The 51,907-nt window shown below is 35.3% G+C and carries 39 protein-coding genes and 2 tRNA genes; 21 read left to right on the forward strand and 20 right to left on the reverse strand.

The window, feature by feature from the left end; all coding sequences use genetic code 11:
* Window positions 1-382: 382 nt before the first annotated feature.
* From HOO91_19485 to HOO91_19500, 4 genes are all read right to left on the reverse strand, one after another.
* Entirely contained in the window at window positions 383-814 is a 432-nt protein-coding gene (locus tag HOO91_19485) for an IPExxxVDY family protein (GenBank protein ID NOU19746.1), read from the reverse strand.
* Between the two features lie 124 nt (window positions 815-938).
* Window positions 939-1,685 (reverse strand): ribonuclease III, encoded by a 747-nt coding sequence (rnc, locus tag HOO91_19490; GenBank protein ID NOU19747.1) that lies wholly within the window; start codon window positions 1,683-1,685, stop codon window positions 939-941.
* A gap of 33 nt (window positions 1,686-1,718) precedes the next feature.
* A complete protein-coding gene (fabF, locus tag HOO91_19495) occupies window positions 1,719-2,969 on the reverse strand; it encodes a beta-ketoacyl-ACP synthase II (protein ID NOU19748.1) in 1,251 nt (416 codons plus the stop codon).
* A 43-nt stretch (window positions 2,970-3,012) separates the two neighbouring features.
* Window positions 3,013-3,249, reverse strand: a complete 237-nt coding sequence (locus tag HOO91_19500) for an acyl carrier protein (protein NOU19749.1) — start codon at window positions 3,247-3,249, stop codon at window positions 3,013-3,015.
* Window positions 3,250-3,431: 182 nt separating this feature from the next.
* On the opposite strand from HOO91_19500, the gene purN reads away from it, so the two are divergent.
* The gene (purN, locus tag HOO91_19505) at window positions 3,432-3,998 is read left to right on the forward strand and encodes a phosphoribosylglycinamide formyltransferase (GenBank protein ID NOU19750.1); all 567 of its coding nucleotides are present in this window, start codon (window positions 3,432-3,434) and stop codon (window positions 3,996-3,998) included.
* A 41-nt stretch (window positions 3,999-4,039) separates the two neighbouring features.
* Here the strand turns inward: purN and HOO91_19510 are convergent, their stop codons facing one another.
* The 4 genes from HOO91_19510 to HOO91_19525 all read right to left on the reverse strand — a co-directional run bounded on the left by HOO91_19510 (window position 4,040) and on the right by HOO91_19525 (window position 9,547).
* Window positions 4,040-5,323 carry a peptidoglycan DD-metalloendopeptidase family protein gene (locus HOO91_19510; GenBank protein ID NOU19751.1) on the reverse strand — a complete coding sequence of 428 codons (1,284 nt, stop codon included), beginning with the start codon at window positions 5,321-5,323 and terminating at the stop codon, window positions 4,040-4,042.
* Window positions 5,324-5,417: 94 nt separating this feature from the next.
* Entirely contained in the window at window positions 5,418-6,296 is an 879-nt protein-coding gene (locus HOO91_19515; protein NOU19752.1) for a YitT family protein, read from the reverse strand.
* Between the two features lie 71 nt (window positions 6,297-6,367).
* Window positions 6,368-9,151 (reverse strand): leucine--tRNA ligase, encoded by a 2,784-nt coding sequence (locus HOO91_19520; GenBank protein NOU19753.1) that lies wholly within the window; start codon window positions 9,149-9,151, stop codon window positions 6,368-6,370.
* A 138-nt stretch (window positions 9,152-9,289) separates the two neighbouring features.
* Complete coding sequence (locus HOO91_19525; protein NOU19754.1) at window positions 9,290-9,547, reverse strand: hypothetical protein; 258 nt, start codon at window positions 9,545-9,547, stop codon at window positions 9,290-9,292.
* Between the two features lie 127 nt (window positions 9,548-9,674).
* Here HOO91_19525 and buk point away from each other — a divergent pair, with 127 nt between their 5' ends.
* From buk to HOO91_19540, 3 genes are all read left to right on the forward strand, one after another.
* Window positions 9,675-10,748 carry a butyrate kinase gene (gene buk / locus HOO91_19530; GenBank protein ID NOU19755.1) on the forward strand — a complete coding sequence of 358 codons (1,074 nt, stop codon included), beginning with the start codon at window positions 9,675-9,677 and terminating at the stop codon, window positions 10,746-10,748.
* A 283-nt stretch (window positions 10,749-11,031) separates the two neighbouring features.
* Window positions 11,032-11,652: a DUF998 domain-containing protein gene (locus HOO91_19535; GenBank protein NOU19756.1), complete on the forward strand. Its 621-nt coding sequence runs from the start codon at window positions 11,032-11,034 to the stop codon at window positions 11,650-11,652.
* A gap of 634 nt (window positions 11,653-12,286) precedes the next feature.
* Entirely contained in the window at window positions 12,287-14,014 is a 1,728-nt protein-coding gene (locus tag HOO91_19540) for a hypothetical protein (GenBank protein ID NOU19757.1), read from the forward strand.
* A 6-nt stretch (window positions 14,015-14,020) separates the two neighbouring features.
* Here HOO91_19540 and HOO91_19545 read toward each other — a convergent pair whose 3' ends face one another.
* From HOO91_19545 to HOO91_19595, 11 genes are all read right to left on the reverse strand, one after another.
* Window positions 14,021-14,752, reverse strand: coding sequence for a response regulator transcription factor (locus HOO91_19545; protein ID NOU19758.1), 732 nt, complete (start codon window positions 14,750-14,752; stop codon window positions 14,021-14,023).
* Window positions 14,749-15,474, reverse strand: coding sequence for a histidine kinase (locus HOO91_19550; GenBank protein ID NOU19759.1), 726 nt, complete (start codon window positions 15,472-15,474; stop codon window positions 14,749-14,751). The genes HOO91_19545 and HOO91_19550 overlap by 4 nt, the downstream gene beginning before the upstream one ends.
* 749 nt (window positions 15,475-16,223) lie before the next feature.
* Window positions 16,224-17,021, reverse strand: coding sequence for a DUF4249 family protein (locus HOO91_19555; GenBank protein ID NOU19760.1), 798 nt, complete (start codon window positions 17,019-17,021; stop codon window positions 16,224-16,226).
* Between the two features lie 10 nt (window positions 17,022-17,031).
* Window positions 17,032-19,728, reverse strand: coding sequence for a TonB-dependent receptor (locus HOO91_19560; GenBank protein ID NOU19761.1), 2,697 nt, complete (start codon window positions 19,726-19,728; stop codon window positions 17,032-17,034).
* Between the two features lie 361 nt (window positions 19,729-20,089).
* The gene (locus HOO91_19565; GenBank protein ID NOU19762.1) at window positions 20,090-23,347 is read right to left on the reverse strand and encodes a peptidase S41; all 3,258 of its coding nucleotides are present in this window, start codon (window positions 23,345-23,347) and stop codon (window positions 20,090-20,092) included.
* Between the two features lie 108 nt (window positions 23,348-23,455).
* On the reverse strand, window positions 23,456-24,202 hold the full coding sequence (locus HOO91_19570) for an MBL fold metallo-hydrolase (protein ID NOU19763.1): 747 nt from the start codon (window positions 24,200-24,202) through the stop codon (window positions 23,456-23,458).
* 293 nt (window positions 24,203-24,495) lie between these two features.
* The gene (locus HOO91_19575) at window positions 24,496-25,344 is read right to left on the reverse strand and encodes a DUF1207 domain-containing protein (GenBank protein ID NOU19764.1); all 849 of its coding nucleotides are present in this window, start codon (window positions 25,342-25,344) and stop codon (window positions 24,496-24,498) included.
* Window positions 25,345-25,355: 11 nt separating this feature from the next.
* Window positions 25,356-25,697 carry a hypothetical protein gene (locus HOO91_19580; GenBank protein ID NOU19765.1) on the reverse strand — a complete coding sequence of 114 codons (342 nt, stop codon included), beginning with the start codon at window positions 25,695-25,697 and terminating at the stop codon, window positions 25,356-25,358.
* A gap of 437 nt (window positions 25,698-26,134) precedes the next feature.
* Window positions 26,135-26,884 carry an MBL fold metallo-hydrolase gene (locus tag HOO91_19585; protein NOU19766.1) on the reverse strand — a complete coding sequence of 250 codons (750 nt, stop codon included), beginning with the start codon at window positions 26,882-26,884 and terminating at the stop codon, window positions 26,135-26,137.
* Window positions 26,885-27,314: 430 nt separating this feature from the next.
* A complete protein-coding gene (locus tag HOO91_19590) occupies window positions 27,315-27,812 on the reverse strand; it encodes a hypothetical protein (GenBank protein NOU19767.1) in 498 nt (165 codons plus the stop codon).
* 11 nt (window positions 27,813-27,823) lie between these two features.
* Window positions 27,824-28,336, reverse strand: a complete 513-nt coding sequence (locus HOO91_19595) for a DUF2628 domain-containing protein (protein NOU19768.1) — start codon at window positions 28,334-28,336, stop codon at window positions 27,824-27,826.
* A 373-nt stretch (window positions 28,337-28,709) separates the two neighbouring features.
* Here HOO91_19595 and HOO91_19600 point away from each other — a divergent pair, with 373 nt between their 5' ends.
* Complete coding sequence (locus HOO91_19600; GenBank protein ID NOU19769.1) at window positions 28,710-28,796, forward strand: hypothetical protein; 87 nt, start codon at window positions 28,710-28,712, stop codon at window positions 28,794-28,796.
* Between the two features lie 852 nt (window positions 28,797-29,648).
* Window positions 29,649-30,524 (forward strand): lauroyl acyltransferase, encoded by an 876-nt coding sequence (locus tag HOO91_19605; protein NOU19770.1) that lies wholly within the window; start codon window positions 29,649-29,651, stop codon window positions 30,522-30,524.
* A 77-nt stretch (window positions 30,525-30,601) separates the two neighbouring features.
* On the opposite strand, the gene HOO91_19610 is transcribed toward HOO91_19605, so the two are convergent.
* Window positions 30,602-31,234 (reverse strand): NAD(P)H-dependent oxidoreductase, encoded by a 633-nt coding sequence (locus HOO91_19610; GenBank protein NOU19771.1) that lies wholly within the window; start codon window positions 31,232-31,234, stop codon window positions 30,602-30,604.
* 635 nt (window positions 31,235-31,869) lie between these two features.
* Between HOO91_19610 and mutS the strand changes: the two genes are divergently transcribed.
* From mutS to HOO91_19685, 15 genes are all read left to right on the forward strand, one after another.
* A complete protein-coding gene (gene mutS / locus HOO91_19615) occupies window positions 31,870-34,449 on the forward strand; it encodes a DNA mismatch repair protein MutS (GenBank protein NOU19772.1) in 2,580 nt (859 codons plus the stop codon).
* 359 nt (window positions 34,450-34,808) lie between these two features.
* Window positions 34,809-36,326 carry an acetyl-CoA carboxylase biotin carboxylase subunit gene (gene accC / locus HOO91_19620; GenBank protein ID NOU19773.1) on the forward strand — a complete coding sequence of 506 codons (1,518 nt, stop codon included), beginning with the start codon at window positions 34,809-34,811 and terminating at the stop codon, window positions 36,324-36,326.
* 71 nt (window positions 36,327-36,397) lie between these two features.
* A complete protein-coding gene (locus HOO91_19625) occupies window positions 36,398-36,979 on the forward strand; it encodes a biotin/lipoyl-binding protein (protein ID NOU19774.1) in 582 nt (193 codons plus the stop codon).
* Window positions 36,980-36,993: 14 nt separating this feature from the next.
* A complete protein-coding gene (locus HOO91_19630; protein NOU19775.1) occupies window positions 36,994-38,535 on the forward strand; it encodes an acyl-CoA carboxylase subunit beta in 1,542 nt (513 codons plus the stop codon).
* 149 nt (window positions 38,536-38,684) lie between these two features.
* Window positions 38,685-38,760 (forward strand) — tRNA-Gly (locus tag HOO91_19635).
* Window positions 38,761-38,824: 64 nt separating this feature from the next.
* Window positions 38,825-38,909, forward strand: a tRNA-Leu gene (locus tag HOO91_19640).
* Window positions 38,910-39,340: 431 nt separating this feature from the next.
* Window positions 39,341-40,627, forward strand: a complete 1,287-nt coding sequence (locus HOO91_19645) for a TolC family protein (GenBank protein NOU19776.1) — start codon at window positions 39,341-39,343, stop codon at window positions 40,625-40,627.
* Between the two features lie 132 nt (window positions 40,628-40,759).
* A complete protein-coding gene (locus tag HOO91_19650) occupies window positions 40,760-41,827 on the forward strand; it encodes an efflux RND transporter periplasmic adaptor subunit (protein NOU19777.1) in 1,068 nt (355 codons plus the stop codon).
* Entirely contained in the window at window positions 41,824-42,486 is a 663-nt protein-coding gene (locus HOO91_19655) for an ABC transporter ATP-binding protein (protein ID NOU19778.1), read from the forward strand. Before HOO91_19650 ends, HOO91_19655 begins: the two co-directional genes overlap by 4 nt.
* A 25-nt stretch (window positions 42,487-42,511) precedes the next feature.
* Entirely contained in the window at window positions 42,512-43,726 is a 1,215-nt protein-coding gene (locus HOO91_19660) for an FtsX-like permease family protein (GenBank protein ID NOU19779.1), read from the forward strand.
* A gap of 1 nt (window position 43,727) precedes the next feature.
* The gene (locus HOO91_19665; GenBank protein ID NOU19780.1) at window positions 43,728-44,951 is read left to right on the forward strand and encodes an FtsX-like permease family protein; all 1,224 of its coding nucleotides are present in this window, start codon (window positions 43,728-43,730) and stop codon (window positions 44,949-44,951) included.
* A gap of 175 nt (window positions 44,952-45,126) precedes the next feature.
* Window positions 45,127-45,819, forward strand: coding sequence for a response regulator transcription factor (locus tag HOO91_19670; GenBank protein ID NOU19781.1), 693 nt, complete (start codon window positions 45,127-45,129; stop codon window positions 45,817-45,819).
* A complete protein-coding gene (locus tag HOO91_19675; GenBank protein NOU19782.1) occupies window positions 45,809-46,828 on the forward strand; it encodes a HAMP domain-containing protein in 1,020 nt (339 codons plus the stop codon). The genes HOO91_19670 and HOO91_19675 overlap by 11 nt, the downstream gene beginning before the upstream one ends.
* Window positions 46,829-47,375: 547 nt before the next feature.
* Window positions 47,376-50,939 (forward strand): hypothetical protein, encoded by a 3,564-nt coding sequence (locus tag HOO91_19680; protein ID NOU19783.1) that lies wholly within the window; start codon window positions 47,376-47,378, stop codon window positions 50,937-50,939.
* A 13-nt stretch (window positions 50,940-50,952) separates the two neighbouring features.
* On the forward strand, window positions 50,953-51,907 hold a 955-nt coding region (locus HOO91_19685), incomplete at its 3' end, for a tetratricopeptide repeat protein (GenBank protein NOU19784.1).

Raw genomic sequence — 51,907 nt, forward strand, 5'->3', positions numbered from 1 at the left:
AAGGGTAGCTGCAATTGAGCTACCCCTAGATAACCTTTGGCTTAACTTTTGCCGTCGGTCGTTATTTGGCAACACAAAAATAATTATTCTATTTTACTTGCATATGTCTTAGAATGCTGAGCTCACTTCGTTCGGTTCGCAAGTTCGGTTCTGAGCGAAGCGAAGGATCTAATAGTTTATAAAACAGATGGTTGCTTTCAGCGAATCCTTCGGATTTCACTTTGTTTAGCATGACAAAGCAACAATCTGACACTATGCTAGGATCAATATGTTATACTTACATCGAACTTGCGTTAAATACAAATCGAATAAATGGAGTTGGGTAATAAAAAATGTGGTTCTTTAAACTCTAATTAGTACATTATTAAAGAATTAAATCGAATTAAATAGGACAAAATGCTACCTTCCTTTTTATTTTTTCAGGGTTTATCTCTAAAGCTGCATTAATACCTGGGATCATTTTAATTTCTTTAATTATAGATGAAGTATCGACTTTGTTGATTTCTCCTGATATTTCAAATATAAAGTCAATATTGGGTAGTTCTTTTATGAGTATAAAGTTTGAAGATTTATTTGAGATAAGGTTAAAAACTCGGAGTGATGACGATTTACGGTCGCAAAAGACGGGGAATGTTTGTGATGGATTTTCCTTAGATTCAATGGACACTTCAGATTCATTTAAATCGATGTTCAATTGTTTATTTATGTTCCATACAGTTTTTAAAAGGCTATCATGACAAGATATAGCAATTAAGATAAAAGGAACTTCATGACTCCCATCAAGCCGATGTATTTTCTTTTGCTTCAATTGCATAGTTTTAGTTTTGCTAAAATAGCTTTTTTAGCAATTGGTTGTGTAGTGTGAAACGATTTGATTCAAATCTGAAGTGTTTAAAGAAACTACATTAGAAAAAAAGCGAATAAATTTATGGGAAAAGTTAAAGTTCTTCTTGTGGCGATGAATTTTGACTTATTTGAATTTCATCAATTTTACTGAGGGCTTCCATTGCAGCATTTTGTTCGGCTTCTTTCTTTGATGATCCATGCCCTTCCCCCAAAGGCATATCATTCAACGAGATAGTTGCAATAAAATGGGGATTATAGCCATTATTAGAAACTCCTTCCTGGCATTGAAACTGTAAAGTTTGTTTGTTTTTCTGAGCCCATTCGAAAATACGACTCTTATAATCATTTTCAATGGTTTGAAGCATGTCTAGATCAATATATTTTTCAAGAATAGCGTTTACAACGCAATTACTGGTAAATTGGAATCCACGATCAATAAACATAGCACCAATAATAGCTTCAAGTGCATTGCCATAAATGTTTTTTTGAATATTATTATTTGATTGGCTAACAATTATTTTCTCAAGACCGATATCGATAGCGAGTTGATTAAGGCTAGTTCTGCTCACGATCTTTGATCGCATTTTGGTTAAGAATCCCTCCTTTTGGTTTGGAAACTGGGAAAAGAGGTAATCCGCAACAATGGCATCAAGAACTGCGTCACCAAGGTATTCAAGGCGCTCATTATTTACCCGTTTCCCTCTCGATAGAATAATGGAAGCAGATTTATGAACTACTGCAAGTTTGTACAGATCTAAATTTCGAGGGAAGATACCGAAAATATTCTTGAGTTGATCATAAAAATCCCTGTCCCCAACGGGAACTCTATTTGTAAGAATTCGCCTAAAGAGGTGAGAAATCACGTGGTTTGACTAGGAATATTTCTTGAAAATAACAGAAGCATTGTGACCACCAAATCCAAATGTGTTACTGAGTGCGGCTTTCACGTCACGCTTTTGTGCTTTATTAAAGGTGAAATTCAACTTGCTATCAATTTCGGGATCTGGATTTTTGAAGTTGATAGTAGGTGGTATAATCCCTTTATTAATAGCAAAGATTGTTGCTATTGATTCAACAGCTCCTGCAGCGCCAAGTAAATGACCTGTCATTGATTTGGTAGAACTAATATTGAGTTTGTATGCGGCTTCGCCAAATACAGCTAAAATAGCTTTGGGTTCGGCAATATCTCCAAGAGGAGTGGATGTTCCATGAACGTTAATGTAATCAATATCCTCTGGTTTTAAACCAGCATCTTCTAATGAACGTAGCATGACGTTTCGAGCACCGAGACCTTCAGGATGAGGGGCGGTTAAGTGGTAAGCATCTGCGGTCATACCTCCGCCAACCATTTCGCAATAGATTTTTGCACCTCTTGCTTTAGCATGTTCTAGTTCTTCGAGAATAAGGCCTCCGCCACCTTCACCAATAACAAAACCATCACGGGTTGCATCGAAAGGACGTGAAGCTGTTTTATACTCATCGTTGTTGGTAGAGAGAGCCTGCATTGCGTTAAACCCTCCAATACCAATATCATTTGCAGATGCTTCAGAACCACCTGTAATAAATAGATCTGCCTTATTCAAACGAATAAGATTAAAAGCATCGATTAAAGCGTTGGTCGAAGAGGCACAAGCTGAAACGGTTGAATAGTTTGGTCCGCGGAAACCATACTTAATTGAAATATGTCCAGCGGCAATGTCGGCAATCATTTTAGGAATAAAGAAAGGACTAAATCGCGGAGTCCCATCACCCGCGAAGTAGCCTTTCAATTCTTCTGCCATCGTTTGTAATCCACCAATTCCTGAAGCCCAGACTACTCCTGCCCGATCTAAATCAATGGCTTTAAGATCAATTCCTGAATCTTTAATTGCCTCATCGGCAGCCACAAGGGCAAATTGAGCGTAAGGGTCGAGTTTTTTCGCCTCTTTACGATCGAAGTAATTTGAGGGATCGAAATTTTTTACATGACAAGCAAACTTAGTTTTAAATTTAGAAGCATCGAAACGGGTAATAAGTTCAGATCCGCTTACTCCTTGCTCAAGGTTGTTCCAAAATTCTTGGATATTATTTCCGATTGGATTTATTGTGCCAAGTCCTGTAACAACTACGCGCTTTAGTTCCATGTGCTTTTAAAGTAAGTTAATGCCTGTTTTAGTTTTTAGTTTTTTACTTGTTGTGGGTTTCGATGTACTTAACTGCGTCACCTACTGTGCCTATTTTTTCAGCTTCATCGTCTGGAATTGAAAGGTTAAATTCTTTCTCGAATTCCATGATTAGCTCTACGGTGTCGAGTGAATCGGCTCCCAAATCGTTTGTGAAGCTAGCTTCTGGGGTTACCTCATTTTCATCAACGCCAAGCTTATCTACGATAATAGCTTTAACTCTAGTTGCAATATCCGACATAGTGTTTAAAATTTGGTTAATAAATACATTTATGAAATTTTCGCAAAGAAAAGAACATTTAACCAGACAAAAAAGTTAAATGTCATTTTCTGGGGCAAAAGTAATTTTTTTGTTTCTATTTTTGATGCCGTAAAACACTTTTTTTATTTTTTATCTTTTATGAATTATACAAACAGTTAATAATGAAAAGAATAGCAATCTTCGCATCTGGCTCAGGTTCCAATGCTGAGAACATAATTAACCATCTTTTAGGGGTAGAAGTAGCAAAGGTAGTTATTATTTTATCGGAAAACATAAATGCATTTGTATTTGAAAGAGCCCGTAAACTCAATGTTCCATCGCATTTATTTACAATTGATGAACTTAATAATGGAAGCGTTTTATTGATTTTAAAGGAGTATAAGGTTGATTTTATTGTACTTGCGGGGTTTCTCAAGTTATTCCCAACGTCAATTATTGATAAATATCCCCAGAAAATTGTAAACATTCATCCCGCACTTTTGCCAAAATTTGGAGGTAAAGGGATGTATGGTTTTCGAGTCCATGATGCGGTAATAAAATTAGGCGAAAAGGAGAGTGGTATTACTATTCATTTTGTAAACCAAAATTACGATGATGGTAATATAATCTTTCAAGCAAAGTGTAAGGTATTAGAAAATGATACACCCGAAACACTAGCGAAAAGAATTCATGCCTTAGAATATAAATACTATCCAGAAATAATCATTAAACTTATAGAAGCCCTATAATCTACTTGCTGCTCTTCTCATCAAAGTTATAGGACAATCGGCTACTTTGCAAAACTTCCAATTGCTGCTTCGGGAAAAACAGGCACTAAGGGTAAACTGTCTAACTTAGTTTGTAACCCTTTTATAAAGGAGAGATATGCTTCCATTTTTTCTGATTTTATTGGTTCAACAGGTGGGGCTTTAACCTTTAATGGGTCAATGGATTGTCCATTCATCCAAAATCGCATATCAAGATGAGGGCCAGTTGCATACCCTGTTTGCCCTACATAACCAATTATCTGCCCCTGCTTTACTTTAACCCCATTTGCGATACCAGTTCCAAATTTTGAGAGGTGGTTGTATCCCGTTGTATAAACGCTATTATGCCTAATTTTAAGGTAATTACCAGCAGCTCCGTTGTACCCTTTTTCGATGATGTATCCATCGCCAATAGCCATTATTGGTGTACCAGCTGGTGCTGCATAATCAACGCCAGTATGAGGTCGATAAATTTTAAGGATGGGGTGAAAACGACTCCCTGAATATCTTGATGTTATACGTGAGAAATGGAGAGGGGCTTTTAGGAATGATTTACGTAAGGAGTTTCCCTTTTCATCCCAATAGCTAGCTGCTGAATCCTGAGAAAAACTGTAGGCATAAAAACGTTCACCACGATGCTCAAACCATGCTGCATAAATTGTTCCTATATCTATTGGTTTATTATCTACGTATAATTCATCGTATAGCACTTTAAATTTATCACCTTTCTGTAATCCGAAGAAATCCACGGTCCAAGCAAATATGTCGGACATGTTGAGTGCAAGGATAGGATTTAAGTTTCGTTGGTATATTGTTTCCCATAAGGAGCTGGAAATAGTGCCTTCGCTGAGTCGCCTAATGGAGGTAACTTGTTTATGGTCGTTCTGAATGGTAAGAGAGTCCTTAAAGTTGAAGATAACAAAATCAATCGAAGACTTTTCGTAAACTAGGTACATTAGTTTAGCAGGGCTATCCTGAGTTAGAAATGCTTTATATGTATTTCCTGCAATAACCTGTCTTAAATCGAATTTCTTATTGGTATAGTAAGGAAGTTTGCTGATAATCTCTGCTTTTGCATTTAAATCAACAAGCAAATTTCCAAGGGTTTGATTAGTTCTGATACGACCCTTAATTACTGTAAAAGAATCGATTGGAATTCCATACTCATATATTGGTTTAGATGTTATTTTTTCGATAAGCTGCTTTCTTTCTTTTGAAATTTTTGGGGTAAAAAGACTCCAAACAATTGTAATTGTCGCTATTAATAGAACGAAAATCAGGATAAAATAGTAATATCTGCGCTTCATTAAGTGCTTTAATTTAAGTTATTTATAATTTGAAAATATCATTTTTGTTATCTTCCTGTGAAGGAAGAATGCTACTAAAGTGCTTGGATTTTACTTATGATCTTATTCTTTCGAAGCCCTTACCAAATACTCCCATTACGCTAGCAGTAGAAATAAAAGCATCAGGGTCAATATTTTTAATCACTCTGTAAACATCGTTGGCTTCAAACTTTCGAACCATAGTGATAAGTACTTTCTGCTCTTCTTTGGTGTACCAACCTTTGCCATCAATTAGTGTAACGCCTCGCCCGAGTTCGTTGGTAATTCTATCCGCTATTTCATCATACTTTTTTGAGAAGATGAATATCTGAACCGATTGCTTACTACCTGACAGGACAGCGTCAATAGCATATGCAGTTACAGCCATAGCAACATAACCATATACAATAGTTTCGATACGATGAACTATTGTCATATCGAGGAGTACAAAGAAAGATGAACCGATAATAAATACATCACATGCTAAAATAACTCTACCGGGGCTAATGTTCCGATACTTATTAATAATCATAGCAACGATATCTGTACCACCAGTACTACCTCCCTGAGTAAATATTACGCCCAACCCAACACCGGCAAGCCCACCTCCAATAATTGCCGACAAGAACTTATCTTCAACAACAGGTTGTTTGATTATCGTTTGAAGTAATCCTAATAGAATAGCACCTGCGGTTACACCAATAATAGTTTTTATCCCAAAGTTTGCCCCGAGCATTTTAATGGCGATGAAAATCAACCCAACATTAATTAGGAAGTATGTGTAACCCATTGGGATGCCCGTTGCGTAGTATACAATTGCACCAATACCCGAAACACCTCCGCCTGTAATTTTATGGGGAAGTAGAAATGCTGTCCAGGATAAAGCGTATAGGAATAATCCAAACACAATTATCGTATAGGCACGGGCATTTTTAAGGATAAGTTTAGTGGTCATACCTTATTTAATTGATTGTTGATAGTTGACGGTTGATAGAGAAATCTATCAGCCGTCAATAAACAATAAATTTATAGTACAATATTAACGATCTTGTTCGATACTATAATTATCTTCCTTGGCTGTTTGCCTTCTAAGTATTTTAGCGTGTTTTCGTTTGCAAGAATTATCTTTTCAACATCTGCCTGAGATAGATTTAATGGGATATCCAGAGTAAACCTCGTTTTACCATTGAAGGAAACAGGGCAGGTAAATGTACTTTCAATAAGATATTCATCCCTGAGTTCTGGCCACTTTGTATCGAAAATGGTTTGTTTATGGCCTAGCAACGACCATAATTCCTCAGCGATATGTGGAGCGTAAGGGGCAATAATGATTGATAAAGGTTCAAGGATGACCCTTTTATTGCATTTTAAATCGGTTAGCTCATTAACGCAAACCATAAAGGTTGAAACCCCTGTATTGAAGCTAAATTTATCGATGTCATCGGATACCTTTTTAATGGTTTTGTGTAGAACTTTTAGTTCCTCTTTAGATGGTGCTTCGTCACTGATTTCGGGTTGATTGTTTTTATCGTGGTACAATCGCCAAAGACGACGGAAGAACTTGTGAACGCCATCAATCCCATTGGTATCCCATGGCTTGCTCTGCTCCAGCGGGCCAAGAAACATTTCGTACATACGAAGAGTATCGGCGCCGTACTTGTCAACAATCAAATCGGGGTTTACAACGTTCCACATGCTCTTACTCATCTTCTCGACAGCCCAACCGCAGATGTATTTACCATTCTCAAGAATGAAGTTGGCATCCTTGAATTCAGGTCTCCATTCACGGAATTTTTCGATGTCAAGCATGTCATTATCAACAATATTTACATCAACATGGATTTGGGTATATTCATATTGTTCCCGTAAATTGTATGATACATAGGTGTTGGTATTTTTAACACGATATATAAAATTTGATCGACCCTGAATCATTCCTTGGTTGACCAACTTCTTAAAGGGTTCATTTTTACAAACGTAACCTAAATCGAAAAGGAACTTATTCCAGAATCTGGAGTAGACCAAATGCCCAACGGCATGTTCTGTTCCCCCTATATAAAGGTCAACATTTTCCCAGTATTCATTGGCCTCTTTTGATACTAAACCCTTATCGTTATGTGGATCCATGTAACGATGATAATACGCCGACGATCCTGCAAAACCAGGCATGGTGCTCATTTCGTAGTGATAACCCTCTGGTGTATGCCAGCTTTTAGCACGACCAAGAGGAGGTTCACCCTTCTCAGTTGGAAGATACGCATCAACTTCGGGGAGTTCCAATGGTAGTTTATTTTCATCAACAGGGTAGGGAAGACCATCTTTGTAAAAGATTGGGAATGGTTCGCCCCAGTAACGTTGACGGCTAAAAATAGCATCGCGCAAGCGGAAATTAATCTTACGGCAACCAAGTCCGCGTGATTCGATAATATCGTTTATTTTTGAGATTGCTTCTTTAACCTCTAACCCGTTGATAACACCGCTATTAATTACAATACCGTCCTTTGCATCGTACGATTCATGCCAGGATACTGTTGATGATTGTTCTTCTCCTGGTTTAATCACTGTTTGTATCACAGGGAGATCGAATGTACGAGCAAATACAAAGTCACGACTATCGTGTGCAGGAACAGCCATAATGGCTCCAGTTCCATATCCTGCTAAAACGTACTCACTTATCCAGATAGGAATGCGTTCGTTGGTAAACGGATTAATGGCATAGCTACCCGAGAATTGGCCAGTAACCCTTTTGGTATCTGCAATTCGCTCACGCTCGGTACGGTTCTTTACCTCGTTAACGTAATTATCAACCGCATCACGATATTCAGGGGTGGTTAGTTCATTGGTTAACTCACTTTCAGGAGCAATTACCATAAAGGTTGCGCCATAGATTGTATCGGGACGAGTGGTGAATATTAGAACTTTCTTCTCTGAACCATCAATCTTAAAGTAAACCTCGGCACCCTCAGAGCGACCAATCCAGTTTCGCTGAATTTCCTTCAATGAATCGGACCATTCTAAAGCCTCTAAATCACTAAGCAGACGTTGAGCATAAGCAGAGATTCTAAGGCACCATTGTCTCATCTTACGCTGTTCAACAGGATGTCCTCCACGTACTGAAAAACCTTCCTTTACCTCATCGTTGGCAAGAACAGTACCCAGCGCAGGGCACCAGTTCACCATGATATCGGCAAGATAGGCTAAGCGATACGCAAGAAGAATTTCCTGCTGCTCTTTTTCGCTCATAGCCGCCCATTCAGATGATGAGAAGGAGCGAACATCGCTGCATGATGCGTTAATCGTTATGTTTCCATTTTTCTCGAATTCAGTAATGAGACTCTCAATGGGTTCTGCCTTCTGGGTAGTATTGTTATACCAGTGTTTGAACATCTGTATAAATGCCCATTGTGTCCATTTGTAATATTTGGGATCACAAGTGCGAACCTCACGATCCCAATCATAGTTAAATCCAATTTTATCGAGTTGTTCACGATAACGCTTTACGTTATTCTCTGTTGTAATTGCTGGATGCTGACCTGTTTGTATAGCATACTGCTCGGCTGGCAATCCAAAAGCATCGTACCCCATAGGGTGCAAAACGTTGAACCCCTGTAAGCGTTTGTGTCTTGAATAAATATCTGAGGCGATATACCCAAGTGGATGCCCAACGTGTAGCCCTGCTCCTGATGGGTAGGGAAACATATCGAGCACATAGTATTTTGGACGTGAATGGTCAATATCTACCTTGTAGGTCTTGTTAATCTTCCAGTACTCCTGCCATTTCTTCTCTATCTCATTGAAATTGTATTCCATAAAGCGTTGAATTTGTACATTTTAATTTCAGCTCGCAAAGATAATGTTTAATGTAGAATGTAGAATGAAAAATTAATAATGAAAAGAGAAAAGTTAGATAAGGGATTGTTAAAAGGAATTAGATGGAAAGATAGGAAGTTAGGCTGAATGAAAAAGAGATAAGAAATGAATTTGGTAAACAATTCTTTTTTCAATGTGAATATGATAGTATTTCTGGTTATTCTTTTCTTTTAACGAGATATCAATTTTTGTCTCAACACACCCAATTGTATTATCAATGAAATCAGTAATTACAAATGATTCGGATTCAGGTATCCCCGGATTTTTAAAAACGGGTTGTCCCAAAGTCGCTATTACTAAAAAAAGAGAGGCAGATATGAATAGTAAGATTCTCATAATAAATTTTAATTGATAAATATACTTTTTAAACTATTAAACAGCGGGATGGAGCTAATAAAATGGTAAATTGCTAACTGATTCTTAAACAATCTAATATTTACTAACCTATTAGCAGTCAGCATCTATGGAAAATAAGGTCGTAATTGTTATTAATCCAGGTTCAACATCCACTAAACTTTCATTATATAGTAGAAAAGGTGAAGTAAAATCAGAAACTATAAGACATACTCAGGAGGATCTTGATAAATTCAATTGTATTACAGATCAGCTTGATTATAGGTATACTTTCATAAAAACATGGTTAATGTGTGTCTTAAAAGATAATGATATTCAGGTTGTAGGTGTTGTTGGCAGAGGTGGCATTGTAAAACCGCTAGATGGGGGAACATATAGATTGTCCGAAGCATTTTTGAAGGATGCAAAAGATTGTACATATGGCGAACATGCATCAAACTTGGGGGGATTATTGGCAGATAGGTTAAAAGGAGAATTCTGCTTAAAAGATAGTTATACAGTAGATCCCAGTTCATGTGATAATTTGTGGCCAAAATCTAAAATATCGGGTGTTCCTGGAATTGTTCGAGATGGAAGAGGACACCCACTGAACATGAAAATGACTGCCCGAAAAATTGCAAAAAAACAGAATATTCCTTTTGAAGACACCTGTTATGTAATAGCACACCTAGGTGGCGGAATTTCTATTTCGTTGGTTGTTGCAGGTAGGCTTGTAGATATAAACGATGGCTTACTTGGAATGGGTCCTTTCACCCCAAACCGGTCAGGAGCATTACCCCTTCGGGGAGTGATGAAGCTCTGTTACACTAAGACTGAGAAAGAGGTTGAGACACTTCTTTCCAAGAATAGCGGATTCAAGGCCTACCTTGGAACAGAGGATGTTCGAGAGGTTATAAAAATGGTGGAAGAGGGGAATGATAAAGCAAATTTGATTTATGAAGCTTTTGTTTATCAAATAGCCAAAGAAATAGGTGCTTACTATGCTGCCTCAAAATGTAAGGCTCAAGCAATAATAATAACTGGAGGTATTGCATACAACGAAAAGTTTAATAGTGATTTACGTGATTATGTTGGAAATCTTACGGAATTCCATGTTTACCCTGGAGAAAATGAAATGGAGGCTTTAGCCGAAGGGATATTCAGAGTTATTGATGGGGAAGAGAAGGCGCAAGAGTATGATTAGATTTGGATATTGTGTGGAAATACTTGATTATTTTGAAAGATATTAACCTACAGGCGAATACATTGCAATGACCAAAAATATCACCATTAATCAAGGGTTTAGAGGTTGATAAATCTAAAATACTTATCAATGAGCAATTTTTAGATTTGCTAATCAATAAGTATTTTCTATCTTCGTTTGGGCTAAATTGGAGATTAATGCGATGTTTTACATTTTTCTCAATCAGTCAAGTGTCAGAAAATCAGACACCAAACAAATTCATGGCAAATATTAAAGGATTATTATGGAAGCAAACAACAAAAAATCTCTTGTAATTTCCTACTTAACATTACGGATAGTAGTTGGAGTGCTTGGTGTTACATTACCAATAATCTTAGTTCTTGGTTGTTTAATATTTCGCGAAGATGAGGTTATTCAACGTTCAATTAGTATGTATTACTATACTCACATGAGGAACGCATTAGTAGGAATTCTTTGTGCTGTTGCTTTATTTTTATTTGTGTATAAGGGGTATGATTATAAGGATGATATTGCTGGATATTTTGCTGGTATTTTTGCTTTGTTAGTCGCATTTTGCCCGGCTGAAAGTTCGTTTACTAGGATAATTCATTTAGTGTCAGCCGTACTATTTTTCTTAACACTAGCATATTTTTCACTTTTTTTATTTACAAAAGGATCTGATAATCCTTCAAAACAGAAATTATTAAGAAATAAAATCTATAAAATTTGTGGTTTTATAATACTTGGGTGTGTTTCACTATTGATTTTGTATTTTGTTTTACCCTTAAGTTTTAGAGATAAACTTTCCGATTATAAACCTTTATTTTGGTTGGAAGCCTTAGCATTATGGGCTTTTGGATTTTCATGGTTATTAAAGGGAAAATTCCTATTAAAGGATGAATAATTAATACCTTTCTCATTCTAAATTTGTTGTGAAATTGAGTATTGTTTAGATAAAGAATTAGTATTGGAAGGATGAGAAAAATATAGGATAAACCATTGTATTAGAAATATTTATTCTTAGTGGGCATATGTGTATTTTTCCTTTGCAAATTTTGCAACAATTCATAGTAAAATCTAAACTGATATTTGAAAAAAAAGGGCACCAAATAAATTTATCTTATATGAGTATCCGTTTAGATTACTATTTCGACAAACAAACTTAATGGTCATTCCGGGCGAAGTCCCGGAATCTGAATATAAAAAGGGGATTCCTGCATTCGCAGGAACCGAGCGTATTTTGCGAGTTCGCCGTAAGGCAATGACAGCAAAAAGATTTGATTTTGTCATTTAAGCGGATACACATTTTATCTTAATTCAAACGAATAAATAATTCTTTTTAGTTTCTTTGGTGATGAGATTGCAAATCATTTCATTTTTAACAAGATCGATATAATTGTAACATAGCGCGAAAGAGTTTGCGGAATTCTTTTTCCAATTTATTAATGAATAAAGCATCAAGAGTTGATTTAACCATGAAATTAAACTCTTTAAGGGTATTCGTATAATTGAAATTTGTTATTTATTACATTATCAAAATGATACGAAGCAAAACTCAAAATATTATCTTTCAATTCTTACTACTTGTATTACTCTTTTTTCTGGGCGTATCATTCGTAGCTTTTCGGATTTACGATAAGAAACAACGACTTTTCATCCAATCAAAACACGAGCAAGTTAAAAAGAGCATTTATATTGCATGCTCTCTAGAATCCAAACAGCTTCGTCAGATAATATTAGACTACACAAGGAGGAATGATTTTGTAAGTTTTATCGAGAAAATGGACTTGGGGTGGGCTAAGTTAAATTTAGAGCCCCTTATTTCAAATCATTCCGTTGATGCTGTTTGGGTTTACGACACAAGATATACCAATAAATACTTTAATAGCCAAGATATATACAATAAACTTAAGGCCTGTGATTTTGAAAAATGTATTTTTGATTCACTTAATAATGAGAAATTTATAAATTATTATCTTCAGACCTCGTATGGAGTACTTGAAGTATTTGGTGCAACAATTTATCCATCAACAGATTCTAAAAAAACATCAAAGCCTAAAGGATATTTTTTTATTGCTCAACTTATAGACAAAAACTTGCTTAATAACATAGCTCAAGTAACAGAAACTCAAATAAGTTTAGTCGATGATTCCCTGACTGATAGACGGGAAAGACATAAGATTGTGGTTAATATCCCATTCAAAACACCAGATAAGAAAGTCGTTAAATTTCTTCGAGGTGAAAAATACTTGGATTTCATTAATGAGTACAATAAATTTTCGTTAGAGTTGATAGTATTATTTTATTTATCATCAATGGTTATTTTCATTTCCTTATTATTAGTAACATCAAGGTGGGTTATTAGACCCCTAAAAATAGTAGAGAGAATTTTAGAAACATATGATATAAAAAAGACTGATGCCTTAAATAAGTTTGGGAGTGAATTTAAAGAGATTGGGCAATTAATATCCTCTTATATTTCACAAAAAAATTCATTGGAAATTCTTAAGGATAAAGCGGAGGAGTCCGATAGACTTAAATCGGCGTTCATGGCGAATATATCACATGAAATAAGAACACCTCTTAACGGCGTTTTGGGTTTTTCAGAATTACTTTGTAAAACGAATCCTTCAGAAGAAATTGCGGATAGTTACCGGAAGATTATTAAAAGTTGTTCAAACGATCTAATGCGATTGGTAAGTGATATCCTTGATTATTCAAAAATAGAATCAGGACAGTTAATTCTCATTAATGATGCTTTTAACGTTGAATATTTGTTGATTGAGCTAACAAATCATTACGATAATAATATAATATCTCTTTCTCAAAAGGGGGTAAATTTGATTTTTAAAAACGCAGGAGGTTCTCTTGAAATAAATGTAGACAAACATCGATTAAAACAGATTTTGATAAACCTTATTAATAATGCTATAAAGTTTACCGAAAAGGGGACAATAGAGGTGAATTATTATTATGAAAACCAACAATTAGTTTTCTATGTTAGGGATTCAGGCATAGGAATATCACAAGAGCAACTGCAAATTATTTTTGAACGATTTTGGCAAGCAGCACCCCCGAAATCAAAGATCTATGGAGGAACAGGATTGGGTCTAACTTTATGCAAGGGGTTGGTAACGCTGATGAGGGGAGATATTTATGTAGAGTCCATTTTGGGTATTGGATCAACATTTGTTGTTAAACTTCCAGTTGAAGTGATTCAGAGAGAAAAGATTAATGAGAAAGACACACTACAACAAATATTATAGCAGTTGTTAGCCCAAAAATTTCTTATTCAAAAATTCCTGAAACTGATCTTTATAGCTATCGGCGATAGGGATATACACTGAACCAAAGACAATACGATTCCTCTCAATTTTTACTATTTGTTCTAGATTTACAATAAAAGATCGGTGAATCCTCATGAATTGTTTTGGTGAAAGTTCTTCCTCTAGTTTCTTAAGGCTCATCAAAGAGAGAATGGGTTTGGTCTGATCGTTTACATAAATCTTAACATAATCTTTTAGTCCTTCGATGTATAAGATGCTATTCAGTTCGACTTTAATAAGTTTATACTCCGATTTCACGAAAATGGAAGTACTTGGAAGTATCCCAGTATTTTTGTCGCTACTGTTTTGTTCCAAAAGGCTGAACCATGTTAATGCCTTATTCGCTGCTTTTAGAAATTCCTGATAGTTAATGGGCTTTACAAGATAATCGAGGGCATCAACTTTAAAGCCCTCCAGAGCATACTGGCTATAAGCCGTTGTAAAAATAACTTTAGGTCCATTATGTAATAGTTTGGAAAGTTCAATTCCAGATAAACCAGGCATTTGGATATCAAGAAAGATTAAATCAATCTTTTCATTTTGGAGGGCATCTATAGCTTGAAAAGGGGAATTAAATTTATTAATTAAATCAAGAAACGGGGTTTTAAGTACGTAATCTTCAATTAGATTTAATGCAAGAGGTTCGTCATCCACAATTAAGCAGCGTATTTTTCTCATAATTGTAGGATTACTTTAACATGGAAATGTTTGGATTCATAGCCATAAACAAAATTATGCTTTTCTGGGTATATAAGAGCAAGTCTTTTCCTAAGATTTTCGAGACCAATTCCTGTTTCTTCAAGACTATCTATTTTTTGATGGTAGTCGGTATTAAGTATCTCGAATACAAGTATTTGATTGTGTTCTACCATTGTTATCTTGATAAATGAATTTTCAATTGGACTAACACCGTGCTTGAAAGAGTTTTCTACCAGAGAGATGAATAAAAGGGGGGCAATTCTGGTAGATGGGTTGTCAATAGTAAAATTCGTCTCAATGTTTACATTTGGTGTCATTCTAATCTTCATCAGAGCAATATAGTTTTTTAAAAACTCCACCTCTTCTGATAAGGGAACTGTTTCCTCATTGGTTTCGTAAAGATGATAGCGCATAAGTTTAGCCAACCCGTGAACAGATTCCTGAGCTTTTTCTGGAGAAACTTTAATAAGTGAGTAGATGTTATTGAGAGTATTAAAAAAGAAATGGGGATTTAGCTGCATCTTTAAATTGCTCAGTTTAGATTTTAGATTTTCATTCTCTAGAATTTTCCGCTCATTTTCGGATTTAAACCATCTACTAGTGGTTCGTATAGCAACACTTATACTAATAACAAATATAAAAGAGAAGTTATGCAAACCAATAACAAACCCATTTGGAGGTTGAGGAAATCTTTTATTCATTGGCATAGGTTGAAAAGAGTGCCTCAGCATATCGGAGATGTAAGAAAATATAACAATCAATAGAATATTAGTTAAAAAGAACCACAAGAGTTTCTTTTTGAACAGGAAGTTATTGATTAGAATAAAATAGTTTAAATAGAAAAGAAATAGAGAAAAACTCATAGGTACCCAAATTAAAAAGTAGGAAATAGTCTCCCTTAGAGGTTCATTTGACGGAGGCCTATTGAAGGCAAAAATAATTGGGGCAGCAAACCAAAAACCCCATACCAGCGCATGCAGGGCTATGTTTACCAACATTTTTGATTTTGAATTGAGGTTTAACATTTAAATTTGTGTTAGGGTGGTTTTAATTTTATTTGCTATCTATCGTCTAATCGTTCATGTCTGCTATTTCTATTGGATCAACTCCCTCTATTCTTTCTGTCTTCCATAAACTTTTGTTTAATCTTAAATTGATCATCCGTAATTTTTTTAAATCTCTTTTAATTTACATTTTTGTCATAAAAGGACGATTTATGGACTCTTCTTCTTTCTTCATAACATTAAAAAACGTGAGTTCGATGTAAATATAATATATTGATTCTCAGTTCACCATTAGATTGTTGCTTTGTCATGCTGAACGGAGTGAAATCCGAAGGATTCGCTGAAAGCAACCATCTATTTTATAAGTAATTAGACTCTTCGCTTTGCTCAGGATGACATCTTACATCGAACTGACATTAAAAACGTATTCATCCCTGGGATATTGATTAATCAGAGACTTCAACTCTAATTGTATCGGAGTTTATTCCTGTAAATATGCCTAAACCTCCCTCAATATTAGTTGGTAGGGTAGTAAGGTTTAATGATGAACTTCCATTGTTTTCGTAAAGCGATACATATTCTGGATTCAGGTTAAAAAGAATTATCTGATGAGTTCCATAGTAGTTGAAACTGCGCATATTAAGTTCGTAGGAGTTTGTTTGAAGAGGTTCATTACGGAAAACCCGTTTAAGATCAAACATGGTGCTATCGAAAATTGCAACGGGCTTTTTTTCAATATTTTCAACAACAACAAGAAAATATCTACTATCGAGGTTAGACCATGTTAGTTTTATTGGATCTGGAAAGGATGGTGGAGTTCCTGTACCTGGACTAAATGTAGCAATGGTGATTGATGTTGCCGAAGCCCTATAATTTTTAGGTTTTTCGGGGATGGTTGTTTCCGAGGTTATTAACTTTCCTTTATAGTCAAAGTTCATACTATATTTTTCATTTGCTCTCATAATTAGGGTATTACTTTCATATATTCCAGAACCTTTATCAATCATAATCTCCGAAATATCATTATTAGTGAGAGTAATTTCTAACTCTTCAATTGGCATTTCAGAACTATCATTCGTTGCATATGTAATTTCTTTGGATACGCTAATCCTTGCTTTTTGATCTGCATTTAGGTAGCCCTCAACAATAACTTTGTCGGAGTTGGTGTATTGCTGTTCTACCTTTTGGCATGATATAAAGGACATTAATATGGTGACTGCTAGAAGTGCTTTTAAAGTTTTCATATTGTGTATTTTATCGAAATTTGATATTTAGACTGATATTCGGTGTGATTCCCAGAAACTTCACAGGCGTTTTAATAATTTGGTTTTCAATTATCTCGTATTCATTATACCAAATATTGCTACGGTTATAAAGATTGAAAACTGAAAAACCTAGGGTACATGGCGAATCGGGGCCGAGAATAAAATTATACGAGGCAGACACATCAAGTCGATGGTATGCTGGTAGCCGCATTCCATTTTTTACTGTAACATTGATATAATCGCGGGTTGTTCCATCAAGAAGTGTAAGCTGATATCCCCCTTCGGGTGCTGTATAGGGTTTCCCTGTGGCGAATATCCAAGTGGCTGAAAAGTCCCATTTACGCCATTTATATGAATTAACTAACTTAAATTCATGCGATACATCGTTAGACGCATAGAAATAGTAATTGCCATAGTTATTGAACTTATTTATAACACGACCAATTGTATAACCTATCCAGCCCGTGTAATCACCATATTTTTTTTGGAAAAGAAAATCAATACCTTCGGCAACGCCTGATCCAATTTGGTAATTCTCCTCATAGGAAACGTTTTGACGCATAGTTTCAAAACGAAGAGAATATTCTGAAAGGCTACTCAATGATTTATAGTAACCCTCAACATCAATTAAAAAATCTTTTGTTTCGTAGGAAAATCCTGCAATAAAATGATTCGATGAGCTTACAGGTAGTTTTTCTCCATCAGCTAAGGCCCAAAAATCGCGACTTCCCTGAAGAATATCTTCACGCACTACTCTTTTAGCGAATTGATAATATCTACCAATAGAAGACTTAAGTTTTAACCTTGAATTGAGTTGATAGGAGGCACCGATTCTTGGCTCAATATAACTTTTGCTAGTATTAGTAAAATAGTTATATCTCAAGCCAGTGGTTACATTTAATTTCTCATTCAGAAAATTCATTTTATCCTGAAGATAGCCGGATAATGTTGCACCATTTGTTTTGCGGTCAATAATTTTTAATGTGTCATTTTGAGAGTATGAATAATTAATAGAGTTGAAAATTGACTGAGCACCAAACTCAAGTTTGTGTTTGTTTGTTAGTTTATATTCAAAATCTACTTTAGCGGTATAATCTAGAAGATTGTTATTTTCGAGAACCCCACGATTAATGGTTTGAGTATTTCCGTCCTCATCAACATAACTACCACCAGTTGATCGATCACGTTTACTGAAATAGTTTGAAAAGCTTAAAAGAGCATTTGTGAAAAACTTATCATTCCAGTTCTTCGACCATTTTAATGATGATCCTGTATTTCCCCAGTATGTTAAATCGGTTGATTTCATGCTAAAATCATGAATTCCGCCTCCACCTCCTGGACCTCCACCTGGACCACCCTCAGGCCCCCTAGGTTTAATAGAGTTATCTAAATCATCTGCTCCATTGTAAAAGCTGAATGAGATATTTTCGTTCTCGCTAATTCGGTGTGTAAATTTTGCATTAATATCGTAAAAATATGATTTTAGATTATTATTGTCTTGTCCTGGAGGCTCTTGAGAATTTGTATTATCCGATTGAGTGTTAAATTGATTAAAAATTTTATTGTAAACAGGACTCTGCCAGCTTCGTCGAAATGAAACAATTACTGAGGATTTTTCACCAATGGGAGATTCTGTAAAAGCATTCATCGATAGCATTCCAATATCCACGCAAGCATTAAATCTTTTGCGATCACCCTCTTTTCCAGTGATCTCAACAACACTTGAAAGTCTACCACCAAATTTTGCATCGAAACCCCCTTTGTAAAGTTGTACGTCTTTAATAGCATTTGAGTTAAATGAGCTGAAGAACCCAAAAAGGTGTTCGACATTATAAACTGTAAAGCCATCATAAAGAACAAGTGATTGATCTGGGGTTCCTCCACGTACATATAATCCTGATGAATTCTCATTGGCCGCACTTATACCCGGCATTAGTTGGAAAGATCTGAGTATGTCTTTTTCACCAAGATTGGGTAATGTATTAAGTTTTAAGGGTGTAAGTTTAATCATACTTGTTTTTTCGTTGGCTTCAAGGATATCCTGCTTTTGCCCCGTTACAACCACCTCTTTGATCTCTTGAGATGCGACGTTTAGTTCAATTAGCAGGTTATTGATTGGAGATTCGGGGGTTAGGTAAAGGGTTTGCTTTTCGTACCCTATGTAGCTACAAATTAGAGTTACCGTATCGCAGGGTACATTTACCAAGGTAAAATGCCCATCTACGTTAGTTGCTCCGCCTATTGTAGTCCCTTTTACTGCGATGTTAACAAAGGGGAGCGTTTCCCTTGTTGAATTGTCGATAATTTTGCCGGATAGGGTAATATTGTACCGTTTGGGTTTACCCCTATAACTCTTTACCCCATCGAGTTTCTTAAGATTTTGATTTTCCCATCGCTCTATAATGTGTATTACCTTATCATTGCTGGTATAATATTTTAGTTTATTTGTGCGACAGATTTTATCTAAGAACTCTTCCAGCGATTGTTGAAAAGGACGTTCTTCAATGTTTATAGAATTAGCCAACTCCTTATCAAAAGAGAAAACGATTCCATGTTTCTGGCTAATCCTATTAAGAACACTCTCGAGAGTTCCAAAATAGAGCCCATCAATTTTAATATTGGCAGGTGCTTGGGAGTAAACAAAATTTTCCGAAAAAAGAAAAAGTAGGATTACGAGTTTTTTCATGCTCACCTTATGTGTCAAGTTATTATTTATTCTGGATTTTATAGGATGAGCAAATATCAAGTGACATATATCAAAAAAGAAAAAAGATAGACCTTGGGGTCTATTTCATCGATAGTCCTGTTTGTTTTATCTATTAATGATTAGTGTTAAAAATGTTGGATATGTGTTTTAACTTAGATTACATATTGGAAGGAAGAATTGAATTTGAAAAAATTCTGTAATCCGCATTGGAAAATGGCCACAACGTTTTTAGGTTTTAAAAACATTTAATACAAAAGTTTAAAGCAGCAAATTTGCTGCTTTAAACAAGTTTTTACCAATCAATATTTTTTTTGCTTAACCTCATTTTTACAGAAACAGTCTATTTAACTAGTTTTAAGAGTTCTTCAACAGCTTTCTCCAATTGTTGATCTCTGCCCTTGCTAATTATCAAAGGTTCATTCTTAATAACAAAATCGGGTACTGTTTCTAAGTTTTCCAGCCACTGACCCTTACTATTTTTTGTACTAACAGGAATTACACCCCAACGGGTGGCACCATCCTGTAAACCTTCCCATCCAGCAAAGCTGCAAGTACCAGGGGTTGGCATTCCAATAGTTTTGCCAATCCCTAAGTCCTGATAGCCGCATGCAAAACAATGTCCATCGCTGTAATTTGCTTCGTTAAACATAGCCACAGTGGGTTTTGTCCAACGGAAAGAGGGTTCGTAACCAAGTGAACGTTTTTCATTCCCATAAACTAAAAACTTATTACCAGTAAAGAACATTGCTAAATCAGAAACAAGGTCACCACCGCCGTTGAAACGGGTGTCGACAATAACACCTTTTCGGTCGTGGAATTTGCCCATCATCTCCTCATAGATATCACGATATGGCCCATCGCTCATACCCGGAATATGCACGTACCCTAACTGTCCGTTGCTAATTTTATCAACTTCCTCCTCGTTCTTTTTTACCCATCGTTTATAGAGCAAACCGTTCTCTTCATCAAGTGAAATTGGTTTAACAGATATTTGTTGCCTTGTGTTGGTTGTAGGATCGAGAACTTGTAGCAGAGTATACTTATCAACTTTGCGGTTAAGGAACATTGCGACATCCTTGTTGGTAGAAATTGTTTCACCATCAATCTGTTCGATTATCATTCCAGGGCTAACCTTTATATTCGATTTATCGAGAGCCCCCCCCTGAATTACCTCGGTAATTTTAATACCATCGCCGATAAAATCATAATCCATAAATATACCAAGAGATGCGGTTGCGTCACCGTCAGGATTTCTTGAGTTATACCTTGCCCCAGAATGGGAGCTGTTGAGTTCACCCAGCATTTCCGAAAGCAAATCGGCAAACTCATAACCATTACCTATACTTGGAAGATATTTCATGTAATCGCTGCGAAGTTCATCCCAGTTGGCTCCATGGAAGAATGATGTGTAGAAGCCTGTTTTGGTGCGTTGCCAAACATGATCGAACATATATTTCATTTCGGCAGCCATATCCAGTTTCATCTCCCCTTTTATCACAATCGATTCACGCTTTCCTTTATCAACATTGATTTTCGAAATTTTTCCATCGGCAAGAAGGAATAGGTTCTTCATATCCTTATCCCATTTAAGTTGACCATTGTTGGCATCAAGTTGAATTTCCATTTTGGCTTCCTTTGTGCGAAGGTTTGTACTCCACAGGTTTAAACCTTTTTCGAAACTCGATAGGTAGTATAAAGTTTCTCCATCCTTTGATAGCACTGCATCACCAAGTGATGATGAGTTTATGGTCAATCTTGTTTTACGTTCTCGAATATTATCCCAATCGAATTTTAAAATGCTATCCTTTTTAACCTCGTCAGTTTTATTATCTTTTTTGTCCTTCTTATCTTTTGATTCATCTTTATTTTTCTTCTCTTTTTCCTTTTGCTTTTCTTCAATTGCTTTAAGAAGATCATAGTCCTCTTTGCTTAGGTTAAAACGATCCCAAGCATTTTTAGTAAAGAACATGCTGTATACGTCGGCTTGCCTTTCACCGCTGTTGGCATAGCTTCTCATCCCATCGCGATTACTGAACCAAAGCATTTGTTTGCCTTCATTAACCCATTTGGGGCGGAAATCGTTATAACCGCTTTGGGTTAAATTTATCATTTTACTCTTTCCATCGGCTGCTATGATTACAGCTTCTCCATTGGCCATTACTGGATAATATTCTACCAAAAGCCATTTACTATCGGGGCTCCATGTAAAATACTGGTCACCATCTGCCATGTAAAATAATTCATTGGGTGTTAGTATGGTTCGGGTTTGTTTGCTAATAATGTTATAAATCACAAGCGAAGTGTGATTTTCAATATAAGCCACCTCTTTCCCATCTGGTGAGTATTGGGGTTCATAGCAATTATTTTCGCTATTAAAAAGAGGTTCTTCTTTTAGCACTGTTGAAGCGTAGAAGTAAGGTTCTTCCTTGCGTGTTTTTTTAGTTTGATAGATTTGCCATTTCCCATTTCGTTCGCTAGCATAAAGAATTGATTCTCCATCGGGCGAAAAACTTACAAATCGCTCTTGTTCTGGGGTGTTGGTGATTCTTTTAGTTATCCCTCCTTCAACGGATGAAACGAAAACCTCGCCTCTAACAACAAAAACGACCTCTTTCCCATTTGGTGAAATATCCATTTCCTTTGCGCTTCCATTGATTGATAGGAACAAATCGTTGTTACGCTTATCCTCGGTACGAATTGTTACAGATACTTTTTTCGGTTCACTGCCTGATGTCAATGTATATAATTCACCATCGTAACCAAAACATAGCGTTCCGCTATTACTAATGCTTAGAAAACGAACAGGAAATTTTTTTAAATTCGTAATCTGCTGCTTTTGCTGAGGATTATCTAAGTTGAGCTTATGCACATTAAAATTTCCACTTTCCTCGCTTAAATAATATATACTTTTATCGTTATCGGCAAAAACTGGATTTCGATCTTCCCCTTTAAAATTCGTAATCATCTTTTGATCCCCAGTTTTACTATTGTATAGCCAAATATCACGGGTAATAGATGATGTATGATGTTTACGGAACTCATTTTCACCCCCCTTCTTGTCGTGATAAACCATGAGTTGACCATCCTTGCTAACCTGAACGGCTTCGGCTGGAAATGTCCAAACCATGCTTACTCGACCACCATTTACTGGCACATTGTATAACTCTGGTTGTGAATTTATTGGGAACTGCCTATGGCTAGCTAAATCCTGGCGCTGTCCACCAAATATTACCGATTTATCATCGGCACTGAAGGAGTATGGATATTCATTTCTAGAATGAAAAGTTAATCGTCTTGGTTCACCGCCTTCTGAGTTTACAACGAATATATCGAAGTTCCCATATCGATCCGATGCAAAAGCAATGGACTTGCCATCATGGCTCCATACGGGCATGTAATCGTATGCCTCGTTGAAAGTAATTGCTTTTGCAGTGCCTCCTACTGATGGTACGGTATAGATATCCCCCTTGTATGTAAAAGCGATTGTTTGCCCATCGGGAGAAATTGCTGAATATCGTAACCAATTTGGATTATTTTGTCCTAGTATTTGGGTTACTCCCCAAAAGAGGAATAATGTTAGATTTATTAATTGTTTCATAAATTGTTATTTGTAGTTAATAGTTGCTTTTATTGAATACTCTTTATCAATATGTTTTTGTATTTTAATCCTATGACTCATATATTGATAAATAGTTTAGTTCATAATCTATTTTTCCCAATCCTTAACCGCATCCTTGTAGTTGTTTGTAAATCCATGATGTGCTGTAAAAATATATTCAGCATTTTCGAAGTTGGTTAGTTTGCTAATAGACTTTAAAGCAGTTTTAGTATCCATATTAAAAAACTTATTAAATCCGCCTATTTTTCCATCATTTAGACTTAAAGCATCACCTGTAAATAGATATTTATCGTTTATTAGATAGCACATTGAACCGGGTGTATGACCAGGGACAAGAATACCTTTAATCTTTAGATTTAACAGATTTATTACCTGATTGTCATCTAAAACGTTGTACGGTCTATCCAACTTGCTATTCTTGAAGAATAAAAACCTAGATTTTTTTCCAGTAACCATTTGTTCTTCCTGCTTTGATATGTAGATTGATGCTTTTGGGAATAAACTTATTGCTTTAACATGATCGTTATCGGTATGTGTAAGTAGGATTGCTACTACATCATCTGGGGAAATTTTAAGTTTGATAAGACCTTCCTTTATACCTTCAATGGTGTTTCCGCCATCAATTGCAACGTATCCATTGCCACTTCTAATTAAATATATATTTACAAATGAATCCTTAATAGCATATATGCTATCAGTAATTTGACCTGTTTCAGTAGGCGACATCTTTTTAACCTCTGAAGATGCTTTAATTCCGTACCATACAAAAAGGATAACAATTAAAGCGATTACAATACCTATAACCCAAAGGGTTCTTTTTATTATTTTTTTCATCCGAATAAAATTTACGTTAAGTATATAATTGGTTGTCTGGCTACATTCTTTAGAGTAATAACTATTTACAATGATGGAACACCCATATTTTGTTTATCCGCATTTGTGTTAACAGTTTAACATGGGTGTTTCATAGAAGTAGATTATTTACATTTTTACAACTTTATAACAAAGTTAATAAAATAAAAAGCACAGTGCATAAAACCGTGTTTTGTGAAATTAAAACTTTCTTTGTTGAAATGTAATTCACGCAAGTATTTGATTACGCTAGATTTGGATGTATCTGTTTTTATTTAAAATAAATTTAGCCATATCACTAGCCCAAGCCAGTTGACTCTTCCATATTTTAGAGTGCTGTAGGGGAGTTGACCAGAATAGTATTCAAGCCAAATCCTAACCAGCGATTCAGATTTTCGGTTAAAGCTAACACCCAAGGCTGTTCTTAAATCTGGGTTAAATTCATTTTCGGCAAATATTTTAATGCTGATTGAGGTAAATAGGTTAACGGGTTTTGATTTTCCAAAATCCCAAAGACCACCCCCTTGAACCGATAAACGCTCCCTGAAAACATATTTTGTATAAACCTCACCAATTCCTGCATACCAGTAACCATTCGATATTAATCTCAAATATGTTAAATCCGCCTGCTCGTAATTATCTGATTTGTCGTTTGGTATGGTATCATTGTGGCGTAACATATAATCATCGCCAAGATGCGATGAAACATGGAATAACCTAAATCGTAAAACATGTTTATTTTTCTGAACACTAATATCACCGCTAAGCTTATAATCATTGTTGAGCAACCCTGCAAGGTAGGAACCATTATCCTTTTTTATAAGATCGAACTGGGTAAAAGTAGCAGCACCAAAATTCAACTCCCATAATATTGATTTTCCATGTTTTACAACAACTGGCTTAGTAAAGCCAAAATTCACCAGAGAGTATAAACTTTCACTATTTCCTTTTCGCGATAATATGTATGAACCACCACTAATTTGACACTCCAACGGATCGAGGAATACAGAAGGGAATACCCTATTCCTCGGGAAAAATATTAGAGTTGAGTCCTTGATCGAATTAGCATTTGATGTTGGAATAATACTCAAGCACAGAAAAACAAATAGGAAAATTCGTTTCATGCTGTTCAATGCTATTTCCTTTTTATATAAAAATATTCGAGAGTATAAAGGAGTGCTATAAATAGTAATGGAATAGAGAGGATTAGAAAACTGGTTGCATTATTATACGTTTTAAAATAAAACGTTATGGCAATGAATAGCAGAGTAAACAGGAAAGAACCCCAAAATGATTTCTTCCAAGTAATTATGGCAATAATAAGAATAGATATCGAAGGAATAGTATGGATAGTGAATCCAATCATTTTTTTCCCAAATGGTGCTGGCATACTAAAAACATCGAAAGCAAACACACTAAGGAAAATGGCAATTGAAATTGCAATTAAACGGGGTAACCAGAAGAGTACTGTTTTCATTATTCTAATATTTTCGGGAAAGGTAATATTATCTTAAATTCATGTCAAATCAGAGGTATAATTTTTCAGGCTTAAGGTATATTTTTCATACAATTGTGAACTAAGCGTTGAAAACAATCATTGCACAGATTAATGGGGCTGTCTGAAAAGTCAAAATTAGATCTCGCAAAGCTCACAAAGAAAAAACGCAAAGATCGCAAAGTGTTGAAATAATGAATATTATACTTTGCGATCTTTGCGAAAACTTGGCGTTCTTTGCGTGAAAAAATTCTTTTTAGATAACCTCTGAAGGAAAAGGGGTGTTGGACTTTAGCCCAATATCAATATTCGCATATAACACCAGCAATATTTTTCAAATTATTTTTTGAATTACAAACCGATAACTTTGGCTGTGGAACGTGCAGTACAATTATTAGCAATTATCGCATTTTGCGATATCAAAATAAAAAAACCATTTCATCCTCAACAAAAACTATACTTCCCTTATTGGAAATGCTATTCCTAATGTTCAATAAATTGGCATTCTTCCAGTTAGGATTGGTATGTATTAAACCAACCTTCTCAATCCGAAACCTGCTTTGCAAATCAACAATATCTTGAAGGGATGTATGATCCATACTATTTACATTTACCATCGACCAGCAATCATGAAGAAGCAGTTTGACATTTTTTGCTGCCTGAAATGTTCCCTCATTTAATGCCGTATCCGTTGCATAATGAACATAGTTTCCAACCGTAATTCCATACGATTTTCCTGTATGAATTTGCTCCGTGATATTTATTTTGATATTTCCAATAAAGAATCCATTTAAATCATAATCAGCAAAATTAACTCTCTTCCCAATGCTCTCAACAGAAATAAAATACGGGGGCGATAAGAATGTTGTAATAATATCTTTACACGCCCTATTTACTAAATTATTTCCTGGGCCATAAACATTAATAATCTTCTCCTTTGCCCAATTACCAATATAGCATAGACCAATAATATGATCGAGATGATAGTGACTATAGATAATATGAATCTCCTCATACTTATTTAATAGCTCTACATATCCCCCTAACCTTGATATTCCAGTACCTGTATCAAGAATTATTAGCGATTCACCTGTATCAATCAAAAAGCAAGAGGTTTCCTTTGCCGATGTAGGGATCCATCCACCACTTCCTAATGCAATAATTTTCATAAGTCTTTAGCTAATTTTTGATTTACCTTTCACAAAAAGGTCGATTTTCTCTCCCACTATGAAACTTAACGCACTCAGCGCAATTTGTCTTTCTTGGGCATTTTAAGTTTGTACATAGGCAATCTTTTTGACCATCTATCAAATTCATTATCCCCTTGTTTATTGAATCATCAATAACTTTGGTTTTTTCCATTGTTTGGTGTTTAGTAAAGTAATGGATGTCGCTAAGCTAGGAATTAATTCTATATGAGTATCCGTTTAGATTACTATTTCGATAAACAAACCTAACGGTCATTCCGGGCGAAGTCCCGGAATCTGGGTGTAAAAAGGGGATTCCTGCATTCGCAGGAATGACAGCAAAGCGGATACACATTTAATTCAATATCTGCAAATCATGCCCTATGGCCACTTAACGGCTATTGTAGGTCAATTATTTATCTTGATTGGAAATCACAATATTCTCACTCTTTATCAATATTCTGTCTTTATCATAAAGAAGTTTTTGATAGTACTTATTGTCAATTAATATCTCCTCGGCAACAACCTTCAATTCATCCTTATGATTTAAAATAGATTCGCAATACTTGATAAATGTTTTATTGTCGTTTATTTTCACAATTTTGAGTATTACAACTTTATCTTGGGATGATATTCTAAAGTATTTAATCACTTCTTTTTTAGCACCACTTTTATAATACTTGATTTTATGTTTAGAGATAATTTTCCCAGAATCAAGTGTTGAAATTATCTTTTCTTTCCTATTGGATAAATAGTTTTTATAACTCATTTTATAAACATTTAACTCTTTATCCTCTATTTTTTTAACCTTCACAAAAAAGTCTTTAATCGAATCACTGCCTTGTGAGTATGAAGTAAGAACTATCAAATTAATGAATAAGAGAAACAGGTAAAATTTGTGTTTTTTCATAATAATTATAGTTATTGGTTATTACTTAAAATTAGTAAAAAAATTAAAATAAATATGATTGATAAAATTAATATCCAATTACCACTTCCAGCCTTTTTGAGTTTTTTCATTTTTATTGTCTCTTCATCTGTTGATGAAACAATTTTTTCAACCTTCCTTTTTGAATGTTTTAAAAAAAAGTAATTTCCAAAATAACCTAAAATTGTTCCATAAACTAATAACCAAAGAACTCTTAGTGATATTTCAATGTCTGGTGAATCTCCAAGTCTATTTACTAGGAATTCCTCAATTTTTGATTCTACAAATGCAACTCCTATAATAATCAATGAGAGAATATAAAGTCGTCGATATAAAACCCAAAATATTCCAAAGAAAAAGGCTCCGATATTAAATGAGAATCTCTTTCCATTTTCAAGATCAATAAGTTTTGGTATAAAGTAGCCCTTTCTTTTCCCAAAATAAATTTCGAAATATTCAATCTTCACATCTCCAATATTTTCGTTTTTCGCTTCTTCAATTTCCATATTATTGGTCATTGGTTCAGGTGATGTTTGTCAAGAGTTAAATATGGTGCATTTTGTCCCATATCATTTTTATATGTCCCAAAAATAAAGTTTTTGGGACATATAAGAAGTTATATGAGATTTTTTAATGGATTGAGGTTAACGGTTGGCGGTATTAAACGTTGGAGATTTCGAAACTACGTTCCTATCAACCGTTACAGACTTTGATGCGAACTGAAACGCATGATGTGCCACTAAACCCCTATGGTGTATGATTACTTGTTGGGCGTTGTGTTTCCTTGCCTGATGAAGAATTTAATGTGTCAATTAAGGTTTCTCTCATTAGAAGAATTTCTGTTTTTATATCCTTTACAGATAACTCTAAGACCTTAAGATTTTGATTTATTTCATTAACTTGATCTTGATTTATATTTGCGTCAAAAATGAATGGTGCAATAAAAGAAAACAAAAGAGCTCCTAATGCTAGATAAAATGAAAATCTAGAAATTCTTGTTTGTTTTTTAGATTCAGTTAGTTCCTCCTCATGATACATCTGTTCGTAAGTTTTAAAGTTATTTTCTAGTATTTTTTTCAATTCAGATCTAACATAAAAGTAACTAATTTTATATCTCATGATAAGATCAAATATGTTTGTAGGAATTGGTTGGATAAAGAAGTCAGTAACTTTACTATCAAGTATTTCTTGTGTAATGTTTTTAGAAACGAAATTGCCTTTTTGGGGTAAATCATAATTTGAATGTACAAATATTAGATTGTTTTTTTCTAAGTAATCTATTGTTGAGATACATTCGAAGAATTCAGTTAATGCATTTTTATCTGTTTTGGAATATAAAAGTGATATTATTTTGGCATCTTCTTTAATCTCAATACCTCTGTCAACGAGTACAGTATTTGAAATGAAATCAAGGACATTTGATTTTAATAAGTCAGTCTTAACTAGATTTTCTATTAATCTTTGTTCGTATTCACTAAAATTTTTCATAGTTATCAGATTTATGTTTTTATATCTTGACATAACGCCAATTTGTTTATATATAAAACTTTTCCGTTCATATCCCTCCATTTTCATGGGGATATATACAATTCTTACCATTAACTACATCAAAGTTAACATTTTCTACAAATCGTTAAGCAATAAAAAATTTGAGTTAGAAAATAATCTATCACAATAGAGTTAATCCATTTTATTACATATACTTAAGGCAAAAAACCTCCTTAGTAGGTAGCCCTTTATCAAAATTCTTATTATAACTAATTTGAAAATTACTATTTTGTCAGTTTGTTTAGGTCCGATTTCAAATACACTTAGAGCATGAACCTACTTGGTGCTTTTACTTTCTTTTGTGCCGTGGTTTTCTTCGGGTTATTCCCTTTCCCGCTGCTGTACCTTTTTTCATACGTAGTCCGTTTTTTTCTTTATGGAGTTTTTGGTTATAGGAAGGCAGTGGTTGTTGAGAATCTTAAGGGATCGTTTCCCCGTTATAGCCATAAGGAGATAAAACGGTTAACAAATCTTTTTTACAAAAACCTTGTAGATATTATCCTTGAGGGGTTTAGAGCCTTTACCATGTCGCGTAGGCAGATACTTAAACGGCATCGCATTACAAACCCCGAATTACTTGAGGAATTCTATAAAAAGGGGCAAAGCGTTATTGTTGTTGCTGGTCATTACTGCAATTGGGAGTGGGGAAGCCTGTCGGCTAGGCTGCAAACGGAATTCAATGTTGTTGCCTTCTATAAGCCATTAAATAATGGGTATGTGGATAGGTTTGTTCGCTGGAGTCGCTCCCGTTTTGGGACAACCCTTGCACCCATAAAGGATACCTCGTTAACCTTTGAACAATGCAAGGGTATAAGAACTATCTATCTAATGGCTGGTGACCAAGGAATGCCTAAAGAGTTTATGGATAGGGCATACTGGGTGCAATTCCTTAATAGGGAAACTGCCTTTCTGCATGGAATGGAGAAACATGCTCGTTTAAATAATCTCCCAGTACTTTATGCCGATATTCAAAGGTTAAAGCGGGGCTACTATGTCATAGAGTTTACAGTGCTAACCTTAAACCCACTTGAACTTGAGGAAGGTGTTCTTACTGAGATGTATGCTCGAAAATTGGAATCAATAATAATTAAAAAGCCTGAGAACTGGCTTTGGTCGCATCGCAGATGGAAGCATAGCCGTGATTAAACTGGAAGAATCTATTTTTCAACTCAAAATGCCCATTTAAGTTTCCCCTCTTTTTTAAGGAGGGATTGGGAAGGTCACTATTTTAATTCCGTAATGAAACGAGCCTTCGGTGTGCGCACTTTTTTCAGATTTACCAACCAATCATTTTCAGTATCTCTATAACCCAGTGGAAGCAATGTGACACTTCGCAATCCTTTCTCTTTTAGATTTAAAAGTTCATCAAGAGCAGCATTATCAAAACCTTCCATAGGCGTAGCATCAACTTTTAGCTCAGCAGCAGCCGCTAAGGCAATACCGAAGCCAATATATACTTGACGTGCAGCGTGTGCAAAATTTTGTTCAGCTGAACGAGAACCAAATCTACTTATTAATCTGTTTTTATAATCATCCATTGAGTCTGCGGGTACTCCGCGTTCGGCAACAGTGCGAGAAAAAACTTCGTTAATACGCTCGGGAGTATAATTATCCCATGCTGCAAAAATGAGCAAATGCGAGCAATCGGTAATTTGGGTTTGATCAAAAGCAATAGGTTTAATCTTAACCTTAAGGTTGGCATTGGTCACCACAATGATTTCAAACGGCTGCAAACCCGATGATGTGGGTGCTAGGTGTGCCGCTTCTAAGATAGTATTTACCTTATCTTGCGGAACGGCTTGCCCGTTCATCTTTTTTGTGGCATAACGCCAGTTTAGTGCATTTATTAATTCCATATCTATTAACTGTTAAAACGAAAATCAATTTGTATTAGACAAACACCTTAACTATAATTTAGTTTTTGCAAATCAAACAATAAATTTACAAACTCTTAAAATCCTACTAAGAGGGTTTACAAATTATTTTAAGGAATCCACTTTTGAAATCAAATATTTTATTGAACCACCCGGTTTAATGTTCATTTACGAACACATTTGTTCGTGAACGAACAGAATTAAATTGCAGAAAATAAAAAAGGCTACCCTCTACGTAGCCTTTTATTCCTAATAATGAGATTCGATTTTTATGTATTTTGCTGCAAATTATTAACCCATATTGTATAAAACTTGTTCTTTTAGTAGAAAACAACTATAATTGCATCAAATACTTTTAAAAATTAACCCCAACCAAACCTCTATTTATAAAATCCTTCTTCATTCGCGTGAGGGAGGATTTTTATTTTATAATCAATATACATGCCAAACTTTATTTACAAATTTATTTAGCGGTAAAAAATTTTATTGATTAGTTGATTTGTTTTGTTAAGTAGAAGATTTTAATAATTTTGTTTCCTTCAAATGTTTAGTAAACTTCATTACATCTAATCAGATTGAGCAATTTTAATGAGAGTACGGTTGTAGAAACCCCTTTAATGAAGCAGTACTTTAGTATCAAGCGGAAACACCCTGATGCTATACTACTCTTTAGGGTGGGCGATTTTTACGAAACATTTGGTGATGATGCCATTAAAGCATCTGAAATTCTTGGAATTACACTTACCCGTAGGGCAAATGGTGCTGCCGCTTACGTAGAACTAGCGGGCTTTCCTCATCATGCGCTCGATACCTATCTACCAAAGCTAGTTAGAGCAGGGCAACGGGTTGCAATTTGCGATCAGCTTGAAGATCCTAAATTAACAAAAACCATTGTAAAACGTGGAGTTACAGAATTAGTAACGCCAGGCGTATCTTTCAATGAAAATGTACTTGAACGAAAAGAAAATAACTTTCTAGCCTGCGTCCACCTTGATAAAAAAACCGCAGGTATTGCATTTCTTGATATTTCAACCGGAGAATTTCTTGTAGCAGAAGGAACAATAGATTATATCGATAAACTATTAGGTAGCTTTAACCCCAAAGAGGTACTAGTTGAAAGATCAAAACATCAGGATTTTCTGGAGTTATTTGGTTCAAAATACTACACCTTTAAGTTGGAGGAATGGGCTTATAATGCCGATGGAGCAAATGATAAGCTGCTTAACCATTTTCAAACCGCATCGCTAAAAGGGTTTGGGGTTGATAGCATGAAGTTAGGAGTTACCTCGGCAGGAGCAATTCTTTACTATTTAGATATCACACAGCACAACCAGATAAACCACATATCATCTATTTCGAGAATTGATGAGGATAAATATGTTTGGCTCGATAGGTTTACCGTTCGCAACCTTGAACTTTTCTCATCGGTAAATGAAGGTGCAAAAACTTTAATTGAGGTAATAGATAAAACAATCTCCCCAATGGGAGGAAGGCTTCTTAAACGTTGGATAGCCTTCCCTTTAAAGGATATCTCCGCTATTAATGAAAGGCAAGGGGTTGTAGAATATTTTATAAAAAATCAGGAGATAAATGATTTATTGATTGAAAAGGTAAGGGATATTGGTGATTTGGAGCGAATTATATCGAAAGCTGCAGTAGGTCGAATTACACCCAGGGAGATGGTTCAGCTTAAAACATCTTTGACCACACTTATTTCAATTAAAGATCTTTGTGAAAATTCGAGTGAACCTACTTTACAGAGGATTGGCGAACAGATTAATCTTTGTTCAAGAATTAGGGAGCGTATTAGTAAAGAGATTGTTAGCGATCCACCTGCACTAATAGCAAAAGGCGGTGTAATTGCCAATGGTTTTAACTCCGAGTTGGATGAACTACGAAACATCCAGCATTCAGGAAAAGATTATCTAATAAACCTTCAGCAGCGAGAATCGGAAAGAACAGGGATCACTTCGCTAAAGGTTAATTTTAATAATGTTTTTGGCTATTTTATTGAGGTACGTAATACCCATAAAGATAAAGTTCCTGCAGATTGGATTCGAAAGCAAACACTTGTATCGGCAGAGAGGTATATAACTGAGGAACTTAAGGAGTATGAGGTTAAAATTTTGGGAGCCGAAGAAAAAATACTTCAAATTGAGATAAAACTTTTTCAGGAACTTGTCCATAGTTTATCGGAATATGTGGCATCAATCCAATTAAATGCCTCACTTGTTGCGCAAATAGACTGTTTACTCTCATTTACAATGTGCGCAAAAGCATATAGCTATTCAAAACCATTTCTTGACCAAACGAATGTAGTTGATATTAAGGCGGGTAGACACCCAGTAATCGAACGGATGCTTCCAGCGGGTGAGGAGTATGTTGCAAATGATGTTTATATTGATGACAGGGAGCAACAGATTATTATCATCACTGGACCGAATATGGCTGGTAAATCTGCACTGTTGAGGCAAACCGCACTAATAGTTCTTTTGGCACAAATAGGATCTTTCGTTCCTGCGCAAAGTGCGTCAATTGGGGTTGTTGATAAAATATTTACACGGGTGGGGGCTTCCGACAATATCTCGCTTGGAGAATCAACCTTTATGGTTGAAATGCAGGAGGCTGCAAGTATTTTGAATAACCTATCGGGCAAAAGCCTTATCCTTCTCGATGAGATTGGAAGAGGAACATCAACCTACGATGGAATATCCATTGCTTGGGCCATGGTTGAATACATTCATGAGCACCCACAGGCAAAAGCAAAAACGCTTTTTGCTACTCATTATCACGAACTGAATGAGATGGAGGCTACATTTCCACGTGTTAAAAACTATAACGTTACCATCAAGGAGTTAGAAAACAAAGTAATCTTTTTAAGAAAATTGGTTAGAGGTGGGAGCGAGCATAGTTTTGGAATTCATGTAGCACGAATGGCTGGAATGCCCCCGAGTGTGGTTAAACGTGCAAATGAAATACTGGCTGAGATGGAGAAATCTCAGCAAGGTCAATCACTCCATAAACCTGTAGATGAACTGGGTAAGCACCGTGAGGGCTATCAACTCAGCTTCTTTCAGCTTGAAGATCCTGTACTGAAACAGATTCGAGATCAAATCAAATTACTAGATATTAATAATCTAACACCCGTAGAGGCTCTTAATAGGTTAAATGAGATTAAGAGAATTTCGGGGCTCTAGCTTTTTCTACATATTTTATTGGGATCATTTATTCAAAAGACTATTGTATGCGTTAAATACGATCCTGTAATTTATTTCCATTTATCATTGTTCTGTCAAATTATCCTCTGTTTTTTGGTATTCATATTGAGCAAAAATATTTTTTATTGTGTGGTCTTTGCATTATTGTGCTGTTGTATTTATATTATAGTACGGTTACTTAGAATAAATATAGAATTAAACTTTTTACCTTATTATATGTTTGTGATAATAAGGTGTTTGTGTTTAACGGCAGTGTTATAAAGCATAAAAAAAATCAATAAATGTTTTTTAACATAAAATTTGACTTAGATTTGTCCCGGATTCAATGAGCAAAAACTATGATAAAAAAAGTACTAATTGCAAATAGGGGCGAAATAGCCGTTCGTATTATTCGTTCTTGTCGTGAATTGGGTATTAAGTCAGTAGCCTTATATTCAGATGCCGATAGAACAGCTATGCATGTACGGTATGCTGATGAAGCTTACCATATTGGACCTTCTCCATCAAAGGAGAGTTATCTGAATGGCGATAAAATAATTGAAGTAGCCAAACAGTGCGAGGCTGATGCTATTCATCCAGGGTACGGTTTTTTATCAGAAAATGCTGAGTTTGCCAAGAAATGTAAAACAGCAGGTATAATCTTTATTGGCCCAACTTGGGAGTCGATAGTAACTATGGGAGATAAAATATCTGCACGATTAAAAATGATTGAAGCAGGTGTTCCTGTTGTACCGGGGACTCAGCAAAAAGTTGGAGATATTGAAAGTGTAAATAAAGTTGTTAGCGAGATAGGGCTGCCTGTAATTATTAAAGCATCAGCAGGTGGTGGTGGTAAAGGGATGAGGTTAGTACGTAAAAAAGAGGATTTAGCATCTGCCATTCGGATGGCTCAATCGGAGGCTCTATCATCATTTGGAAATGATACTGTTTACATAGAGAAATATTTGGATTCTCCTCATCATATTGAATTTCAAATTCTTGCCGACAAGCAAGGAACAACTGTACACCTTTTTGAGCGTGAATGCTCAGTTCAGCGTCGTCATCAAAAGATGATTGAAGAAACCCCATCACCATTCATTACCAAAGAGCTCAGGGATCAAATGGGAAAAGCAGCAATTAAGGCAGCAAGAGCAGTAAACTATGAGGGTGCTGGAACCATTGAATTCCTTGTTGATGCAAATCGCAATTTTTATTTTTTAGAGATGAATACTCGGCTACAGGTTGAGCACCCTATCACTGAGCGTACAACAGGCATCGATTTAGTTAAAGAGCAAATCTATATAGCATCAGGAAAACCTATTTCCTTCAATCAGGATGAACTTGTTCAATTTGGCCATGCAATAGAATGCCGTATTTCTGCTGAGGATCCTTTTAATAATTTCATGCCCTGTCCTGGTATTATCAGGCATATTAGCGAGCCAAATGGTTTAGGGGTAAGGACTGATGGTTATGTTTACGAGGGTTATGAAATCCCTATGCATTATGACCCAATGATCACAAAGATTATTACTTGGGGCAGAACAAGACCAGAGGCAATAGAACGAATGAAACGAGCACTTTTTGAGTATAAGATTACAGGAGTTAAAACATCTATTAAATTCCTCGAAAAGATAATGGATAATAAAGATTTTAATGATGGTAACTATGATACTCATTTTATAGAAAAGCACATGGATGAATTACTTGATATTCATTCAGATCCACACCCAACCACCACTGATATGGCTCTAATTGGAGCTTATATCGACTACACTACCAAACTCGAAAAAATTGGGATGAACGACTTTGTGATAACTGCTAAAAAGAACGAGAAATGGAAGGAGTACGGGTTGATGAAATCATTACAAAGAATTTAGTACCATTAATCTGATTTTGGTATTAGGGAATACTTACAAATAATAAATATTTTGATTAATAATTACTATTAATGGAACATTGGAAAAAAAGAGATAAGAAACTTAATGATCCAGCTCAATTTCGAAACACTATAAAAAGCAGTATGGCACTTGATATTAAAATCGGCGATCGCGATGCACATGTTCGTATGATTAAAAAGGAAGGATCAAAAGCGACCATTCAAATCGATGAAAAAATTTATGAAGTAGATATCATCATGGTTGAAAATGGTGTATACTCTATAATTCATGAAGGAAAATCCTATAACATAGAGATGATTCAGGGCAGTAGTCCTAAAAATTATTTTGTAAATACGTACTACTCATCTCATGAACTCAACATTATTGATGCTCAGAGTCGTTACCAGCAGAATAGGAATAAGGATGGATTACATAGTGGAGATAAAATCATATCAACACCAATGCCTGGGAAGGTTGTTCGAATTCCTGTTAGTGAGGGTGATCAAGTTGAGAAGGGAACCACGCTTATTGTAATATCCGCCATGAAAATGGAAAGCGAATATAAATCACCTTTAGATGGTGTTGTTAAAAGAATATATGTTACAGAAGGTGAGACTATTAATGGTCACCAACCCCTTGTTGAAATCGAATAATTAGCTTATTATTTATGAAGACTTTAGAAGAAAAATTTAACCAGTTTGAGCAAAAAATAAAAGAAGCCACACTGGGTGGCGGTTCTGAGCGTATACAAAAACAGCATGAAGCAGGTAAGCAAACTGCCCGTGAGCGAATAATTGAATTCCTAGATAAAGGATCTTTTAACGAATTTGATATGCTTGTTACACATCGCTCTAATGAGTTTGGTATGGATAAAACTAAAACTCCTGGCGATGGTGTTATTTCAGGTTATGGAAAAGTAGAGGGTCGTTTAGTGTATATATTCGCATTTGATTTTACCGTTTTTGGGGGAACCTTAAGTAGGGCAAATGCCGATAAGATAGTAAAGGTTCAGCAATTGGCGCTTAAAATGGGTGCACCCTTAATAGGACTTAATGATTCTGGTGGTGCTCGTATTCAGGAAGGCGTGCAAAGCCTTGCAGGTTATGCCGAGATTTTTCACAATAATGTTAAGAGTTCAGGAGTAGTTCCTCAAATCTCATGTATTATGGGTCCTTGTGCAGGAGGAGCAGTTTATTCACCTGCTTTGACTGATTTTATTATTATGGTTAAGGATACAAGTTATATGTTTGTAACTGGTCCGGATGTAATTAAAACAGTAACTCACGAAGATGTTACAAAGGAAGAGCTTGGGGGTGCAATTACTCATAATTCTAGGAGTGGTGTTGCTCATTTTGTTGCAGAGAACGATGAGCAAGCAGCCATGCTTGTTCGTGAATTGTTGGGATTTTTACCATCCAACAACATGGAGGAGGCACCTCTTGTTCCCACAACTGATGATACCCACAGACAGGATGAGAGTTTGCAAACGCTTGTCCCATTAGATCCAAATAAGCCTTATGATATCAAAGATCTAATTGAAACTATTCTCGACGATAAAAATTTTCTGGAGGTTCAACCACATTATGCTAAAAATATTGTAATAGGTTTTGGTCGTATGGCAGGGCAGTCGGTTGGAATCGTTGCTAATCAACCAATACATTTGGCAGGAGTTCTTGATATTGACTCTTCAATTAAAGCTGCCCGATTTGTTAGATTTTGCGATGCCTTCAATATTCCAATAATTACTTTTGTTGATGTTCCCGGATTTCTCCCCGGATTAACTCAGGAAACAAACGGCATAATTAAACATGGAGCAAAATTACTTTACGCATTTTCAGAAGCAACAGTTCCTTTAATAACTGTAATTACTCGTAAAGCATATGGTGGAGCCTATTGTGTGATGGCTAGTAAACATATTGGTGCTGATGTAAATTTTGCCTACCCAACAGCCGAAATTGCAGTAATGGGACCGGAGGGAGCCGTGAATATTATTTTTAGAAACAAAATCTCAAATGAAGAGGAACGTTTAGAAAAAATTGAGGAATACCGCGAGACCCTTGCAAATCCATATAAAGCTGCTGAACTTGGATATATCGATGAGGTTATTTACCCCAAACAAACCCGGTTTAAAATAATTCAAGCCTTGGAGATGACAAGGAATAAAACCCAACAACCTCCACATCGGAAGCATGGAAATATTGTTCTTTAAGCCTAAATAGTGAGGATTAGCTCTAAATATATTTCAAAAGATTAAGTAACGTGCTATATTTAAGCGTTTTAATCAATTGAACATAAAAAGTGTATTTTTTTTTTGGAGATGTTAATAAATGCTATATTTTTGCATCACCAAAAAACAATGCAGAAGTAGCTCAGTTGGTAGAGCATAACCTTGCCAAGGTTAGGGTCGCGAGTTCGAGTCTCGTCTTCTGCTCCAAAAGCATAAAGTTCAAAGTTTACATAAGCTTTGAACTTTTAACTTTAAAGTTCTAAGATTTATTGCCCGGGTGGTGGAACTGGTAGACACGCAGGACTTAAAATCCTGTGGCCATTGCGGCTGTGCGGGTTCAAGTCCCGCCCCGGGTACGAAAGCCTCGAGTAATCGAGGCTTTTGTTATTTTGTAGATTTGAATAAATGATTGTGAAGTTTATCATATTTGACTTGAATATGACCGCTTTGAGAATCTTTTCTAAATAACTTACGTTACGATTATCCCATCTATTAATGGAGAATTTTCTAGCAAATCTATGATTTAAAGAATATTCCACTCGTTATGTTGATTTAAGTTGTTTTTAGCCTAGAAGACCTCCAGACCCATAATATTACTAATTTAAGAAAAATATCAAGTATATAGCATAAACAATAACTGTTTATTGCAATTTCTGAATGTTTGCGTTCTTGGCTTGGTCTGGATTTATCAAGCCCAAGAATTCGGTAACAATTTGTTACAAACCTGAAAAAAGTGCCTTACAAATGCATCGTTATTTTGCTTGCGAATCAAATATGGCATTCTACAATGAAAAAAACAATTTACATTCTAATCGTATTTTACGTTCACATCTCTTGGCAAACAATGGCTCAAATAGAGTCAACTAATGTCGCACTAAGTCAATGCATTGATGCTGCTTTAATCAATAATCCAAGTATCAAGGAGTCAGAAAACGATGCAAGCATCTCCGCTTTGGGTATTAAAATGGCGCAGTCCGGTTTGTATCCAACTGTTTCAATCGAAGGTTCTGGAGGAATATCAGATCAATACCGATTGGGAAATGATTATAAGATCGGTACTGCTAAACTGACAATAGATCAGTTAATCTGGCAAAAGGGAAAAGTTAAATCTGTCATAGAACAGACCCGTTTTACTAAAGACGCTTCTATCGCTTCACTTGAAGCTCGCAAACAGGAACTAATCGTTTCGGTTAAGAAAATATATTTTACCTGTTTACAGCAGAATCAATTGTACTTAGTTGCTCAGGATAATGTATCGAAGGCTGAATTATTCTTAGAGTATGCTAGAGAGCGTTATAAAATTGGAGTTGGAAGGAAATCGGATATTCTGAAAGCAGAAAGCGATCTTGCTGAAGCTGAATTTGAAAGAGACTCATACCGGAACTCGCTAAAGCAATCGCAGAACGAACTATCCATGCTTACGGGTCTTTCTGATAATAATCAGTCTCTACTAGTAGATACATGGCAAGTTGGCAACCTTGAAACATACAACAAACAATCCGATAGCCTTTTTGCAATTGCATTTAAAAATTACCCCGAATTGCAGATGATTAACAACCTTGGATTAATGCAACAGGCAAAGATTCAAGAGACAAAAGCAGAATTCTATCCACGAATAGGAGTCAGTGCAGGTTACAATTGGAGCTACAATCCTATCGTTCAAAAGCAAAATAGTTGGTATTCAGTAGTAGCCCTTCGATGGAATATATTCAATGGTAATGAAAAACGCTATAGGTTACAATCGGAAAAGATAAGAAGAATCAGCTATGAAAATCAGGCTGATGAAATAAAGACCTTTTTAATAAAGGAGGTAAGCAACTGCTTAATCAGCATAAAGGAAGCAGAAAATCAAATTGTCCTTACCAACAAATTAATGAAAACTACCTCGGAAAATCTTGAAATAGCCAAAAGTCAGTTCAATGTTGGAACAGGTTCAATGTTAGAGCTGACAGATGCTAGAGTAAAAGATCTTTCAGCCAAACAAAAAAATATTCAGGCCATGACCACTTTTCAAATTGCTATGGCAAATCTCGAACGCTTAATTGGAAATACTAATGAAACACCCATGTTATAGTTTAACAAAAAATGAGATAAACAAAATATGGGTGTTCCACGATTGTAGGTTACTAGCCTTACCATTTGTCTTACATCTCGCTATTAAACAATCGTTTAACATAATTATAATCTCGTGAAAACAAGAAATAATATGAATTACTTAATTAAATCTTTAGTTGTACTAGGCATGGCTGTAGTTATGGCATCATGCTCGAACACTACCGAAAGCACAACTTTTCAAACCGTTGCCGTACAGCGAAAAACCATATGCACATCGATAATTGCAACGGGTATCATTAAGCCTAAAGTTGGTGCAGAAGTCCGCGTAGGATCAAGGGCTTCAGGCATTGTAAAAAGGCTTCATGTAAAAATCGGAGATGAAGTACGTAAAGGAGATTTACTGGCCAATCTTGATGATTCTGAACTATCGGCACGATATCGATTGGAAATGGCAAATCTGGACAATGCTCAAACTGTTTTGAAATATGCTAAAATCGAGATGGGCAGGGCTAAATCTTTGGTTGAAAAAGATTTTTCTTCCATTCAATCGTATGACAATTTGGTGAAAGAATATGACATGGCTCTCTCACGAGTTGCTAGCGTACAGGCTTCGGTTGATTATGCTTTAACAGAACTCGGATTTACCCAAATAGTAGCACCTATCTCTGGGGTCATTGGTTCAGTATCCACACAGGAAGGAGAAACAGTCTCTGCCTCTTTTTCTGCTCCTACGTTTGTAACAATTATTGACCTTTCACGCATTGAAGTGTGGGCATACGTTGACGAAACAGATATTGGTAAGATAGAAATTGGACAAAAAACGAGTTTCACTCTCGACACCTATACCGGAAACAGATTTGAAGGTACTGTGTCTGCCATTTATCCCAAGGCAGAGATTCGCGATAATGTGGTTAACTACATTGTAATCATCGAAATATCTGATAACATGGGCAAAATCCTACGGCCAGAGATGACGGCATCGGTTACGATTCAAACAAGTGGTATGGACAATGTTTTGAGTATCCCGAACAATGCAATTAAACGGAAAAATGCAGAAACTGTGGTCTATATCCTCGAGAACGGAAATCCAATACAGAGAAAAATTAAAACGGGTATCAAAGGACCTCAAATAACGGAAGTTATGGAAGGTCTGAAGGAAAATGATCAGGTAATAATAAACAGTGAAGAATTATTCAAAAATAAAAACCAACAGCTATGATTCAACTAAAAAATGTAAGTAAGAAGTTCAGTAATAATGGACAAAAACCAGTGCAAGCGCTGAAGGAAACAAATCTGGTTATAAAACAGGGTGAGTTTGTTGCCATCGTTGGTCCATCAGGGTCAGGTAAATCAAGTATGATGAATATCCTAGGCATGCTCGATAGACCAACCTCTGGAGAATATTATTTCGAAAACAGGGAAATTAATACTCTCAGCGAGGATGAATTGGCTTCTATCCGAAATAAAAAGATCGGTTTTGTTTTTCAGAAATTTCACCTTCTACCTAAAACTACAGCATTGGAAAATGTAGAACTACCATTGCTCTATTCTGATCGGAAAAATATAAATGGACTAGCAATGAATGCACTCAAACAAGTAGGTTTGATTGATAGGGCAACTCATCGTGCCAACGAGCTATCGGGAGGTCAGCAGCAACGAGTTGCCATTGCTCGTGCCCTTGTAAATGAACCGGATATAATCTTTGCCGATGAACCAACTGGTAACCTTGACTCTGCCTCAGGTCAGGAAATAATGAGAATTTTTCAGGTATTGAATGAAGCTGGCAAAACGATTGTGCTTATAACTCACGACTTATCAGTAGCAGCTTACGCCAAACGAACAATTCAAATTCACGATGGCATTGTTAACGAAAATTGATAAAAATCTTTTTAAAATATAAACCATGAACAAAAAAGAAACTTTGAAGAGCAGTTTACGCATATTAAAAAGAAACAAGATGCGTACATTTTTTATGGTACTTGGAATAATAATTGGAGTTGCTTCGCTAAGCATAACATTTACTATTGGTCAAGGCTTTCAGAAGCAAATCACTGAAAGAGTAAAGAAATATCTTGGTTCCAGCGATCTTCTTATTACCGCAATGAAAATAAAACTTGAAGGAAAACCAACTGAAAATAATTTAGTTTCAACATTAACTATAGATGACCTTAAAGCAATTGCATCAGAAGTACCATTGGTAAGCATGTATGCCCCGGTACAGTTTCTGCCTAAGAGCGAAATCATTGCAGGGAATAAAAATATTTCAACATCAGTAAGAGGAAGTTCAACAAGCGGGCAGATTGTATGGAACCGTGGAGTGATAAAAGGCGAATATTTTGATGATGCCGAAGAATTGAATGCTTCACGGGTGGCACTTATCGGAACAAAAATTGCGGAGACACTTTTTGGGACATCAGATCCTATTGGTGCTCAGATCAGGATTGGTGATGTGCCATTTACGGTTAAAGGGGTTCTCGAACCTAAAGGTATTGATCCTCACGGTAACGATATGGATCTGGATGTAATTGTTCCTATTACAACCATGATGAAACGCCTTATGAATGTTGACTATATAGCGATGGCAAAAATTGTCCTTTCAGACGAAAATCGTATGGATGAGGCCGTTTCTGGAATCACTGCGGTATTGAATGAAAGGCATCACATTACCAATGGAGAGAGTGATTTTCTCATCCTTACCCCAACATTTGTAAAAGAAAAAATCAAAGAGATGACAAAGGTTTTTAATGTTTTTCTACCCTTAATATCTTTAATTGCTTTGTTTGCCGCAGGTATTGTCATTGTTGTTCTAATGCTCATGTCGGTAAACGAACGAATCAGTGAAATAGGTCTGCGCAAGGCAGTGGGAGCACGATCCAAAGACGTTATTTCTCAATTCCTGATAGAAGTCTCAATTACTTCGCTGCTCGGCGGTATTATTGGAATAACGATTGGTTTGGTATGTTTCAAAGTATTCTGTTCAATTATTAAGTTATCATTCTTTATTCCCTGGCAAATTCCTGTTTTTGGAGTCCTTTTGCCAGTAATAGTTGGAATTATTGCTGGCATAATCCCAGCAAGAAAAGCAGCAAAATACAATCCAATTGAAGCGTTGAGGTAAGATGACAATCATTAAAACCATAAAAATATCATTTAGGCAGCTGCTTATTAACAGAGGCAAATCTTTTTTCGCCATCATAGGGCTTTCCATTGGTATTGCCTCTGTAATAACTATGGTTGCTATTGGTGATGGAGCTAAGAAAGAAACATTGAATCAATTGGGACAGTTGGGTACTAACCTTATTACGGTTAATGCAGGAAAAGTCAAGAACGTGATGCAACGCAGGCAGAATACTGATTTAGTGACCACATTAAAGATGAAGGAGTGCGAGGTTATCCTAAGTAGATGCCCATCGGCGAAAGAAGTAGTTCCCTCCTTGGAGGGAACTTTAAAAGTTAAATATGGTAATACAGTCACATCAGGTATGGTGAGTGGAGTTTCACCTTCTTACTTCAGGATTAAAAACTTTAGCTTAGAAAAAGGTGAACTGTTTTCACAAATGGATGATAAACGTTACATGCGCGTAGCTGTATTAGGTGGTCAAATCAGTCAAACTCTTTTTGAGAAAGAAGATCCGATCGGAAAAACGTTATTAGTTGGTAAAGTTCCTTTTACAATTATTGGAGTTTTAAAGAGCAAAGGGACTACTGTCAGTGGTTCGAATCTGGATGCCCAGGTGTTAATCCCCATAAATACTGCAATGAGGAGGATTTATAATGTGAATTATCTAAATCGCATTTTTGTAGAAGTATCCAGCCAGTTGAAGATGATAGAAGCCGAAGATGAGATTATTTCTGCTTTACGCGATTATCATAGACTTGAAGTAAGAAATAAAGAAAACGACTTTACTATCGATAATCAACTGACCGACATTCAAGCGAGCGAAAGCTCTGCACAATCCTTTACCTGGCTCATAGTTGGAGTATCGGCAATTGCTCTTTTGGTTGGAGGAATTGGTATTTTGGCTGTAATGCTGCTTTCGGTAAGGGAAAGAAACTCCGAAATCGGTTTGCGTTTGTCGGTAGGAGCTAAACGACGCGATATTGTTTGGCAATTTCTAATAGAATCATCAATTTTAGGTTTTGCAGGTGGATTAACCGGATTCACCATAGGTTTTATTGTTTCAGAGGTTATAAAATTTACATCGCAGTGGCATATCTCCATTTCACCGATATCAGTGCTAATATCAATTTTGTTTTCGCTTATCATAGGCTTGGTTTTTGGTGTTATTCCAGCTCAGAAGGCTTCAAAAGCTGATCCTATTACAGCCTTACAAAAAGAATAGCAAATTTGAAGATGAATTAATTTGAAGATTTGAAAATTGCATTATGCGAAAATCCATTATCGAATTTTCAAGCCGCTACATTTTTAAATTTCTTTATGAGAAATGGATATGAATTCGTAAATTCACTTTTTCATCTTCAAATTTTCAAATCATTACATTTTCAAATTATTAAATTATGACCAAGCAGAAAATCTTGATTATTGACGATGACGAAAAAATGAACAGATTGCTGCAAAACTATCTTGTTGGCTTTGGTTATGATGTGGTATCCTGCACGCATCCTACGTTAGGTCTACAGAAGATCAAACAGTATATACCTGACTTGATAATTTTGGATATAATGCTACCCGATATGGATGGTTTTACGGTATGCCGCGAGGTGCGTAAAGAGCTATCTGTTCCTATAATTATGCTTACAGCTAGGGGTGATGTTACCGATCGTATTGTTGGGCTTGAACTTGGAGCCGATGACTACCTCCCAAAACCTTTTGAACCCAGAGAATTAGTTGCACGTATCCAAACCATTATGCGCAGGGTTTCAACTCAAATTAAATCCTCTGGTTCTATTAAGTTCGATCATTTGGAAATAATCCCTGAAAAACAGATGGCAATAGTCGATGGAGAAACAATTGATATAACAACTATGGAATTCCAATTGCTTCTCCTGCTAGTTGAAAAACGTGGACGTATTATCACAAGGGATCAAATTATGGATAGTTTACGAGGAATTGATTGGTCGGCATTTGATAGATCGGTAGATGTTGCTGTTAGTCGTCTGCGTCAGAAACTTAAAGATGACCCCAAAACTCCTCGTTTTATTAAAACCATCTGGGGGACCGGATATATGTTTATTGGATATGAAGAATAAACTACTCGAACAAAAAAGAATGTCGATCTTATTTAAGATCTTTGGTGTAATCCTGATCTTTACAATCAGCGTCATCTTTGTTGTACTCGCCTTTTGGGGGCTAGTTGAGGGGCAACCAAATCCAGTGTATGCTCATTTACATTTACTGATTACAGTAATTATATTAATAATTGCTGGCTCCATTGTAGCATCGTTTATCATTAGAAAAATATTAAAGCCCCTTTACTTACTATACAAGGCTGTTGAAGAGGTTGGCAAAGGCAATCTTGATCAAACTATACAGATTAATAGCAACGATGAACTAGGAAAACTTGCAATTGCTTTCAATCAAATGACATTCGACTTGAAGAAGATGATGCTTGCTCGTGATCAACTATTACTTGATGTAAGCCATGAATTGCGGACACCCATTACCCGAGCAAAATTAGCTCTCGAGATGATGCCCGAAAGTAAAGAGAAAGAATCACTTGCTGGGGATCTTAAGGAGATGGAAATAATGATTACGGAAATGCTCGAGTCAGAACGACTTAAGAATGGAGCAATTACCCCTAACCTTGCGCCAATCAAAGTGGCAGATCTCCTACAAAAGCTAATGGATAACTTTTACCGCGAAAGAAACCGAATCGTTCTATTCCCTGTTGTCACCGACTTAACCATCAATATTGATGAATCGCTAATTATAACAGTTCTTCGTAACCTTATTGACAATTCACTAAAATATTCTTCAAATACAACCAAGCTTGTTGAAATCAGTGTTATTCGCCACAACCAAGATATAACAATTCAAATTGAAGATTTTGGCCAAGGAATACCCGATGATAAATTACCTTATGTCTTTGAGCCATTTTACAGGGTCGACCAATCCCGTTCAAGAAATACAGGAGGATATGGATTAGGGCTGCATCTTTGTAAACGGATCATGGATTTACATGGAACTGAAATCAAATTGCAGAATAAGACAGATTCAATAGGTCTTATAGTCTCGTTAACTTTTCAGTATAATAATTAGGAGGAAAAAAGAGATCATCCGATATGGATGATCCCTTCAAGTGATCCCTACAGTACGATTATCGAACCAATTAATGGAGAGTTTTAAGCAAATCTATGATTTAGGACATTGTACCTGTAGCGCTACTACAGCCTGTTTCACTACCTCAACATTTGAGAAAGGCTATTTAGTTGCTTTAATACTCCATAATAGGTATCTAACCAATAAATAAATAATAGATTAGGGTAAAGTTTTAAAATGAGTTTGGGTGCTAATTTTTTAAAAGCTGTTTCACAGAATCAGAATCTAAACCCATTTAGTTACAAAACTCATCTACAGTGACCAATTGATATTCTTCATTATAAAACCTTATCATGTTTTCTATTTAGCATATTTGTGTATATCTCTATATATGGTCAAATTTTTTGTTGACAAAAATGTGCAATTTTAAAAGTACTTGACTTAATATTCTAAATTATATATATTTGTATTAAATAAGGTAAGAAAAACTAAAAAAATTCTTTGTTTAAAGCATATAAATTAATTTTTCACAAATTCAGGATTAATCATGGAGATAGGAAACATATTTCCGTCAAAAGAGCAGATTACTAAACTAAAAGATATTGAATCTGTATTGTTATCAAGAAAAGCCAACGGAAAAGTGGCCGGATGGATAGCAATACTTTCTGCTTTAGTTCAATTTTCTATTATTTTGTGGCCATTTTATAAGCGAATATTTGATTCTATATCTGATAAAGAATTTTCTTCATATTTCAGGGATATAAAAACGTTCTTACCTTTATGCATATTTATTACTTGCATTTTAATATATTTACTTCTGCGACGTACAAGTATTTTACTAAAAGAAACAAAAGAACCCTTTCGTTACACATTAACTGTAAAACCTTTTCAACAAGTTGGAAAGATTCCTGAATCAACTGATAAGCCCACAGAATCTCGATTTTCCTTAAAAAACCAGGATCGTCTTCTTCTATTACACCATGATCTTACTGAACTGATTAATCAAAGAATTAAAAGATTTTTAATTATTCCAATTGAAATTACTGAAGAACCGGACAAAAAAGAGTATAATAGAAATGCTTCAATTATTGATAAAAGACAATCGTCTCATATAGATGTATTTGGTAACTATGCAATTCGTGAGGATAAAGAAAATGATGAATGGATAATTCATGTAATGCCTTATGTTCGTATAGGCCCACTGGATTCACCCGCGACTTTAGCACAATCAATAAGGTTCTCACTATCAAAAGACGAAACACCTGATATACTTGACACAAATGAATACAATCAACTGGTAGAACGATTATATTCAAGAGTAACAACGGAAATATATGCGCGGATTGAGAAAGATATAAAGGATAAAATTGAACTTTTCCCCACGAGGTATCTGAAGGCAAATGCATTATATCATGAGGCCAGGGACATGGCAAAATCCAACACAATAAATGCATTCGAAAGTGCCATTTATTTATATAATGAGTCTATAAGAATTCTAAATTTAACTTTAATTAAAGGATTAACGAGTATATTTATTAAAATGCCTTTACTTAGAATGGTATTTATTCGTTATTTGTTTCAATATGCAAGAATTTATACAGGACATGCAAAATGTCTGGTCTATAAGTACAGAATTGCTACTCTTTCGGGGAGGAAAAGAAATCCTATTTTCGAAATCCGCCAGAACCTGAAAGATATAATTAGTGATTTAGAATATTTTCATTATAATATTAGCAATAATTCTGAAATTTCAGAATATAAGAATAACAAAAGGACTTATTCAATTCTGGCTTTTTTAACTTATCCTGAAGACTCATTTTTCAGACAGATTTTATTCAGACCATCACGGCCACTCTTTGATGAAACCCGAAAAATTCTGTTTAATGCTTATGTAGTATATTCTTTAACAGATTCATTATTAAATGCATTCATGTCAGCAAAAGAATGGTTAGACAAAGCTAAAGCAATAGCTCCCGATTTAATCAACACCGATCCGTTATATATTCTTGCCCAGGCTTATGTTGAACCAAATATTGATAGAGCTATCCTTTTATTACAAAAGGCTATTGAAATAGCTCCGTCTTTTCAGATTGCTCAATATGATTTGGCATTCAGGATGGAAATGAAATTTCGCATGAATGATGAAATTAAATTTAACAGGGCACGTAGCGTCCTGGATGAATATGACAAAGTACTCAGAATCAATCCCGGTAATATTGCCGCTATAGCAGCGCAAGGTTATATATATTGGTTGCTACATGAATTGGATGAAGCAAGACGGAAATTTGAAGAAGGATATGAAATAAAGGCAATAGTAAGTGAAACATTTATTGGGCAACTTATTTATGGTCGTGCTCGCATTTTTGCTGAGCAGGGAAGATTAAACGAATGTTATGATTTATTTAATCAGGCATTTGCAATTAATCCTAATGTTGGCTCATACTCAATTGGCAATAACCCATGGATGCCATGTTCCTTTTATGATTATATGTCTCCAGGACTCCTCATAAGATATGAAGACTACTATAATACATATAATAATTATTTAAACTTCAAGAAATTTCTGGTAGGGACTATTGAAGGAAAATTCAAAGAACAACTTGATAAAAATGAGGTATCTGATGAACTAAAAAAAGCATTAAAAAAAATCGAAATTAACTTATCTTACAAAAAGGTAACAATTACTACTGATAAGATTTCAAAAAAATGGACCATCCATAGTATTTCCGATACCCTATATTTATATTTTGAGGATTCTAAATTAAACGTTTATTATAATCTTGAAGATGTATCAAAAAAAATATCAGATGCCATAAATAGTTACATCCTAAATGATTATGGAAACGCATATTATAATTATTATAGAAGATATGGAGGTCGTGGTTTTCTGAATAAAGTAGTTGATTTATATGCCAAATCTATTGAAAGCTTTCCGGATAATTATGTCGCTAAGTATAATGAATCATTAGCCTTAATTGAGTTGAATAAAAGTGAGGATTCAATTAATATGCTAGATGATGTCATAAAGAATAATCCAACATGGTTTGAGGCTTTAACTTCATTAGTTGAGTTTAATCTTTTAAAAATTAATAAAGAAATACAATTAGTATTAAATGAGCTGAAAAACAAAGTAGCAGAAAAAGAAACAATAATAGAAAAAAAAATGAAAACCTCTTTGTCTGATATAAGTCAAATAAAAATTATTACAAAAGGAGAAATTAAACCAGATGCAATAAAATCGCCTCAGCCTCTTGCAAGCAAAATCCAAGACGAATCGAACCCGTCCATGAATCAACCACAAAAAGATCATCCTACTATTAAAGATTATGATTCGGAATCTAAAAAAATAGAAACAAGGATATCTGAATTAGAGAATAGTAAAAGTAATCTAGAGAATAAAAAAGTTAAACTGAATCCAAAAATAACAAACATTTTAGAACCTACTAAATTGGTTTCATTATATGAATTATTTTTATTATATGGGTCTAAACAGAAATCTGGAGGTAATATTAAACTTACAAATTTAATCAATAACAAAATAAGCTGGATCAAGCTAGATGAAGATGACGTTCGAGCCTTACAAATATACTGCAAATTTTATTATTATACTTATGTGGATATAGATAAGGATAATAAGGATAAAAAACAGGAGGATATCATTCAAAAGAAACTTTTTGATATTCTTTTATCTACTTATTTCCCTGAAGACTTTACAGTTTATTTATGTAAAAAAGAGCTCTTAAATAGATCTCCTGAAAGTCCTAAATTTGAAAAAGACAATTGTAATAAAATAATAGAATCCTTCTTAGAATATTTACTGAAAAAAGATCCAACAAATTTTTACACATTAAGCCTGGCCAAGGATAAGATTGATTCAAATTCATATTATAATTATTTGGAAATGGCAATTCAACTGGGAAAATATCCGGAATTGTTAAAACTTGTCTCGGATGAACATTTAAATACTTTTAATTTAGAAAAATTGGAGAGATACCTTGGAATATTCGAAAGTTATACTGTTCCGATTGATAAAGAGGAGATGAAAGAGGAGATGAACAAGGAGATGGCATATGTATATAATAGAATTGGAAAAGTGATTGCTAATTTATAAAATATACAAAGTGATGTCTGATTTGAAAAATATACAGCGATCTAATGAGTTATTGAAAAGAGCTGTCGAGCTTAATAATGACAAAGCCGTTTATTGCATTGATTTGGGACAATCTTATGCGAATCTTGAACAATGGGATGAAGCGATAGACTGCTATAAAAATGCGGTTGATTTAAAAAAGAAGTATTATGATGATCCGGAAGACCAAAATGAGTTGGATTACTATTATGAATTTCTTTCAGAAGCATATTCCAAAGCAGGCAGACTGAATGAATTCATAGAAATTTTCGAAAAGTCAGGTGACTTAAATGATAACCCTGATAAGAAGGCAATCGTTTACAACCGTATAGGTAATCTATTTGCTAATTCTAATAAAGAACAAGAGGCTATTCCATATTACATAAAAGCGATAAAGTTTGACCCGCATAGACCAATCTATCTCTGTAACCTGGGACTTACTTATATGACTCTGGAGCAATTGGATGAAGCGATAAAATACTACAAACAAGCAATTGAATTATATAGAAAATCTCCTGACGATTTCTACGGATTGGATTACTACTATGATTTTCTTTCAGAAGCATATTTCAAAGCAGGCAGACTGAATGAATTCATAGAAATTTTCGAAAAGTCAGGTGACTTAAATGATAACCCTGATAAGAAGGCAATCGTTTACAACCGTATTGGTAATCTACTTGCCAATTCTTATAAAGAACAAGAGGCGATTCCATATTATGAGAAAGCGATAGAACTTGATCCAACCAGGCCAATCTATTTATGTAATATGGGATTAACTTATACGAATCTCGGACAATGGCAAGAAGCCATAGAAAATCACAAAAATGCAGTTGAGTTAAGAAAGACGCTATCTAAGGATATATACGAGTTGGACTACTATTATGAATATCTTGCTATAGCGTATTCCAAAGCAGGCAGGCTGAAGGAATTCATAGATATTTTCGAAAAGT

The sequence above is a fragment of the Bacteroidales bacterium genome, assembly GCA_013141385.1.
In the GTDB taxonomy this organism is placed as follows: domain Bacteria; phylum Bacteroidota; class Bacteroidia; order Bacteroidales; family Tenuifilaceae; genus UBA8529.

Coding starts and splice junctions, on each gene's coding strand:
- HOO91_19550 (NOU19759.1), bottom strand. CDS start 15,474: ATGAATAAAAGATTTCCTCAACCTCCAAATGGGTTTGTTATTGGTTTG.
- HOO91_19570 (NOU19763.1), bottom strand. CDS start 24,202: ATGAAAAAAATAATAAAAAGAACCCTTTGGGTTATAGGTATTGTAATC.
- HOO91_19515 (NOU19752.1), bottom strand. CDS start 6,296: ATGACCACTAAACTTATCCTTAAAAATGCCCGTGCCTATACGATAATT.
- HOO91_19540 (NOU19757.1), top strand. CDS start 12,287: ATGATACGAAGCAAAACTCAAAATATTATCTTTCAATTCTTACTACTT.
- HOO91_19595 (NOU19768.1), bottom strand. CDS start 28,336: ATGGAAATTGAAGAAGCGAAAAACGAAAATATTGGAGATGTGAAGATT.
- HOO91_19650 (NOU19777.1), top strand. CDS start 40,760: ATGAATTACTTAATTAAATCTTTAGTTGTACTAGGCATGGCTGTAGTT.
- HOO91_19510 (NOU19751.1), bottom strand. CDS start 5,323: ATGAAGCGCAGATATTACTATTTTATCCTGATTTTCGTTCTATTAATA.
- HOO91_19565 (NOU19762.1), bottom strand. CDS start 23,347: ATGAAACAATTAATAAATCTAACATTATTCCTCTTTTGGGGAGTAACC.
- HOO91_19520 (NOU19753.1), bottom strand. CDS start 9,151: ATGGAATACAATTTCAATGAGATAGAGAAGAAATGGCAGGAGTACTGG.
- HOO91_19625 (NOU19774.1), top strand. CDS start 36,398: ATGGAACATTGGAAAAAAAGAGATAAGAAACTTAATGATCCAGCTCAA.
- fabF (NOU19748.1), bottom strand. CDS start 2,969: ATGGAACTAAAGCGCGTAGTTGTTACAGGACTTGGCACAATAAATCCA.
- accC (NOU19773.1), top strand. CDS start 34,809: ATGATAAAAAAAGTACTAATTGCAAATAGGGGCGAAATAGCCGTTCGT.
- HOO91_19655 (NOU19778.1), top strand. CDS start 41,824: ATGATTCAACTAAAAAATGTAAGTAAGAAGTTCAGTAATAATGGACAA.
- HOO91_19670 (NOU19781.1), top strand. CDS start 45,127: ATGACCAAGCAGAAAATCTTGATTATTGACGATGACGAAAAAATGAAC.
- HOO91_19525 (NOU19754.1), bottom strand. CDS start 9,547: ATGAGAATCTTACTATTCATATCTGCCTCTCTTTTTTTAGTAATAGCG.
- HOO91_19500 (NOU19749.1), bottom strand. CDS start 3,249: ATGTCGGATATTGCAACTAGAGTTAAAGCTATTATCGTAGATAAGCTT.
- HOO91_19485 (NOU19746.1), bottom strand. CDS start 814: ATGCAATTGAAGCAAAAGAAAATACATCGGCTTGATGGGAGTCATGAA.
- HOO91_19560 (NOU19761.1), bottom strand. CDS start 19,728: ATGAAAAAACTCGTAATCCTACTTTTTCTTTTTTCGGAAAATTTTGTT.
- HOO91_19575 (NOU19764.1), bottom strand. CDS start 25,344: ATGAAACGAATTTTCCTATTTGTTTTTCTGTGCTTGAGTATTATTCCA.
- mutS (NOU19772.1), top strand. CDS start 31,870: ATGAAGCAGTACTTTAGTATCAAGCGGAAACACCCTGATGCTATACTA.
- HOO91_19585 (NOU19766.1), bottom strand. CDS start 26,884: ATGAAAATTATTGCATTAGGAAGTGGTGGATGGATCCCTACATCGGCA.
- HOO91_19535 (NOU19756.1), top strand. CDS start 11,032: ATGGAAGCAAACAACAAAAAATCTCTTGTAATTTCCTACTTAACATTA.
- HOO91_19630 (NOU19775.1), top strand. CDS start 36,994: ATGAAGACTTTAGAAGAAAAATTTAACCAGTTTGAGCAAAAAATAAAA.
- HOO91_19645 (NOU19776.1), top strand. CDS start 39,341: ATGAAAAAAACAATTTACATTCTAATCGTATTTTACGTTCACATCTCT.
- HOO91_19605 (NOU19770.1), top strand. CDS start 29,649: ATGAACCTACTTGGTGCTTTTACTTTCTTTTGTGCCGTGGTTTTCTTC.
- HOO91_19660 (NOU19779.1), top strand. CDS start 42,512: ATGAACAAAAAAGAAACTTTGAAGAGCAGTTTACGCATATTAAAAAGA.
- HOO91_19545 (NOU19758.1), bottom strand. CDS start 14,752: ATGAGAAAAATACGCTGCTTAATTGTGGATGACGAACCTCTTGCATTA.
- HOO91_19580 (NOU19765.1), bottom strand. CDS start 25,697: ATGAAAACAGTACTCTTCTGGTTACCCCGTTTAATTGCAATTTCAATT.
- HOO91_19610 (NOU19771.1), bottom strand. CDS start 31,234: ATGGAATTAATAAATGCACTAAACTGGCGTTATGCCACAAAAAAGATG.
- HOO91_19680 (NOU19783.1), top strand. CDS start 47,376: ATGGAGATAGGAAACATATTTCCGTCAAAAGAGCAGATTACTAAACTA.
- HOO91_19675 (NOU19782.1), top strand. CDS start 45,809: ATGAAGAATAAACTACTCGAACAAAAAAGAATGTCGATCTTATTTAAG.
- HOO91_19555 (NOU19760.1), bottom strand. CDS start 17,021: ATGAAAACTTTAAAAGCACTTCTAGCAGTCACCATATTAATGTCCTTT.
- purN (NOU19750.1), top strand. CDS start 3,432: ATGAAAAGAATAGCAATCTTCGCATCTGGCTCAGGTTCCAATGCTGAG.
- HOO91_19665 (NOU19780.1), top strand. CDS start 43,728: ATGACAATCATTAAAACCATAAAAATATCATTTAGGCAGCTGCTTATT.
- HOO91_19590 (NOU19767.1), bottom strand. CDS start 27,812: ATGAAAAAACACAAATTTTACCTGTTTCTCTTATTCATTAATTTGATA.
- buk (NOU19755.1), top strand. CDS start 9,675: ATGGAAAATAAGGTCGTAATTGTTATTAATCCAGGTTCAACATCCACT.